Source organism: Modestobacter sp. L9-4 (assembly GCF_019112525.1).
Lineage (GTDB): Bacteria > Actinomycetota > Actinomycetes > Mycobacteriales > Geodermatophilaceae > Modestobacter.
This window is the reverse complement of record NZ_CP077800.1, coordinates 682,468-739,440: the sequence shown is the minus strand read 5'-3', so window position 1 is coordinate 739,440 and position 56,973 is coordinate 682,468. Positions and strand designations below refer to the sequence as shown.

At 75.4% G+C, this 56,973-nt stretch carries 53 protein-coding genes (1 of these 53 only partly in view); 22 read left to right on the top strand and 31 right to left on the bottom strand.

All coding sequences use genetic code 11. The features are described from left to right. The 4 genes in view from KUM42_RS03480 to KUM42_RS03465 are tightly spaced (at most 22 nt apart) and all read right to left on the bottom strand, a layout consistent with a single transcriptional unit that may run on beyond the window. Positions 1 to 243: the 5' portion of a DUF1801 domain-containing protein gene (locus KUM42_RS03480; RefSeq protein WP_237494960.1), read on the bottom strand. 132 nt of this gene lie to the left of the window's left edge; the window shows 243 of its 375 coding nt (coding positions 1-243); its start codon is at positions 241 to 243; the stop codon falls past the left edge of the window. 22 nt (positions 244 to 265) lie between these two features. After that, the gene (gene cydC / locus KUM42_RS03475) at positions 266 to 3,655 is read right to left on the bottom strand and encodes a thiol reductant ABC exporter subunit CydC (protein ID WP_237494959.1); all 3,390 of its coding nucleotides are present in this window, start codon (positions 3,653 to 3,655) and stop codon (positions 266 to 268) included. Next, on the bottom strand, positions 3,652 to 4,662 hold the full coding sequence (gene cydB / locus KUM42_RS03470) for a cytochrome d ubiquinol oxidase subunit II (protein WP_237494957.1): 1,011 nt from the start codon (positions 4,660 to 4,662) through the stop codon (positions 3,652 to 3,654). Before cydB ends, cydC begins: the two co-directional genes overlap by 4 nt. A gap of 10 nt (positions 4,663 to 4,672) precedes the next feature. Next, entirely contained in the window at positions 4,673 to 6,235 is a 1,563-nt protein-coding gene (locus tag KUM42_RS03465) for a cytochrome ubiquinol oxidase subunit I (RefSeq protein WP_237494955.1), read from the bottom strand. A gap of 123 nt (positions 6,236 to 6,358) precedes the next feature. On the opposite strand from KUM42_RS03465, the gene KUM42_RS03460 reads away from it, so the two are divergent. From KUM42_RS03460 to KUM42_RS03440, 5 genes are all read left to right on the top strand, one after another. Continuing rightward, positions 6,359 to 6,721 (top strand): BlaI/MecI/CopY family transcriptional regulator, encoded by a 363-nt coding sequence (locus KUM42_RS03460; RefSeq protein WP_237494953.1) that lies wholly within the window; start codon positions 6,359 to 6,361, stop codon positions 6,719 to 6,721. Between the two features lie 2 nt (positions 6,722 to 6,723). Then, the gene (locus tag KUM42_RS03455) at positions 6,724 to 7,653 is read left to right on the top strand and encodes a M56 family metallopeptidase (RefSeq protein ID WP_237494952.1); all 930 of its coding nucleotides are present in this window, start codon (positions 6,724 to 6,726) and stop codon (positions 7,651 to 7,653) included. 210 nt (positions 7,654 to 7,863) lie between these two features. Beyond that, positions 7,864 to 8,313 (top strand): MarR family winged helix-turn-helix transcriptional regulator, encoded by a 450-nt coding sequence (locus KUM42_RS03450; RefSeq protein WP_237494951.1) that lies wholly within the window; start codon positions 7,864 to 7,866, stop codon positions 8,311 to 8,313. After that, complete coding sequence (locus KUM42_RS03445) at positions 8,310 to 9,305, top strand: zinc-binding alcohol dehydrogenase family protein (RefSeq protein ID WP_237494949.1); 996 nt, start codon at positions 8,310 to 8,312, stop codon at positions 9,303 to 9,305. The genes KUM42_RS03450 and KUM42_RS03445 overlap by 4 nt, the downstream gene beginning before the upstream one ends. Beyond that, positions 9,302 to 9,952 (top strand): TMEM175 family protein, encoded by a 651-nt coding sequence (locus KUM42_RS03440; protein WP_237494948.1) that lies wholly within the window; start codon positions 9,302 to 9,304, stop codon positions 9,950 to 9,952. The genes KUM42_RS03445 and KUM42_RS03440 overlap by 4 nt, the downstream gene beginning before the upstream one ends. Before the next feature lie 10 nt (positions 9,953 to 9,962). Here KUM42_RS03440 and KUM42_RS03435 read toward each other — a convergent pair whose 3' ends face one another. From KUM42_RS03435 to KUM42_RS03410, 6 genes are all read right to left on the bottom strand, one after another. Further along, positions 9,963 to 10,325, bottom strand: a complete 363-nt coding sequence (locus tag KUM42_RS03435) for a helix-turn-helix domain-containing protein (RefSeq protein WP_237494947.1) — start codon at positions 10,323 to 10,325, stop codon at positions 9,963 to 9,965. 74 nt (positions 10,326 to 10,399) lie between these two features. After that, positions 10,400 to 10,885 carry an Hsp20/alpha crystallin family protein gene (locus KUM42_RS03430; RefSeq protein ID WP_237494946.1) on the bottom strand — a complete coding sequence of 162 codons (486 nt, stop codon included), beginning with the start codon at positions 10,883 to 10,885 and terminating at the stop codon, positions 10,400 to 10,402. A gap of 199 nt (positions 10,886 to 11,084) precedes the next feature. Beyond that, the gene (locus KUM42_RS03425; protein ID WP_237494944.1) at positions 11,085 to 12,158 is read right to left on the bottom strand and encodes a YihY/virulence factor BrkB family protein; all 1,074 of its coding nucleotides are present in this window, start codon (positions 12,156 to 12,158) and stop codon (positions 11,085 to 11,087) included. A 37-nt stretch (positions 12,159 to 12,195) separates the two neighbouring features. Then, complete coding sequence (locus tag KUM42_RS03420; protein ID WP_237494942.1) at positions 12,196 to 13,098, bottom strand: oxidoreductase; 903 nt, start codon at positions 13,096 to 13,098, stop codon at positions 12,196 to 12,198. Positions 13,099 to 13,108: 10 nt separating this feature from the next. After that, entirely contained in the window at positions 13,109 to 13,864 is a 756-nt protein-coding gene (locus KUM42_RS03415; RefSeq protein ID WP_237494940.1) for a class I SAM-dependent methyltransferase, read from the bottom strand. A gap of 232 nt (positions 13,865 to 14,096) precedes the next feature. Beyond that, on the bottom strand, positions 14,097 to 15,782 hold the full coding sequence (locus KUM42_RS03410) for a ribonuclease J (protein ID WP_237494938.1): 1,686 nt from the start codon (positions 15,780 to 15,782) through the stop codon (positions 14,097 to 14,099). A 286-nt stretch (positions 15,783 to 16,068) separates the two neighbouring features. Between KUM42_RS03410 and KUM42_RS03405 the strand changes: the two genes are divergently transcribed. Next, complete coding sequence (locus KUM42_RS03405; protein ID WP_237494937.1) at positions 16,069 to 16,374, top strand: hypothetical protein; 306 nt, start codon at positions 16,069 to 16,071, stop codon at positions 16,372 to 16,374. Positions 16,375 to 16,398: 24 nt separating this feature from the next. Here KUM42_RS03405 and KUM42_RS03400 read toward each other — a convergent pair whose 3' ends face one another. The 5 genes from KUM42_RS03400 to KUM42_RS03380 all read right to left on the bottom strand — a co-directional run bounded on the left by KUM42_RS03400 (position 16,399) and on the right by KUM42_RS03380 (position 20,369). Continuing rightward, positions 16,399 to 17,055 (bottom strand): maleylpyruvate isomerase family mycothiol-dependent enzyme, encoded by a 657-nt coding sequence (locus KUM42_RS03400; RefSeq protein ID WP_237494935.1) that lies wholly within the window; start codon positions 17,053 to 17,055, stop codon positions 16,399 to 16,401. A gap of 227 nt (positions 17,056 to 17,282) precedes the next feature. Continuing rightward, entirely contained in the window at positions 17,283 to 17,810 is a 528-nt protein-coding gene (locus tag KUM42_RS03395; RefSeq protein ID WP_237494934.1) for a hypothetical protein, read from the bottom strand. A 104-nt stretch (positions 17,811 to 17,914) separates the two neighbouring features. Then, positions 17,915 to 18,529: a class I SAM-dependent methyltransferase gene (locus KUM42_RS03390; protein ID WP_237494932.1), complete on the bottom strand. Its 615-nt coding sequence runs from the start codon at positions 18,527 to 18,529 to the stop codon at positions 17,915 to 17,917. Positions 18,530 to 18,622: 93 nt separating this feature from the next. Beyond that, entirely contained in the window at positions 18,623 to 19,849 is a 1,227-nt protein-coding gene (locus KUM42_RS03385; RefSeq protein ID WP_237494931.1) for a hypothetical protein, read from the bottom strand. Further along, positions 19,839 to 20,369 carry an RNA polymerase sigma factor gene (locus KUM42_RS03380; RefSeq protein ID WP_237494929.1) on the bottom strand — a complete coding sequence of 177 codons (531 nt, stop codon included), beginning with the start codon at positions 20,367 to 20,369 and terminating at the stop codon, positions 19,839 to 19,841. Before KUM42_RS03380 ends, KUM42_RS03385 begins: the two co-directional genes overlap by 11 nt. A gap of 167 nt (positions 20,370 to 20,536) precedes the next feature. On the opposite strand from KUM42_RS03380, the gene KUM42_RS03375 reads away from it, so the two are divergent. The 4 genes from KUM42_RS03375 (at position 20,537) to KUM42_RS03360 (ending at position 27,081) form a co-directional block, all read left to right on the top strand. Next, on the top strand, positions 20,537 to 21,772 hold the full coding sequence (locus tag KUM42_RS03375) for a M20 family metallopeptidase (RefSeq protein WP_237494928.1): 1,236 nt from the start codon (positions 20,537 to 20,539) through the stop codon (positions 21,770 to 21,772). A gap of 76 nt (positions 21,773 to 21,848) precedes the next feature. Beyond that, positions 21,849 to 23,213, top strand: coding sequence for a YibE/F family protein (locus KUM42_RS03370; protein WP_237494926.1), 1,365 nt, complete (start codon positions 21,849 to 21,851; stop codon positions 23,211 to 23,213). Then, complete coding sequence (locus KUM42_RS03365) at positions 23,210 to 23,833, top strand: class I SAM-dependent methyltransferase (protein ID WP_237494923.1); 624 nt, start codon at positions 23,210 to 23,212, stop codon at positions 23,831 to 23,833. The genes KUM42_RS03370 and KUM42_RS03365 overlap by 4 nt, the downstream gene beginning before the upstream one ends. A 17-nt stretch (positions 23,834 to 23,850) precedes the next feature. Then, the gene (locus tag KUM42_RS03360) at positions 23,851 to 27,081 is read left to right on the top strand and encodes a BTAD domain-containing putative transcriptional regulator (RefSeq protein WP_237494921.1); all 3,231 of its coding nucleotides are present in this window, start codon (positions 23,851 to 23,853) and stop codon (positions 27,079 to 27,081) included. 1 nt (position 27,082) lies between these two features. On the opposite strand, the gene KUM42_RS03355 is transcribed toward KUM42_RS03360, so the two are convergent. Together KUM42_RS03355 and KUM42_RS03350 are read right to left on the bottom strand one after the other, a co-directional pair. After that, a complete protein-coding gene (locus tag KUM42_RS03355) occupies positions 27,083 to 27,895 on the bottom strand; it encodes an ABC transporter permease (protein WP_237494920.1) in 813 nt (270 codons plus the stop codon). Then, on the bottom strand, positions 27,892 to 28,851 hold the full coding sequence (locus KUM42_RS03350) for an ATP-binding cassette domain-containing protein (protein WP_237494917.1): 960 nt from the start codon (positions 28,849 to 28,851) through the stop codon (positions 27,892 to 27,894). The genes KUM42_RS03355 and KUM42_RS03350 overlap by 4 nt, the downstream gene beginning before the upstream one ends. A gap of 217 nt (positions 28,852 to 29,068) precedes the next feature. Between KUM42_RS03350 and KUM42_RS03345 the strand changes: the two genes are divergently transcribed. Beyond that, positions 29,069 to 29,416, top strand: coding sequence for a TraR/DksA C4-type zinc finger protein (locus KUM42_RS03345; RefSeq protein WP_237494916.1), 348 nt, complete (start codon positions 29,069 to 29,071; stop codon positions 29,414 to 29,416). Continuing rightward, positions 29,413 to 30,372: a prolyl aminopeptidase gene (pip, locus tag KUM42_RS03340; protein WP_237494915.1), complete on the top strand. Its 960-nt coding sequence runs from the start codon at positions 29,413 to 29,415 to the stop codon at positions 30,370 to 30,372. Before KUM42_RS03345 ends, pip begins: the two co-directional genes overlap by 4 nt. A 4-nt stretch (positions 30,373 to 30,376) precedes the next feature. Here the strand turns inward: pip and KUM42_RS03335 are convergent, their stop codons facing one another. The 6 genes from KUM42_RS03335 to KUM42_RS03310 are packed head-to-tail and all read right to left on the bottom strand — an operon-like array spanning position 30,377 to position 35,527. Continuing rightward, a complete protein-coding gene (locus tag KUM42_RS03335) occupies positions 30,377 to 30,748 on the bottom strand; it encodes a hypothetical protein (RefSeq protein WP_237494913.1) in 372 nt (123 codons plus the stop codon). Between the two features lie 10 nt (positions 30,749 to 30,758). Beyond that, positions 30,759 to 31,667, bottom strand: coding sequence for a glycosyltransferase family 2 protein (locus KUM42_RS03330; protein ID WP_237494912.1), 909 nt, complete (start codon positions 31,665 to 31,667; stop codon positions 30,759 to 30,761). Further along, a complete protein-coding gene (locus KUM42_RS03325) occupies positions 31,664 to 32,515 on the bottom strand; it encodes a glycosyltransferase family 2 protein (protein WP_237494909.1) in 852 nt (283 codons plus the stop codon). The genes KUM42_RS03330 and KUM42_RS03325 overlap by 4 nt, the downstream gene beginning before the upstream one ends. Continuing rightward, on the bottom strand, positions 32,512 to 33,576 hold the full coding sequence (locus KUM42_RS03320) for a prenyltransferase (protein ID WP_237494908.1): 1,065 nt from the start codon (positions 33,574 to 33,576) through the stop codon (positions 32,512 to 32,514). The genes KUM42_RS03325 and KUM42_RS03320 overlap by 4 nt, the downstream gene beginning before the upstream one ends. Then, positions 33,573 to 34,283 carry a class I SAM-dependent methyltransferase gene (locus tag KUM42_RS03315; protein ID WP_237494906.1) on the bottom strand — a complete coding sequence of 237 codons (711 nt, stop codon included), beginning with the start codon at positions 34,281 to 34,283 and terminating at the stop codon, positions 33,573 to 33,575. The genes KUM42_RS03320 and KUM42_RS03315 overlap by 4 nt, the downstream gene beginning before the upstream one ends. Next, positions 34,283 to 35,527 carry a glycosyltransferase family 4 protein gene (locus KUM42_RS03310; RefSeq protein ID WP_237494904.1) on the bottom strand — a complete coding sequence of 415 codons (1,245 nt, stop codon included), beginning with the start codon at positions 35,525 to 35,527 and terminating at the stop codon, positions 34,283 to 34,285. Before KUM42_RS03310 ends, KUM42_RS03315 begins: the two co-directional genes overlap by 1 nt. A 216-nt stretch (positions 35,528 to 35,743) precedes the next feature. On the opposite strand from KUM42_RS03310, the gene KUM42_RS03305 reads away from it, so the two are divergent. From KUM42_RS03305 to KUM42_RS03295, 3 genes are read left to right on the top strand one after another with little or no spacing between them, the layout of a single operon-like run. Then, a complete protein-coding gene (locus KUM42_RS03305; protein WP_237494903.1) occupies positions 35,744 to 36,382 on the top strand; it encodes a hypothetical protein in 639 nt (212 codons plus the stop codon). Between the two features lie 46 nt (positions 36,383 to 36,428). Further along, a complete protein-coding gene (locus KUM42_RS03300) occupies positions 36,429 to 37,922 on the top strand; it encodes a LamG-like jellyroll fold domain-containing protein (protein ID WP_237494901.1) in 1,494 nt (497 codons plus the stop codon). A gap of 59 nt (positions 37,923 to 37,981) precedes the next feature. Next, positions 37,982 to 38,497 carry a TetR/AcrR family transcriptional regulator gene (locus tag KUM42_RS03295; protein WP_237494900.1) on the top strand — a complete coding sequence of 172 codons (516 nt, stop codon included), beginning with the start codon at positions 37,982 to 37,984 and terminating at the stop codon, positions 38,495 to 38,497. 126 nt (positions 38,498 to 38,623) lie between these two features. On the opposite strand, the gene KUM42_RS03290 is transcribed toward KUM42_RS03295, so the two are convergent. Then, positions 38,624 to 39,556: an NADP-dependent oxidoreductase gene (locus tag KUM42_RS03290; protein WP_237494898.1), complete on the bottom strand. Its 933-nt coding sequence runs from the start codon at positions 39,554 to 39,556 to the stop codon at positions 38,624 to 38,626. A 242-nt stretch (positions 39,557 to 39,798) separates the two neighbouring features. Here KUM42_RS03290 and KUM42_RS03285 point away from each other — a divergent pair, with 242 nt between their 5' ends. After that, on the top strand, positions 39,799 to 40,272 hold the full coding sequence (locus KUM42_RS03285; RefSeq protein ID WP_237494897.1) for a MarR family winged helix-turn-helix transcriptional regulator: 474 nt from the start codon (positions 39,799 to 39,801) through the stop codon (positions 40,270 to 40,272). 181 nt (positions 40,273 to 40,453) lie between these two features. After that, positions 40,454 to 41,488: a DUF4192 domain-containing protein gene (locus KUM42_RS03280; protein ID WP_237494896.1), complete on the top strand. Its 1,035-nt coding sequence runs from the start codon at positions 40,454 to 40,456 to the stop codon at positions 41,486 to 41,488. A gap of 40 nt (positions 41,489 to 41,528) precedes the next feature. Here KUM42_RS03280 and KUM42_RS03275 read toward each other — a convergent pair whose 3' ends face one another. Beyond that, positions 41,529 to 43,595: a S9 family peptidase gene (locus KUM42_RS03275; protein ID WP_237494894.1), complete on the bottom strand. Its 2,067-nt coding sequence runs from the start codon at positions 43,593 to 43,595 to the stop codon at positions 41,529 to 41,531. A 141-nt stretch (positions 43,596 to 43,736) separates the two neighbouring features. Beyond that, positions 43,737 to 44,456, bottom strand: coding sequence for a metal-dependent transcriptional regulator (locus KUM42_RS03270; RefSeq protein ID WP_237494893.1), 720 nt, complete (start codon positions 44,454 to 44,456; stop codon positions 43,737 to 43,739). 189 nt (positions 44,457 to 44,645) lie between these two features. On the opposite strand from KUM42_RS03270, the gene KUM42_RS03265 reads away from it, so the two are divergent. Then, positions 44,646 to 45,830: an acetoin utilization protein AcuC gene (locus tag KUM42_RS03265; protein ID WP_237494891.1), complete on the top strand. Its 1,185-nt coding sequence runs from the start codon at positions 44,646 to 44,648 to the stop codon at positions 45,828 to 45,830. A 66-nt stretch (positions 45,831 to 45,896) separates the two neighbouring features. After that, positions 45,897 to 48,581, top strand: coding sequence for a bifunctional GNAT family N-acetyltransferase/acetate--CoA ligase family protein (locus tag KUM42_RS03260; protein ID WP_237494890.1), 2,685 nt, complete (start codon positions 45,897 to 45,899; stop codon positions 48,579 to 48,581). Positions 48,582 to 48,784: 203 nt separating this feature from the next. On the opposite strand, the gene sigB is transcribed toward KUM42_RS03260, so the two are convergent. Beyond that, the gene (gene sigB / locus KUM42_RS03255) at positions 48,785 to 49,768 is read right to left on the bottom strand and encodes an RNA polymerase sigma factor SigB (RefSeq protein ID WP_304610740.1); all 984 of its coding nucleotides are present in this window, start codon (positions 49,766 to 49,768) and stop codon (positions 48,785 to 48,787) included. Between the two features lie 294 nt (positions 49,769 to 50,062). Further along, positions 50,063 to 50,494: a D-aminoacyl-tRNA deacylase gene (dtd, locus tag KUM42_RS03250; RefSeq protein WP_237494889.1), complete on the bottom strand. Its 432-nt coding sequence runs from the start codon at positions 50,492 to 50,494 to the stop codon at positions 50,063 to 50,065. A 42-nt stretch (positions 50,495 to 50,536) separates the two neighbouring features. On the opposite strand from dtd, the gene KUM42_RS03245 reads away from it, so the two are divergent. Then, a complete protein-coding gene (locus KUM42_RS03245; RefSeq protein WP_237494888.1) occupies positions 50,537 to 51,130 on the top strand; it encodes an HhH-GPD-type base excision DNA repair protein in 594 nt (197 codons plus the stop codon). Positions 51,131 to 51,142: 12 nt separating this feature from the next. Here the strand turns inward: KUM42_RS03245 and KUM42_RS03240 are convergent, their stop codons facing one another. Next, positions 51,143 to 52,531 carry an RNB domain-containing ribonuclease gene (locus tag KUM42_RS03240; RefSeq protein ID WP_237494887.1) on the bottom strand — a complete coding sequence of 463 codons (1,389 nt, stop codon included), beginning with the start codon at positions 52,529 to 52,531 and terminating at the stop codon, positions 51,143 to 51,145. A 200-nt stretch (positions 52,532 to 52,731) separates the two neighbouring features. Here KUM42_RS03240 and KUM42_RS03235 point away from each other — a divergent pair, with 200 nt between their 5' ends. Both KUM42_RS03235 and KUM42_RS03230 read left to right on the top strand, forming a co-directional pair. Then, positions 52,732 to 53,076, top strand: coding sequence for a DUF3099 domain-containing protein (locus KUM42_RS03235; RefSeq protein ID WP_237494886.1), 345 nt, complete (start codon positions 52,732 to 52,734; stop codon positions 53,074 to 53,076). Positions 53,077 to 53,196: 120 nt separating this feature from the next. Beyond that, positions 53,197 to 53,424 (top strand): DUF3039 domain-containing protein, encoded by a 228-nt coding sequence (locus KUM42_RS03230; protein ID WP_163609313.1) that lies wholly within the window; start codon positions 53,197 to 53,199, stop codon positions 53,422 to 53,424. A gap of 61 nt (positions 53,425 to 53,485) precedes the next feature. Here KUM42_RS03230 and KUM42_RS03225 read toward each other — a convergent pair whose 3' ends face one another. Together KUM42_RS03225 and KUM42_RS03220 are read right to left on the bottom strand one after the other, a co-directional pair. Further along, a complete protein-coding gene (locus KUM42_RS03225) occupies positions 53,486 to 54,523 on the bottom strand; it encodes a YihY/virulence factor BrkB family protein (protein ID WP_237494885.1) in 1,038 nt (345 codons plus the stop codon). Positions 54,524 to 54,597: 74 nt separating this feature from the next. Then, positions 54,598 to 56,871, bottom strand: coding sequence for a VanW family protein (locus KUM42_RS03220; RefSeq protein WP_237494884.1), 2,274 nt, complete (start codon positions 56,869 to 56,871; stop codon positions 54,598 to 54,600). Positions 56,872 to 56,973 lie beyond the last annotated feature (102 nt).

Genomic DNA, 56,973 nt, shown 5'->3' with positions numbered 1-56,973 from the left:
GGTGAACCCCGCGGTGTCCTGCGGCCTGGCTCCGCGGTGGAAGACCAGCTGCAGGTGGTCGACGGGGAAGAGCCGGAAGGTCACCCGGTCCACGCCGTCGGCGCAGAAGCTCGGCGCCCGCCACTTCACGTGCTCGGTGAGGTCGGCGGCCGAGGCCATGATCGCGGCACGCAGCCGGCGGACGTCGTCGGCCCGGGGGTGGTCGAGCTCGGCCAGGAACTCGTCCACCGTCTGCTGTGCCATGCCCCCAGCGTCCTCCCCGGGCTCAGCGGTGCGCGGCCGCCACGGTGGACGCGCCGGTGAGCACCAGCTCGGTGTCCCGCTCGCCGGCCACCGCCGGGTCGTGGGTGACGCAGACGACCAGCCGATCGGCCAGAGCGCGCCGCAGGTCGGCCACGAGCGCGGCGGCGGTGGGCGGGTCCAGGTGTGCGGTCGGCTCGTCGAGCAGGACGACGTCCCGGTCGGCCAGCAGCGCCCGGGCCACGGCGAGCCGGCGCCGCTCCCCGCCGGACAGCGCGGTGCCCCCGGCGCCGACCGGGGTGTCCAGGCCGGCGGGCAGCTCGGCCAGCAGCCCGCCGAGCCCGGCGTCGGTCAGTGCCCGGCGCATCGCCTGCTCGCCGTCGGCGCCGGTGAGCTCGCCGCGCGGCCGGGCCAGGGCGAGGTTGGCCCGCAGTGAGGCGTCGAAGACGTGCGCGTCCTGCGGGCACCAGGCGATCGCGCCCTGCACGTCGGCGCGGGTGAGCCGGTCGGCCGGCACCGGACGGCGGCCGTCGCCTAGCACGTAGTCGCCCGAGGCCGGCCGCAGCGAGGCCATCAGCACCGACAGCAGCGTCGACTTGCCCGAGCCCGACGGGCCGGTGACCACCAGCCAGCCCGAGCCCGCGGTGGCCACCAGGTCGAGGTCGGTGAGCACGGCAGGGCGGCCGGGCCAGCCGGCCGTGAGGTGCTCGGTGGCGAGCTCGCGCACCGGCCGCGGTACGGCGAGCCGGTCGGCGGGTGCGGGATCGGCGGCGACCGGCTCGGCGAGCACCGCCTCGACCCGGGCGCGGGCGTCGTGCCAGGCCAGCCGGTGGCGGGCGGCGGCGCCGATCGCGGTCAGCGGCTCCAGCATCGCCAGCGGCGCCAGCGCGAGGACGGCGGCGACCGGTGCCGACAGCTCCCCGGCACGCACCGCGGCCCCGGCCACGCCGATCGCCAGCACGGCGGCCGAGCCGGTGGCCAGCACGGCGACCGCGTCCGCGACGGCGGCCGCGGTGGCCCCGGCGCGGGCGGCCCGGCCCTGGCGGCGGCCGAGGGCGTCCAGGCGGTCGACCTCGCGGGCGGCCAGGCCGTGCACCCGCAGGTCGGCGGCGGCCTCCAACGTCGCGCTGGTCTCCCGCAGGGTCACCGTCTGCAGCTCCGCAGCGGTGCGCGCGACGCCGCGGTCGGCCCAGCGGTGCACCGCCAGGACGGCGAGCACCGCGGCGGCGACCACCGCACCGACCAGCAGACCGGCCCGCGCGTCGAGCACGGTGAGCGCAGCCGTCGTCCCGGTGAGCACCACGGCCGAGACCAGCGGCGGGGTGACCACCCGCACCGAGAGGTCCTGCAGCAGGCCGACGTCGCCGACCACCCGGGCCAGCGCGCGGCCGGGGGTCCGGTCGGCGGCCGGGCCCTGGGCGATCAGTGCGCTCCACAGCTGCAGCCGGGTGCGCCCGGCGAGCTGGAACGCCGCGTCGTGGGTGGCCAGCCGCTCCAGCCACCGCAGCAGCGCCCGGCCCAGCCCGGAGGCGCGGACGGCGACGATGGCGACCATCAGGGTGAGGATCTGCGGCTGCTCGGCGGCCCGCACGATCAGCCAGCCCGACACCGCGGTGAGTGCGATGCCGAACGCCGAGGACGCGGCTCCGGCGGCGACGGCGCGCGCGACCGCCCGGCGCGGCCAGCTCAGCCCCGCCGTCCCGGCCGCGGGGGTCGCCCCGGTGACCGGCCCGGTCTCGACCGGGGCAGGGGTGGTCACCCCTGCCCCCCGGGGCGCGGCGGCGGGGACGGTGGTCAGCTCCGGGACGCCGGTGCGGGCCGGGAGGTCGACGGTGCGGTCGGCGAGCGCGGCCAGCGACGGCTCATGGGTGACCAGCACGGTGCACAGCGAGCCGCGCAGCCCGTGCAGCAGCTCGGCGACCCGGGCGGTGGCAGCGGCGTCGAGGGCGGCGGTGGGCTCGTCGAGGAGCAGCACCCGGGCGCCGCGCTGCACCCGCACCAGCGCGCGGGCCAGCGCGACCCGCTGCAGCTCACCGGGGGACAGCGTGCGGCAGGCGCGGTCGCGCAGGTGCTCGGCACCGACCCAGGCCAGCGCGGTGTCGGCGAGCTCGGTCGCCCGGTCGTCGGTCCCGGCGTGCCGCTGCAGCTCCTCGAGCACGGTGTCGGCCACGGTGGCGGGGAACTGCGGGACGACGGCGACGTCGTCGGGCCGCAGCACGGTGCCGGAGACGGTCGCGGTGCCGCCGTCGGCCAGCTGCCCGGCGAGGACGGCGAGCAGCGTGGACTTGCCCGACCCGCTGGGGCCGCGGAGCGCGAGCAGCTCGCCGGGCGCGACGGTGAGGTCGACGGCGTCCAGGGCGGGGGTGCCGCGGCCGGGGAAGGTGACGGTGAGGCCGGTGACGGTGACCCCGCGCAGGCCGCCGTCGGGAAGTGCGCCGACGACCGGCCGGGGGCTCGGGGTGGCGAGCACGGCGCGGCCTGCGGCGGCGGCCTCGGCGGCGTCCTCGGAGGCGTGGTGGGCCGAGCCCAGGGCACGCAGCGGGGCGAACGCCTCCGGCGCCAGCAGCAGCGCGAGCAGCCCGACGGAGAGGTCGAGGGTGCCGTGGGTCAGCCGCAGGCCCACCGTGACGGCGACCAGCGCGACCGACAGGGTGGCCAGCACCTCGAGCACGAGCGCGGACAGGAAGGCCACGCGCAGGGTGGCCAGGGTGCGGCGGCGGTGGTCCTCGCCCAGGTCGGCGAGCGCGGTCAGCTGGTCGGCGGCCCGGCCGAGCCCGACCAGCACCGGCAGCCCGCGCACCAGCTCCGCGACGTGCCCGGCGATGCGGTCCAGCGCGCGGGCGGCCTGCGCGGTCTCGTCGCGGGTGTGCAGCCCGACCAGCGCCATGAACAGCGGCACCAGCGGCAGGGTGACCGCGACCAGCACCGCCGACAGCCAGTCGGTGACGCCGAGGACCACCAGCAGCACCGGCGGGACGACGACCGTCTGGGCGAGCGCGGGGAGGTAGGTGGCCAGCGCGGGCCCGAGGTCGTGCAGCCGGGTGGTGGCCAGCAACGCGGCCGGCCCGGTGCCGCCCGCGGTGGTCACCGCCTCGCCCTCACCGGCCAGCAGCCGGGTGAGCAGCTGCCGGCGCAGGGTGTCCTCGGCCCGGCGGGCGTCACGGGTGGCGAGCACGCTGCCCAGCCCGCCGGCCGCGGCCCGCACGGCGGCGCCGGCCAGGGCCACCAGCAGCGCCGTGCCCGGCGTCGTCCCGGCGGCGACGTCGGCGATCGCGCGGGCCAGCCCGGCGGCGAGCAGCACCACACCCACGGTCTGCACCAGCGCGAGGACGGCGGCCCGCACGAGCGCCCCGGTCAGCCCTGGCACCCCGGCCAGCGCCCCCAGCGGCCCCCGCCCCTCTCGGCCGCCGGTCATGCGGGGACCTCCTCCGCGTACGGGGCCTCCGCGGCGAGGCGCGCCCGGAAGACCCAGTAGGTCCAGGCCTGGTAGCCCAGCACGACCGGCAACCCGATGCCGGCGGCCCAGGTCATGATCGTGAGGGTGTAGTCGCTGACCGAGGCGCCGGTGACGGTGATGTCGAAGGCGCTGCTGATCGTGGACGGGACGACGACGGGGAACGCGGCACCGAAGATGGTCGCGGTCGAGGCCAGCAGCACCACCGCCCAGGCGGCGAACGCCTGGCCTTCGCGGTCGACCCGGATCCGGGCCCAGGCCACCAGCACGGCGAGTGCGGCGACCAGCCAGAGGACGGCGGTGAACGCGTTGCCGCCGCGCAGGTGCACCAGGCCGGCCCAGGCCAGCAGCGGCAGGGCCGCCACCAGCGCCCAGCGCTGGGCGAAGGCGCGGGCGGCCAGCCGCAGCGGGCCGTCGGTCTTCAGCGCCAGGAAGACCGCGCCGTGCACCAGGGAGAACGCGAGGACGGCGACCGCGCCGAGCACCGCCGGCCAGCCGATCCCGGCGAAGGCCCCGCCCACCCGGTTGCCGTCGGCGTCGATCGGCAGGCCCAGGGTGGTGGCACCCAGGGCCGCGCCGATGCCGAGCGCGGCGATCAGCGAGCCGGTGGTGATGACCCGGGTCCAGGTGGCGTCCCAGCGCTCGGTGTGGTGCGAGTGCCGCCACTCGAAGGCCACCGCCCGGACGATCAGCCCGACCAGCACCAGCACGAAGGGCAGGTAGAGGGCCGGCAGCCAGGTGGCGTACCAGCCGGGGAAGGCAGCGAACACCGCGCCGACGGCGGTGATCAGCCAGACCTCGTTGCCGTCCCACAGCGGGCCGATCGAGCGCAGCATCAGGTGCCGGTCGGTCTTGCTGCGGCCGAGCACCGGCAGCAGGGCGGCGACGCCGAAGTCGAAGCCCTCCAGCAGCAGGAAGCCGCTCCAGAGCACGGCGACGGCGATGAACCAGACGGTCTGCAGGTCCACGGTCAGCTCCTCAGTACGCGAAGGACAGGACGTCGTCGTCGGCGGTGCGGCGCTCGTCCCGGCCGCCGGGCAGGTCGTCGTCCGGCGTCCCCTCGGGGGTGTGCCCGGGGGTGGGGGCGCCGTCGGCGGTGGTGATGCCGCGGCGGACGAACCGCACGAGCAGCCAGGCCTCGACGATGGCCAGGGCGCCGTAGAGCAGGGTCAGCCCGATCATCGAGGTGAGCATCTCGCCGGCGCCGACGCCGCGGGAGACGGCCTGGGCGGTGAAGAAGTACACCTGCTCGGCCCGCGGGACGTCGGGGTTGGGGTAGACGACGAAGGGCTGGCGGCCCATCTCGGTGAAGACCCAGCCGGCCGCGTTGCCGACGAAGGGCGCACCCACCGCGACCAGGGCGGTGGTGACCCCGAGCCGGGAGGTCGGTACCCGGCCCTTGCGGGTGGTCCAGAGCGCGAGGAACGCGACCCCGGCCGAGGCGATGCCCATGCCGACCATCAGCCGGAAGTTCCAGTAGGTGGTGGCCAGCAGCGGGGTGTAGTCGATCGGCTGGCCGGCCTGGTCGCCGAACGACGGGTCGTCGGGGTAGGTGGCGCCGTAGGTGGCCGCGTACTCCTGCTGCAGCTGGTTGACCCCGGGCACGGCGGTGGAGAAGTCGTCGTGGGCCAGGAAGGACAGCAGGTAGGGGACGGTGAAGGAGTGCACGTCGTCGCACTCCTGGCTGCCGAACTTGCTCCAGGCGAAGATCGAGAACGGTGCGGGGGCGGCGGTCTCGCACAGCGCCTCGGCCGAGGACATCTTCAGCGGCTGCTGCTCGTACATCAGCTTGCCCTGCAGGTCACCGGTGATCCCGACGAGCACGAACGCCGCGAGGGAGACGAACCCGCCGAGCCGGACCGAGCGCCGCCACACCGAGTGGTCGACGTCGGTGGTGGGCCGGCCGGCGAGCGTGCGCTGGCGCAGGTGCCACAGGCCCACGCCGACCAGCGCGGCCCCGGCGACCATGAGCGCGCCGGCGATGGTGTGGCTGAAGGCGGCCAGCGCGGTGTTGTTGGTCAGCACGGCGAGGAAGTCGACCTGCTGGGGGCGGCCGGTGGCCGGGTCGGTGACGACGCCGACCGGGTGCTGCATCCAGGAGTTGGCCGCGATGATGAAGTAGGCGCTGGCGATCGAGCCGAGCACCGCCGCCCACAGCGTGGCCAGGTGCACCTTCTTCGGGATGCGGCCCCAGCCGAAGATCCACAGGCCCAGGAAGGTCGACTCGAGGAAGAAGGCGAGCAGGGCCTCCATGGCCAGCAGGGAGCCGAAGACGTCGCCGACGAAGCGGCTGTACTCGCTCCACGCCAGGCCGAACTGGAACTCCTGCACGAGGCCGGTGGCCACGCCGAGCACGAAGTTGATCAGGTAGACGCGGCCCCAGAAGCGGGTCATCCGCAGCCACTCGGGCTTGTCGGTGCGCACCCACATCGTGTGCATGACCGCGACCATGAGCCCCAGGCCGATGGTCAGCGGGACCATGAGGAAGTGGTAGACGGTGGTGATGCCGAACTGCCAGCGGGCGATGTCCAACACGTCCACGGCGACCTCCCCGGTTGCTGTCGTACGATCTACACGTTCTTTCTACGCCGAGTAGAAGAAGCTTTCTACGATTCGTAGAAGACACGCCGTGTGAGCTGGCAGACAGCTGCTGACAGGAGATCGATGAACACCCTGGGTGACCTGGAGCGCTCCGTGCTGGAGCACCTGTGGGCCGTCGGCGGCCCCCGCACGGCCACCCAGCTCAAGGACGACCTGGCCGACCGCGGCCTGGCGCTGACCACCGTCCACACCGTGCTGACCCGGCTGGAGTCCAAGGGCTTCGTCGCCCACGACGAGGCCCGCCCGCGGCAGTTCCGCGCCGTGGGCACCCGCGAGGAGCACGTCGCCGAGCTGATGCACGAGGTGCTCGGCCAGGCCGGCGACCGGCAGGCCGCCCTGGCCCGCTTCGTGGGCAGCGTCGACGCCAGCGAGGTGGCGATGCTGCGCGAGCTGCTGGCCGGCGCTGACCTGGACCGCCGCGGCTGACCGTGCTCCCCGCGACCGCGATCGCCCTGGGTGTGCTGGCGGCGCTGCTGGCCTGGCCGGTGCCCGCGGCGCTGGCCCGCGCGTCCTGGCCGCGCCGCGACCCGCTGGTGGCGCTGGTCTGCTGGCAGGCGATCGGGCTGGCCGGTGGGCTGTCGATCATCGGCGCGCTGCTGGTGCACGGGCTGTCGCCGTGGGGGCGGTCGCTGCCCGAGGCGTGGTGGCACTGGATCACCCGGCAGCCCGCGCAGGAGACGGTGCGCGGTGACCACTGGGTCGCCCAGACCCTGGCCGCGGTGCTGGCGCTGGAGCTGCTCGGCGTCCTGCTGCTGTCCTTCCTGCGCACCTCACGCACCCGTCAGCGGCACCGCGACCTGCTCGAGCTCGTCGTCCGGTCGGTGCCGGGGGAGGACACCCGGCTGCTGGACCACCCCGCGCCGATCGCCTTCTGCATCCCCGGCGCCCGGCCGCTGCTGGTGCTGTCCTCCGGCATCGTCGAGGAGCTGGACGGCGCGCAGCTGGACGCCGTGATCGCCCACGAGCGGGCGCACCTGCGCGAGCACCACCACCTGCTGCTGCTGCCGTTCGTGGCCTGGCGTGCCGCGCTGCCGGTGCTGCCGGCCGCCGACCGCGCGCACGACGCGGTGCGCGACCTGGTCGAGATGCGGGCCGACGACGTGGCGCTCGCCTCGCTGGGCTGCCGCGACCCGCGGCACACCCTGGCCGCGGCGATCGTCGCGGCGGCCGGGGGGACGGGCGGGCAGGTGCCCGAGGGTGCGCTCGCGGTCGCCGGGGGCGCGGTGTCGCTGCGGGTGCGCCGGCTGCTCGCCCCCGCGCAGCCGCTGCCGCTGGTGGGTCGGGTGGCGGCGCTGCTGTGCGCGCTGGCCCTGCTGCTGGTCCCTCCGCTGCTCCTGGTGCTGCCCGCCCTCGTCTGAGCGGAGCCGTGCCCCGCGAGTGATCTGCCGGCGGGCGCGGGGGCGCCGTGTGCCCGCCCGGCCGCGCTGTCGGGACCGTGTCGTCGGCGTGGTCGCACCGCCGTGCCGTGGCAGCGGGCGCCGGCTGTCCCCGGACCCGCTGTCGCCTGGTGTATTCCATGGAAGCGAGTTCTACGGTACCGTCGCCAACATGATTCCACGGAATGCACCGTGACGGACCTGCCCGGCCTCTTCCACGACCTGGTGCGCTTCCAGATCGAGCTGTGGAACTCCGTCGACGCCCGGCTCAAGGCCGACCACGAGCTCCCGCTGACCTGGTTCGAGCCGCTGACGGTCGTCGCCGGCAGGCCCGGCTGCCGGGTGCAGGACATCGCCGCCGAGCTGGTGATCACCGTCGGTGGGACCAGCAAGCTGGTCGACCGGATCGAGGCTGCCGGGCTCTGCCGCCGCACCCCGCACCCCGACGACGGCCGCTCCTCGGTCATCGAGCTCACCGATGCCGGCCGCGCCGCCCTGGACCGGGCCGGCGCCACCTTCGCCGACGAGCTCCGGCACCGGCTGGGCGACGTCCTCGCGGACGCCGACCTGCAGCACCTCGCCACCACCCTGCGGCGGCTGCGCGCCGCCGCCCCCACCCCCACTCCCAGGAGTACGCCGTGACCGCACCCCTGCCCACCACCATGCGCGCCGTCGTCCTGGACGCCCCCGGCCCGCCCGAGGCGCTGGTCGTCCGCGAGCGCCCGGTGCCCACGCCGCGACCGGGTTGGGTGCTGATCCGGGTGCGGGCCTTCGGCCTCAACCGCTCCGAGCTGCACACCCGGCTGGGGCTGGCCGGGCCGGACGTCACCTTCCCGCGGGTGCCCGGCATCGAGGCGACCGGTGAGGTGGCCGCCTGTCCGGGCGGGGAGTTCGCGGTCGGGCAGCAGGTGATGGCCATGATGGGCGGGATGGGCCGCTCCTACGACGGCGGGTACGCCGAGTACACCGTCGTCCCGGCGGCGCAGGTCCTGTCCTTCCGCAGCGACCTGGACTGGGCCACCCTCGGCGCGGTCCCGGAGATGCTGCAGACCGCCCACGGGTCGCTCACCGTCGGCCTCGACCTCCGTCCGGGGCAGTCGCTGCTGGTCCGCGGTGGGACGTCGTCGATCGGGATGGCCGCCGCCGTGCTGGCGAAGCGGCTGGGCGCGAGCGTGCTGTCCACCACGCGCAGCGCCGCGAAGGCCGACGCGCTGCGCGCCGTGGGGGTCGACCACGTGCTGGTCGACGACGGCGACGTCGCCCGCCAGGTGCGCGCCCTGCTGCCCGACGGGGTGGACGCGGCGCTGGAGCTGGTCGGCACACCGACCCTGCCGGACACCCTGCGGTCGGTCCGGGTGCACGGCACGGCCTGCTTCACCGGGATGCTGTCCAACCAGTGGACCGTGCCGGACTTCTACCCCAACGACTACCTGCCCCGCGGCGTCCGGCTGGCCGCCTACAGCGGCGACGTCGGCGACCTGCCGACCGACGTCCTGCAGGGCTTCCTGGACGACGTCGCGGCCGGGACGGCGGTGGTGCCGGTGGCCCACGTCTACGCCCTGGCCGAGATCGCCACCGCGCACGCGGACATGGAGGCCGGCCGCCGCAGCGGCAAGCTCGTCGTGACGACGTGACCGACCAGCGCGCGGACCGCTCCCGGGGGCGGGTCGCGGACACCGGGCGGGTCGAGGCGTTCAGCGACGGAGTGCTGGCGATCGTCATCACGCTGCTGGTGCTGGACCTGCGGGCCCCGGAGGAGGAGGGGGAGTTCCTGACCGGGTTGCTCGACCAGTGGCCGGTGTACGTGGCCTACCTGGCCTCGTTCGGCTACGTGGGCGTCATCTGGGTCAACCACCACCAGCTGTTCACCCGGATCGAGGCGGTCGACGGCGGCCTGCTGTGGCGCAACCTGGTGCTGCTGCTCGCCACCTCGGTGCTCCCGTTCCCGACTGCGGTGCTCGGCAGTGCCTTCCAGCACGGCGACCACCACGACCAGCAGGTGGCGCTGGTCGGCTACGCGTCGGTCGCCGCCTGCATGTGCCTGGCCTGGCTGGCCGTCTACCGGTACCTGGCCCGGCACGGCGAGCTGATCGCCCCCGACACCCCGGCGTCGTGGTTTCTCCGGGAGCGGTGGCGGGCCCTGCTCGGGCTGGCCGCCGACGTGGCCGCGGCGGGCGCGGGCATCTGGCAGCCGGTGGCCGGGCTGGTGATCGCCGCGCTGCTGCCGGTGTTCTACGGGCTGACCAGCGGGGGGCTGTCCGGTACCCCGGCCGAGGCGTGACGCGGGCGGCTCAGGGCCGGCCGCGCAGCTGCTGACGGGCGGTGTCCCGCTCGGCCCGGGCGGTCGTGACGTCCTCGCGGGCGGCCTGGACGTCGTCCTGCGCGGCGGCCAGGTCGTCCTGCAGCTGCACGATCACCTGGGCGGAGCCGAGCAGGTGGCCGTCGTCGAGCAGACCGCGCACCCGGGCGGCGAGCTCGAGCTGGTGGCGGGAGTAGCGGCGGTGGCCGCCGGCGGAGCGGTGCGGGTACAGCACGCCGGCGGAGTCCAGGCTGCGCAGGAAGGCGGCCTGGACGCCGAGCAGCTCGGCTGCCTGGCTCATGGTGAGCACCGGGTGGTCGGGGTCGTCCAGCGACCGCAGCGGGTCGGTGCTCATCGGGTCTCCAGACGTGCGGACGACGGGAGGGGCGGAGCCGGCCGGCTCCGCCCCTCCTCGGGGTGTCGGTGCGGTCAGCTCTCGACCGCGGGCTGCTCGCCCTCGATGGTGTGCGCCTGCACCGCGGCCGGGGTGTCGGCCCGGGTCACGGTGATCGTGCGGGCCTTGGCCTTCTCGGCCACCGGGATGCTCACGGTCAGCACGCCGTCGTGGTAGCTGGCCTCGAGCCGGTCGGTGTCCAGGCTGCGGCCCAGCACCAGCTGCCGGGTGTAGCTGCCGAAGGGGCGCTCGGCGACCTGCCACTGCGCACCCTCGAGCTGCGGGACCGAGCGCTCCGCGCTGATGGTCAGCGTGGTGCCCTCCAGGGACATCTCGATCGAGCCCGGGTCGACGCCGGGCAGGTCGAGGTGGGCGACGAAGTTGTCACCGATCCGGTAGGCGTCCATCGGCATCCCGGCGACCGGGTGGGCCGTGGTGGTGCCGGCCCGGCCGGCGAGGGAGTCCAGCGCCCGGAACAGCGACGAGGCGTTGGCGAACGGGTCGTGGGAAGTCAGCGCCATGGCTGAGCACCTCCGTGTCGTGCGGTCTCTCTGCGATCTCGGCCGCTGGCCACATCTCCAGCGGCGACTACAGATTACCTCGAACGCGGGAAGTAATAAACATCGATCAGAGCGGGATCCGGTGGGCACCGACGACGAGTCGAGCCCTGCCCCCAGCTGAGGGGCAGGCCTCGACCCGTCGCGGTCCTGCCCCGTCACGTCACCGGGGCGGCGCGGACCCCTCGCGGGCGGAGGACTCGCGGTCGGCGTCCGGGTGGGGGGTGGTCCGGTGGCCGTCGAGGTCGGGTGTGGCGTCGTCGTCCCGGCGGTGCTCCGGCGGGTCGAAGGTGACGTGCACCTGCTCGAACCCCTTGCTGCGCTGGGCCTTGGCCTGACCGGTGTAGCTGCGCTTGTCCCCGGCGGTCAGGTCGACGGCGTCGGTGAACGGGGTCAGCAGTGCGCGGGGGTGCAGCTTGTCGACCCGCACCACGTTGATCTCAACGCACAGCACGCCGACCACCGAGGCCAGGTAGAGGAAGGCCAGCAGTCCCAGCACCAGGGCGAAGACGCCGTTGGTCGCGCTGGCGGTGGACACCACGTGGCCGACGTAGCCGACGCCGAAGGTCTGCAGCAACTGCCACAGCACGGCGGCGGTGAGCGCGCCGGGCAGCACCTGCCGGACGCTGAGGTGCCGGGCGGTGGCCAGCCGGAACGCGAACACGAAGACGATCGCGTTGACCCCGATGGAGCCGACCAGGGAGACGATCCGCAGCGCTGTGCCCATCGACCCGGCGTTGCCCGAGCCGAGCGTCGACAGCGCCGTCGTCCCGATCACGGCCAGGCCCGCCGTCCCGAGCAGCAGCAGGCTGCGCCCGCGGGCGAGGAATGGGTTGGGCCGGCTGTTGCGCGGCACAGACCAGGCGGTGTTCATCATGTGCTGGACGGCCTGGGCGACACCGAGCCCGCCGTAGAGGGCCCCCAGGATGCCGACGACGACGCCCACGACGCCGCCGCTGAGCTCCTCGGGGCTGCCCAGCTGGTCACCGACCACCGGGAACTGGCTGAGCGCGGAGTCCAGCAGCCGTTGCTGCAGCTCCGGGTCACCGGCCAGCACGTGCGCCAGGATCGTGGAGAACAGCAGCAGCAGCGGGAAGAGCGAGACGAAGGCGTAGTAGGTGATCAGCGCGGCGAGGTAGGGCCCGGAGTCGTCGACGTACTTGTAGACGACGGCGATCGGGAAGCCCGCGGCCTTGTGCCGGCGCTGCAACCCGTCGAGCCGGTCGGTGAGTGACACGTGAGCACTGCACCACGACTCGGCAGCGCCCACCACGTCAGGGCTGCGGCACCCCGCCCGGCAGCGCCGGCAGGTCGACGCCGGTGAGCTCCGCCGAGGCGGCCCACAGCCGGCGTGCCAGCTCCCCGTCGGAGGCGGCGGGACTGCGGCCGTCCAGGGTGGGGGCGCCGCGCATGAGCCGACCGGACGGACCGGTGAAGCTGCCGCCGGGCAGGTCGGCGGTGGCGGCCATCAGCACCGGCAGGGCGCCCTGCGCGGCACTGGTGGCCACCAGCCGGTTGCCCAGCCCGACGGCGGCGTCCTTGAGCCGGTTGCCCGACCGCCCCTGCAGGTTGGTCGCCGACCAGCCCGGGTGCGCGGCGGTGGCCCGCACCGGTGACCCGGCGGCGGTGAGCCGGCGCTGCAGCTCCAGGGTGGACAGCAGGTTGGCCAGCTTCGACTGGGCGTAGGCCCCCTCCGGGGAGTAGCGGCGCCGCTCCCAATTGAGGTCGTCCAGGTCGATGCTGCCGCGGCGGTGCAGGAACGAGGAGACGGTGACCACCCGTTCGGTCACGTGCGGCAGCAGCAGGGCCGTCAGCGCGAAGTGGCCCAGGTGGTTGGTGCCGAACTGCAGCTCGAAGCCGTCCGCCGTCCGCCCCTGCGGCACGTGCATGATGCCGGCGTTGTTCACGAGGACGTCGAGGCGGCCGGTCCAGGCGGCGGCGAAGGCGCGCACGGAGGACAGGTCGGCGAGGTCCAGCTGCCGCACCTCGACGTCGCCGGTCAGCCCTGCTGCGGCGCGCTCGCCGCGGGCCGGGTCGCGCACCGCGAGGACGACGTGGGCACCGGCGGCGGCCAGCGCCCGCGCGGTCTCCAGGCCCAGGCCGCTGTTGGCGCCGGTGACGACCGCGGTGCGGCCGGTCTGCGGCGGGATGTCGGCGGTGGTCCACGGGGTGCCCATGGCGGGGACTCTAGGTGCGCCGGGCGACGACCGCGGTGGTCAGCACCTGCTCGACCAGCGGTCCGGCGTGCCCGGCCAGCGCCGTCTCCAGCGCCGTCCGCAGCTCGCCCGTGAGCACGTCGCCGGACAGCGCGCTGCCCAGGTGACCGGTCACCCACGCGGCGTCCACGACGTGGTCGGCCCGCCAGCTGCTCACCTGCACGGCCAGGCCCTGGCTCTCCAGCAGGCCGACCCGGGTGGCCAGCGCGGCGGCGTCGCTCCCGCAGGTGGCGGTGACCGGGCCGAGGTGCTCCTCCAGCACACCGCGCACCGCCAGCTGCCACGGTGCCGGGCCCAGCCACAGCGGTGGCCCCTGGGTGACGACGGCGAGCCCGCCACCGGGACGCAGCAGCGCGGCGGCTGCGGCCAGCGTCGCCGCCTCGTCCATCCAGTGCAGCGCGTTGCCGACGACGACGGCTCCGAGCGGGGCCAGCAGCCGGCCCAGCTGCGGCAGGTCGGTGTCGGCGCCGAGCACGGCCACGACGCCGGGCAGCCCGCGGTCCCGCAGGCCGGTGAGCATCCCCGGCTCCGGGTCGACGGCCACGACGCCGGCGCAGTGGGGGAGCAGCGGTGCGGTGAGCTGCCCGGTGCCACAGCCCAGGTCGAGGAGCTGGTCGGTCGGGGCGAGCCCCAGCTGGGCGGCCAGCTCCTCGGCGTGGTCGGCGGGCAGGTCGCGGCGGTACCGGGCGTACAGCCGGGCGGTCTCCCCGGCGAAGTCGGCGCTCATGACGGGCACGGTGCCGCGTCCGCGCTCAGCAGGACTGCCACGACGTCGCCGTTCCGCTGCCGGCGCAACAGGTCGCCCGTGGGCATGGCACGCCTCGTCGGGCTGCCCGGAGGTCGGTGGTCCCACCGGGCGTCACCGGCACCTCCGGCGCGACGCCGGAGGTGCCGGTGCGTTCCTGCGGGCACTGGGTGCTGCCCGGGCCTCACCTGCCAGGGGCACTCACCGGCCGAGGTCAGGCGTCGATGACCACCGGGATGATCACGGGCGCGCGGCGGTGTGCCCGGTTGGCCCAGCCGGCCACGGCGCGGCCGATCAGCTCCTCCAGCTTGGCGGCGTCCTTGACCCCGTCCGCCGCCGCCCGGGCCAGCTCCCGCTCGATGAGCGGGACCGCAGCGTCGAAGGACTCCGCCTCGTGCACGAAGCCGCGGGCCAGGAAGTCCGGGGCCTCGGCGAGCTGCCCGGTCTTCGCGTCGACGATGGCCACGACGGTGATCACGCCCTCCTCGGCGAGGGTCCGCCGGTCCTGGAGGGAGACCTCGGTCGCTCCGCCCACGGTGTTGCCGTCGACGTAGACGTTGGCGGCAGGCACCTTGCCGGTGATGGAGACGCGGCCGTCGAGCAGGTCGATGACGTCGCCGTCCTCGGCGATGACGACGCCCTTGGGGTCGACACCGGTGCGGATGGCCAGCTCGGCGTTGGCCTTCAGGTGCCGGGGCTCGCCGTGCACCGGCATGACGTTGCGCGGCTTGACGATGTTGTAGCAGTAGACGAGCTCGCCGGCGCTGGCGTGCCCGGAGACGTGCACCTTGGCGTTGCCCTTGTGGACGACGTTGGCGCCGATCCGGGTGAACTCGTTGATGATCCGGTAGATGGCGTTCTCGTTGCCCGGGATCAGCGAGCTGGCCAGCAGCACGGTGTCGCCCTCGGAGATGCGGATGACGTGGTCACCGTTGGCCATCCGGGACAGCGCCGCCATCGGCTCGCCCTGCGACCCGGTGCAGATCAGGCACACCTGGTCGGCCGGCAGCCTCTCCAGCACCTTCATGTCCACGACCAGGCCCTTGGGGATCTTCAGGTAGCCCAGGTCGCGGGCGATGCCCATGTTGCGGACCATCGACCGGCCGACGAAGGCGACCTTGCGGCCGTGCTGGTGCGCGGCGTCGAGCACCTGCTGGATGCGGTGCACGTGGCTGGCGAAGCTGGAGACGATGACCCGCTTGGGTGCGGTGCGGAAGACCGTGTCGATCGCCGGGGTGAGCTCACCCTCGGAGGTCGTGAAGCCGGGGACGTCGGCGTTGGTGGAGTCGGTGAGGAAGAGGTCGACGCCCTCCTCGCCGAGCCGGGCGAAACCGCGCAGGTCGGTGATCCGCCGGTCCAGGGGGAACTGGTCCATCTTGAAGTCGCCGGTGTGCAGCACCAGCCCGGCCGCGGTGCGGATGGCCACGGCCAGCGCGTCGGGGATGGAGTGGTTGACCGCCAGGAACTCCAGGTCGAAGGGGCCCAGCCGCAGCTCGTCGCCCTCGGCGACCTGCTCGGTCACCGGGGTGATCCGGTGCTCCTTGAGCTTGGCCTCGATGAACGCCAGCGTCAGCTTCGAGCCGACCACGGGGATGTCGCCCCGCTCCCGCAGCAGGTAGGGCACGCCGCCGATGTGGTCCTCGTGCCCGTGCGTGAGCACCACGGCCACCACGTCGTCCAGCCGGTCCCGGAGGAACGTGAAGTCGGGGAGGATCACGTCGATCCCCGGCTGGTGCTCCTCGGGGAACAGGACGCCGCAGTCGACGATCAGCAGCTTGCCGGCGTGCTCGAACACCGTCATGTTGCGGCCGATCTCACCCAGCCCGCCCAACGGGATGACGCGGAGGGCTGCACGGGGCAGCGCAGGGAGTCGCTTGGGCTCACGACGCGTGCGGCTCATGACGTTCACGCTACGTGAGACCCGTTCGGCGTCCTGGGACCGTCAGGGTCGAGACGTCCCGCACTCGTCGATGACGTCGCCCGTGCCACCCGATCACCGGGCGGTGCACCACGCCGGTCGTGCGACGCAGGCGTGCGGCCCGGCCGCTGCTGATCGCCGGCTCTCCGACCCGTCACCGCCGCGGTGCACGTGCTGCCGACCGTGCCGGTCCCGCTCCCCCCGGTGCACCAGCACAGGTCCGGGAGTCGTGGTCGCGCCCTCCGGTGCGGCGTCCGATGATGCACGCATGACCGAGCTCGCGCCCGATGTGACCGGCCTCCACCCCGACGACGCCGTCCGGCTGTGTCGGCAGCTCGGCGTGGACCTGCAGGTCGATGCTCTGGACGAGATGTGGGTGCACACGTACTTCGGGGAGGGGCAGCCCTGGCGCATCACGCAGCAGGTGCCTGCGGCCGGCCGGCCGTTGTCCTCCTCGCGCACGCTCGCCGTCCGGGTGAGCGTCCGTGCGCGAGAGGGGGGCGCGGGCGCACGGGAGCCCCGCCGTCCGACGCCACCTGACCGCCCGCTCCGCGCGGACGGTCCCGGGGACTGACGGGCTGCTGCCCCGCGCGCCCGGTCACCACGGGTCCAGGCGCAGGCCGGTGGGAGAAGCGCCGCGCCCGGTCAGCCAGGCCAGGACGGCTGCCCGGTCCTCCCGTGAGCGGAGCCGGTCGGGGACGGAGGCGAGCAGGCCGGGCAGCTCCCAGGCGACGAACTCCGCCGGCCAGTCCGCCGGTCCGTAGCCGATGTCCAGGTCGACGTGGTGGACCTCCACCTCGCGCAGCCGGTGGGCCGGGCAGCCGGTGGCCGGGTAGTGGGCGCCGCCCAGGAGCCGCCTCCCCGGCCAGCCCGCGGCCGCGCACGCGGTGAACAGCTGCTCCAGCCGCTGCTGGCTGACCGCCAGGTCCTGCACCAGCTCGGCGGCGGAACGCCCGGCCCCGTCCTCGATGTCGCGTGCACGCTGGGCTGCCCCGCCGGGGTACTTGGCCACGTCCTGACCGTCGAGGGCGCCGGCCAGCCGCCGGGCGTGTGCATCGGCGTTGCGGGCCAGGTGGGTGAGGACGTGCCCGATGCTCCAGCCCGGCAGCCTGCTCGCCCGGCGGACGTCCGCGTCGGCGAGCACCTCGACCGCGGCCAGCAGCCGGGCCTGCGCCCTGGTGCAGAGCTCAGCGGCGCGACCGGGATCGGCCTCCAGGTCGACGGTCCCGCCCACGGGACCCCTGGCAGTGGACATCTGCAGTCGGCCTCCTCCTGACGCGCACGTCCCAGCAGCAGCGCCACCGGCTCGTCTCCGTGCCGATGAGCCCGGCCACGTGGGGCGGTGGGAACACCGCACCCCGGTCGCTCACCGCGAGTCTGCCGTGCGCATCCGGCCGGAGGCGCCCCTCGCGTCCCGGTGGGTCGCCCGTCTCCGGCTCGGGGCTCGGGTGCCGACGACGGGGCGGGCCGTGCGCTGGTGCGCTACGCCGCTGGGTCTGGACCCGGCGAGGGGCTCGGCCTGAGCCGCAGGACCAGGAGCCCGGCGAGCAGCGACCCGGTCGTCCCGAGCACCATGTCGCCGAGCGTGTCGGTGTAGGCGGTGGCCAGCTCGGGGCTGTCCCGCAGGAAGGTGACGTACTCGCCGACCTCCCACAGCAGCGCGGTGGTCGAGCCCAGCCCGACGGTCAGCCCCAGCCGCGTCCACGGGTGCAGCCGGCGGGGGAGCGAGACGGCCAGCCCGCCCAGCAGCAGCGCCCAGTTGACCAGGTGGCAGGCGTCGTCGAACCAGACCACGGCGTCGTAGAGGTCTAGCGCGTTCCCCGCGGTGTCCACGAGGAACGGCACCGACACCAGCAGGTCCGCCAGCGCCGGGTACAGCCGACCGGACCGGCGCCGGAGCAGCCACCACAGGACCGGCAGGACGAGCAGCCCCAGCGGGTAGGCGACCGCGCGGGCGCCCATCGCCTTGCCGGCGAACTGCTGCCAGTCCGGGTGCAGCGCGGCGAACACCAGCAGTGCCGTCGTCGCCAGCTTGACCGCGACGTCGGCGGCGAGGAGGGCGCGGGACGTGCGCGGGGGAGCCTGCCCGGGCAGCCGTCCCGCCGGGTCGTGGGTCAGGACGCGCTCGCGGCGATCGCAGCGTACCGGCGGTCCGACCGGGTCGGTGACCGCCGCTGGACGCGCTCCAGCTCGGTGAACCCGGCGGCCGCCAGCCGTTGGGCGAGGACGTCGGCCGGCCAGCGGTGGGCGGTGACGACCGTGTGGTCGAAGGGCGTCACGCCGTCGTCGCTGTCGAAGAAGCCGATGACGAGCGGGCCGCCGTCCACGAGCAGCCGCCGGATCGCCGTGAGGACCCCGTCGAGCTCGTCCGGGGGCAGGTGGATCGTGGAGTACCAGGCGAGGACGCCGGCCGCGGAGTGCGCGGGCAGGTCCAGCCCGGTCATCGGGCCGAGCACGAACTCCGGGCCGGGATGGGCCGCCCGGGCGTGCGCGATGAACTCCGGGACCACGTCGACCCCGGTCACCTCGGCGCCGAGGGCGTGCAGGTGGGCGCTCCACTGGCCCGGTCCGCAGCCCAGGTCGAGGACCGGTCCGGGCAGCCCCACCAGGTGCCGCTCGACCAGGGCCAGGTCCTCGGCGTCCTCGCGCTCGACCCAGCCCCGGTCGAACAGGTCGATGTACCGCTCCGCGACGGAGGAGTACGCGCCGCGCACCGGGTCGAGGTCCACCCGGGCAGGCTAGGGCGAGCAGGACGTCGCCGGTGGCACGACCGGCCGCGACGGGTACCCAGCCGCTGGAGGACCCGTCCCGGCTCGCCGTCGTCAGGGCGTGTAGGACGTCTGGTCGGCGATCGCGACCACCTGCTCAGCCGTCAGCTCGATCGGGGCGAGGAGCTGCAGGAGCGGCCCGTCGGCGACGAACTCGCCGACCAGGACCCAGTGCTCCGGCTGCCCGTCGCTCGCGGCCACCCGGGCCAGCCGGGCGTCGAGGCCGTGGACGGTCACCGGCTCGGCCGCGGCTGCGGGTGCGATGTCCTCGATCGCGCTGTCGATCGTCGCGCCGCCCTGCCGCCCGATGAGGCCCAGGCGGATCAGCTGCCGCGGATCGCGGTCGCTGGTCACGTCGAGGTAGGCGCCCAGACTCGGGCCGCCGGTCTGGTACCCAGTGACCGACCAGCCGGCGGGTGCCAGGCCGAACTGCAGGTCCACCGGCTGCGGGCGGAAGACGATCGACCTGGCCACGGCGATGAGCGCGGCGGGGTCGTCGCCGTACGCACCGCTGCCGAGCACCTCGATCCACTGCCCGTCCGGTCGCTGCCAGGTCAGGGCCGTGGTCAGGTCCCCCCGGCCGGGCCCCGGCTCGCGGTCGGCGGCCTGGACGTACGCCGCGTCCTGGCCGTCGACGGTCACGACCCCGGAGTCGACGATGTCGTGCCGGTCGGGCTGGTCCGGCCAGCCGCGGCCACCGCCACGCGGATCGTCCGGCAGGAGCTGGATGCCCACCCCGCCCCCGGTCTCACCGTCCATCTGCTCGTAGTCGGCGGACCAGGTGAGGGGTCCGAACCCCTGCTCCTCGACACCGCCACTGCGGCTCAGGATGACCGGCGTCAGCCCCGGCGGGACCGGGTCCAGCGACAGCGGGAACGTCACCGCCTCGGCTGCGACCAGGGAGATCCCGCCGGTCGGCAGTGCGATGGTCGGGGTCGCAGCGGTCGGTGCCGTCGAGGTCGGTGCCGCGGTACCGCCGTCCGGGGAGGCGGTGGGGTCCGCCGGGAGGACGACCGCCGCCCACACCGCGGCCACGGCGACCGCTGCGGCGCCGGCGCGGAGCAGCACGGCACGCCGGGGCCACCGGCGGGGGCGCGCCGAGGTCCGGGAGGCCCGGGCGTCCTCGACCAGCTGCCGGGCGGCGACCACCGACGCGGGCTCGGCAGCCGGCGCGGGCTGCCCGATCAGGGTGGCCAGGTCGAGGGGCAGGGGCGGCAGGTCGCCGTCACGGACGCCGGCGGCGCCGGCCAGCCGGGCGTCCAGTTCCCGGTCAGTGAGCACGGTCGGTCTCCTCGATCTCGGAGGCGGTGTGGAGTGCGGCCCGCAGCCGGGTGCGCGCGCGGTGGAGCCGGACCCGGGCCGTGCCCGCGGTCAGTCCCAGGGCGCTGGCTGCCTGCGCGGGCGTGAGCCCCTCCCAGGCGATGAGGGTCACCAGCTCCTGGTCCTCGGGGGAGAGCTGCTGCAGCGCCTCCCGGACCACCCGGCTGTCGGCGCGGCCCTCGTGGACGACGGACGGCTCGGGGACGCCGACGTCGGCGAGGGACTCGGCCAGCCGGGCGCCGAGCCGGCCGGCCCGCTCGGCGCTGCGGGCGGTGTTCGCCAGGCACAACCGGGCGATGCCGAACAGCCAGGGCCGCGCGTCGTCGGGGTCCACCGGCATCTCCGCCCGGCGCCGCCACGCGATCGCGAACGTCTCGGCGACGACGTCGGAGGCGTCCTCACGGGAGGCGGTCCGCCGCATCGCGTAGCCGAGCACCGCCGTCCCGCACGCGCGGTAGGCGTCCTCGACGAGGGTGGTCACGGACTCGGACGCCGGCCCCGCGTCGGGCGGCGGCTGCTCTCTCATGGTGACCACACACCTACATGTCCGCCGGGACCCGATCGTTACGGCCACCGCCGCCACAGCCTCGCCGACGACGGTCCCGGCCCGACATCCGCCTGCAACGTGCCCCCGGTGAGGATGGGGCGGTGAGCGCCCCTGGAACGACCGTGCCCGCCGAGCTCGCCACCTGGTTCGACCGGCTCAGCGCCGCGCTGGCCGAGGAGCTGCCGGCCGCGGTGGAGCTGCGGCACGCCCTGCACGCCGACCCGCGGATCTCCGGCGACGAGGCCGACACCGCCGCCGCCGTGGTCGCCGCGCTCGGCCTGGGGGAGGGGCAGGTGGTCGCGCAGACCGGCCGGCTGGTGCGGGTCACCGGCGGGCCGGGGCGCAGCGTCGCGCTGCGCGCCGAGCTCGACGGGCTCGGCGTGCAGGAGCGCACCGGTGCCCCCTGGAGCGCGACCGGCGACGTGATGCACGCCTGCGGGCACGACACCCACCTCGCCGGGCTGGTGGCGCTGGCCCGCGCGGTCACCCGGGTCGGCGGGCCCGCGCCGCTGGTCCTGCTGCTGCAGCCGCGGGAGGAGCGCGCCCCCTCCGGTGCCGCCGACGTCGTCGCCGAGGGCGTGCTGGCCGCGGAGGGGGTGGACTCCGTGGTCGCCGCGCACGTGCAGCCGCAGCTGCCGGCCGGCGTCGTCAACGCGACCCCCGGCCCGGTCAACGCCTCCAGCGACGAGTTCACGATCACCGTCACCGGCCACGGCGGTCACGGCGGCTACCCGCACACCACCGCCGACCCGGTGCTGGCCCTGTCCGCGATCGTGCTCAACCTGCAGCAGCTGGTCAGCCGCCGCGTCGACCCCACGGTCGGCGCGGTCCTCGCGGTCACCCAGCTCGACGCCGGGACGTCGTTCAACGTCGTCCCCGACACCGCCCGGGCCCGCGGTGGCCTGCGGGCGATGCGCGAGGAGGACCGGCTGGCGCTGGTGCGCGCGCTCACCGAGGTGGCCGAGCACACCGCCGCCGCGTACGGCTGCACCGTGCAGGTCGACAGCGAGAACAACATGCCGCCGCTGCTCAACGACCCGGAGCTGGCCCGCGGGGCCGCCGGCTGGCTCGCGCGCAGCGGGACGACGGTGGACGACGCGTGGCGCTCCTTCGGCTCCGACGACTTCTCGCACTTCTGCGCCGGCGCCCGCGGGCTGATGCTCTTCCTCGGCGTCGACGGCGGGGCGCCCAACGGCGACGGACGGCGTCCCGGGCTGCACTCGCCGCGGTTCCTGCCCGGCGACGAGGTGGTCGGGCAGGTGGCCACGGCGCTGCTGGCCGGCTACCTGGCCGGAGCCGAGCTGCTCGGCGAGGTCGCGCCCCCGCCGGCCGGCTGAGCCCCGGGTCCCGGCTCCGGCCGGACAGGCGGCCTAGCCTGACCGCGTGCCGGCCCACACCCACAGCCACGGACCCGTGACCGGACCCGACGGCGAGGTGCTGCCGCCCGACCCGGCGGCGGTCGAGCGGCGCCGCCGGGCGGTCCGGCTGATGCTCTACGTGCTGGTCCCGATCGGGCTGGCCACGCTGGTCGGGCTGGTGGCGTTGTGGCCGGCGAGCGGGCAGACCGCGGCCGAGCAGGCGGCGGAGTCGTTCATGCCGCCGGGCACCACCTACCCCGAGGCCACGATCGCCTCGCTGGAGACCTACGAGTGCGCCGAGGCCACCGGCAACGCCCCCGCGCAGACCTGCGCCCGCGCGGTGATGGTGGTCGCCGAGGGCGACAGCGCCGGTGACTACGTGCAGGTCGAGCTGCCGCCCGAGGTGGTGGCCGAGGGCGTGCGGCTGGGCGACGAGCTGGTGCTCAACCGCGACCCCGGCGTCGACACCGGCACCCCCGGCTACACCTTCCAGGACTTCCCGCGCGGCACCCCGATCGTCGTCCTCGCGCTGCTGTTCACCCTGATCGTCGGCGCGGTCGCCCGGCTGCGCGGGCTGCTGGCGCTGCTCGGGCTGGGCTTCGCCTTCGTCGTGCTGATGCAGTTCATGCTCCCCGCCCTGCTGGACGGGTCCTCGCCGATCTGGGTGAGCCTGGTCGGCTCCTCGGCGATCATGTTCGTCGTCCTGTACCTCGCGCACGGCTTCTCCGCCCGGACGACGACGGCGCTGCTGGGCACCCTGTTCGGGCTGGCCCTGTCGGCGGCGATCGGCGCGGTCGCGGTCGCCGCCGCCCACCTCACCGGCTTCTCCAGCGAGGAGGCCACCCAGCTGCTGCAGTTCGACCCGACGCTGGACTTCTCCGGGCTGGTGCTCGCCGCCACCGTCGTGGCCGGGCTGGGCATCCTCAACGACGTCACGATCACCCAGGCCTCGGCGGTGTGGCAGCTGCACGAGGCGGCGCCGGAGAGCAGCTGGCACCAGCTGTTCCGCCGCGGCATGTCCATCGGCCGCGACCACATCGCCTCGACGATCTACACGATCGTGTTCGCCTACGCCGGGGCCGCGCTGCCGCTGCTGCTGCTCTTCGAGCTCTACCAGCGCCCGTTCTGGACGACGCTGACCGGCTCGGAGGTGGGCGAGGAGGTCATCCGCACCCTCGTCGGGGGCATCGCGCTCGTGCTCGCCGTGCCGGTGACCACGCTCGTCGGCGCCCTGGTGGCCACGGCCGCCTCCACCGCTGCCCCGGACGTGGCACCTGCGCCGGTCGCCGCGCCCGAGACGGCACCGGCCCAGGCGCTGCGCCGCCCGGGTGCCCACCCCGCCGGACGCCGGCCGGCCGAGCCGCCCCGGCACCGCGACGAGCCCGGCCCCGGGGCGCCGCGTCCGCGGGACCCGCGGTGAGCACCGACCTGCTGGCCGCTGCGGCCGCGGCACCGGGGTTCATGCCGGCCGACGAGGGGCGGGCGCTCTACGAGGCGGCGCGGGCGGTGACCGTGCCCGGCCCGCTGCTGGAGATCGGCAGCTGGCTGGGGAAGTCCGCGCTGTACCTGGCCGCGGCGGCCCGGGAGACCGGGCGCCAGGTGGTCACCGTCGACCACCACCGCGGCTCCGAGGAGCACCAGCCCGGCTGGGAGTACCACCAGCCCGAGCTCGTCGACCCGGCCGTGGGCCGGATCGACACCCTGCCCGGGTTCCGGCGCACCATCGCCGACGCCGGCGCGGAGGACGTCGTCCTCGCCGTCGTCGCCCGGTCGGAGGTGCTGGCCCCGCTGTGGTCGACGCCGCTGGCGCTGCTGTTCCTCGACGGCAGCCACACCGAGTCCAGCGCCCGCCGCGACCAGGACGCCTGGGTCGCCAAGGTCGCGGTCGGCGGCACGCTGGCCGTCCACGACGTCTTCCCCGACCCCGCCGACGGCGGCCAGGCCCCGTTCGGCGTCTACACCCGGGTGCTCGCCTCGGGGCAGTTCACCGAGCTGCCGGGCACCGGCTCCCTGCGGTTGCTGCGCCGCACGTCCGCCTGATCAGCCGCCGGGAGATCATGGACGCCGTGCCCCTCTCCGTCTGCCTGCTCGGCCCGGTCGTCGTCCGCGACGGTGCCGGCCACCCGGTGGACGTCGGTGGACCGCGCGCCCGTGCGCTGCTCGCCCGGCTGGCGCTGGAGCCCGGCCGGGTGGTCGGGCTGGACACGCTGGTCGAGGCGGTGTGGGACGCCGACCCGCCGGCCGCTCCGGGCAACGCGCTACAGGCGCTGGTCTCCCGGCTGCGCCGCGCGGCACCGGAGCTGTCGCTGCGCGCGCAGGCGCACGGCTACCTGCTCGACCTGCCCGCCGACGCGGTCGACGCCGGCCGGTTCGAGACGCTCACCGCCCGGGCGCGCGCAGAGGCCGACGCGGCGCGGGTGGTCGCCCTGCTGAGCGAGGCGGAGCAGCTGTGGCGCGGGCCGGCGCTGGCCGACCTGCGCGACCTGGCCTTCTCCGCAGCACCCGTCGCCCGCCTGGAGGAGCTGCGGCTGACCGCCGCGGAGCAGCGGCTGGCCGCCGGCATCGCGCTGGGCCAGCCGGCTGGGGCGCTCGCCGAGCTGGAGGAGCTGGTCACCGACCACCCGCTGCGCGAGCCGCTGTGCGTTCTGCAGGTGCGGGCGCTGCGGCTGCTCGGCCGCCCGGCCGACGCGCTGGCCGCCTACGACCGCTGCCGCGCGCAGCTCGCCGACGAGCTCGGCCTGGACCCCTCACCGGCGCTGCAGGCCGAGCAGCTGGCGGTGCTGCGCGGGCAGCCGCCCGAGCCCGAGGCCCCCGCACCCCGCGGCGGGAGCCCGCTGCGCAGCACGCTGACCAGCTTCCTCGGCCGCGAGGCCGAGCTCACCGGGGTGCAGCGGCTGCTGGACGCCGGCCGGCTGGTCACGTTGCTGGGGCCCGGCGGGGCGGGCAAGACCCGGCTGGCGCTGGAGTCCGCGCACCGCCGTCGGGCCGCCGTCCCCGACGGGGTGTGGTGGGTGGAGCTGGCGCCGGTCGCCGACGCGCGGCTGTTGCCGGCGGCCGTGCTGGCCGCCGTCGGCCAGCGCGAGGGCACCTCGCTGGAGCGGGTGCCCACCCTGGTCGAGGCCGGTGACCGGCTGCAGGAGACCTTCGCCGAGCGCCGCGCGCTGCTCGTGCTGGACAACTGCGAGCACCTGGTGGCCGCCGTCGCCGAGCTCACCGACACCCTGCTGGCGCACTGCCCGGCGTTGTCGGTGCTCACCACCAGCCGCGAGCCGCTGGGCGTCCCCGGCGAGGCAGTGCTGCCCGTCGGCCCGCTGGACGTGCCCGAGGCCGGCGCCGACGGCGCCGCGGGCACCCCGGTGGTGCGGCTGTTCGCCGACCGGGCCGCCGCCGTCCGGCCCGGGTTCAGCGTGACCGCGGAGAACCTGCCCGCCGTCCTGGAGGTGTGCGCCCGGCTCGACGGGATGCCGCTGGCCCTGGAGCTCGCCGCGGCCCGGCTGCGCAGCCTGTCGGTGCAGCAGATCGCCGACCGGCTCGACGACCGGTTCTCCCTGCTCACCGGGGGCAGTCGGGTCGCGCTGCCCCGCCACCAGACGCTGCGCGCGGTCGTGGAGTGGAGCTGGGAGGCCCTCGACGAGCGTGAGCGCGCGGTGGCCCGCCGGCTGTCGGTGTTCAGCGGCGGCGCGGCCCTGGACGCCGCCGAGGAGGTCTGCGCCGACCCCGGCTGGCCGGCCGGTGCGGTGCTCGACGCGGTGACCGGGCTGGTGGAGAAGTCGATGCTGCTGGCCGCCGAGGGCTCCGACGGCAGCGTCCGCTACCGGATGCTGGAGACCATCCGCGCCTACGGCGGTGAGCAGCTCGACGCCGCCGGCGAGCGCGCCGCGGTGGAGGCCGCGCAGACCGCGTGGTGCCTGCGGCTGGTCGACGAGCTGGAACCCCGGCTGCGGCGGGCCGACCAGCTCGGCGCCCTGCACCGGCTGCGTGCCGAGCACGACGCGCTGGTGGCGGTCCTCCAGCGGCTCATCGCCGCCCGGGACGGCGACGCCGCCGTGCACCTGGCCGGTCGGCTGACCTGGTACTGGTTCCTCTCCGGCATGCAGGTCGCCGGCGCCCGCTGGCTGACCCAGGTCGTCGAGCTGCCCGGCGGCCCCTCGCCGCTGCGCACCGCCTGCCTGGCCTTCAGTGCGATGCTGCAGCTCGAGGGCGGTGACTGGGGCGTCGCCCTGCGGGCGCTGCAGGCGGTCGCCGACCTGCCCGAGGCCGACACCTGGGCCTCCGACGACGCGACCGCCGCCGTGGCCTGGGGGATGGCCGTGATGTTCACCGGTCGCGGCCGGACCGTCGACGCGCTGGCCAGGCTGGCGTCCCACCCCGACCCGTGGGTGGTGGCGATGGCGCACGGCGTGCGGGCCCAGGTCGCGGAGAACGACGGGGACCCCGAGACGCTCGAGTCCGACCTGGAGCTCGCCCGCGCGGAATTCACCCGGCTCGGCGACCGGTGGGGCCGGTCGATCACCGCGGCGGCCCTCGCGCAGCTGCGCGCCACCGAGGGCGACCTCGCCGGTGCCGCCGCCGCCTTCGAGGAGACCATCGCGCTGTCCGAGGAGCTCGGCACGCACGAGGACACGCCGATGATGCAGGTCCGGCTGGCGCTGGTCCGGGCCGCGGCCGGCGAGACCGAGCGCGCCGGCCGGGAGGTCGCCGCGGTGCGCGCCGCGGTCGACGGAGACGGCGGAATGGTGCTGTCCTTCGCCGAGAGCGGCACCGCCGAGCTGGCGCTGCTCGACGGCCGGCTCGACGACGCCGAGCGCTGGTACCGCTCCGCGCTGGCCCGGCTGGCCACGGTCACCGTCGGGCCGCCGCAGATCGCGTCCTCGGCGCAGAGCGGGCTGGCCACCACCCTCGCGCTGCGGGTCGAGGCCGGCGCCGACCCGGCGCTGCTGGCCGAGGCAGCGGAGCAGCTGGCCGGCGCCACCGACCTCGCGGTGCGGATGGCCGCGGACATGCCGGTCGCGGCCATCGCCGTCCAGGCGCGGGCGGCGCTGGCGCTGGCCGAGGGCGACCCCGGCCGGGCGGGGACCCTGCTGGGCCGGGCCTCGGCGGTCCGCGGGCGCCGGGACCACGCCGGGCTCGTCGGGCTGGTCGTCGAGCGCCGGGTGCGCGCCGTCCTGGGGGACGAGGAGCTGGAACGCCGGCACGCCGCCGGTGCGGCCACCCCGCGGGCCGACGTCTTCGCCGACCTGGGGGTCACCTACACCGGCGGCTGGCCGGGGGCGATGTTCACCGGGTAGCTCAGACCCGGCGGCGGTAGGCCCGCATCGCCAGCGGCACGAAGACCGCGAGCAGCAGCGCGCCCCAGCCCGCCGTCCAGGCCAGCGGCTCGGCGACCGGGCCGCCCAGCAGCAGCCCGCGGACGGTGTCGATCAGGTGCGTCACCGGGTTGTTGTTGGTGAAGGCCTGCAGCCAGCCGGGCAGGGTGTCGGCGGGGACGAGCGCGCTGCTGCCGAAGGTCAGCGGGAAGGTGGCGAGGAAGCCCACGCCCTGCACCGCACCGGCGGAGCGGACCTTCAGGCCGATCCAGACGAACACCCAGGACAGGCACATCGCGAAGCCGATGCCCACGAGCACCGCCAGCACGGCGGCGGGGACGCCCTGCGTCGTCCGGAAGCCCAGGACCAGGGTGAAGGCGAAGAGGACCACCGTGGCGGTCACGTACCGGACGACGTCGGCGAACACCGCGCCGATCAGCGGGGCGGACCGGGCGATCGGCAGGCTGCGGAACCGGTCGAAGACGCCCTTGCTGATGTCGTTGTTCAGCGCGACGCCGATGCCACCGGTGGCGAACATCAGGGTCTGCACCAGGATGCCGGGCACCAGGTAGGTCAGGTACTGGTGCCAGTCACCGGCGATCGCGCCACCGAAGACGAACGTGAACAGCACCGTGAAGATGATCGGCTGCAGGCTCACGTCCATCAGCGCCTCGGGCTGGCGGCGGATCTTCACGACGTTGCGCCAGGCGAGGGTGAGCGCCTGGGAGAGGGCGTTGCCGCTGGTCGCGCGGGTCGGCGCCGGTGCGGTCGGGCGGGTGGGGGTCAGGGTGGTCATGCCAGGCTCGCTTCGGGAGTGGGGGCGGTGGAGGACCCGGTGAGGGCGAAGAAGACGTCGTCCAGGCTGGGCAGCCGGACGGCGAGCTCGGAGACGGCGACGCCGCGCACCGTGAGCTGGTCGAGGACCGCGCTGAGCAGCGCGGGGTCGGGCACCGGCACGGACGACGTGCCGCGGGCGTCGGTGCTCGGGACGCTGCCGGTCACCTGCTCCAGCACCTGCAGGACGACCGGCTGGTGCGCCCGGTCGACCGGGCGCACGGTGAGGGTCTGCGCGCCGGTGCGGTGCTTGAGCTCGTCGCTGGTGCCGCGGGCGACCACGCGGCCGGAGTCGAAGACGACGATGTCGTCGGCGAGCTCGTCGGCCTCCTCCAGGTACTGGGTGGTCAGCAGCACCGTGGTGCCGTCGTCGACCAGGCCGCGGACGGTGTCCCAGACCTCGTTGCGGCTGCGCGGGTCCAGGCCGGTGGTGGGCTCGTCGAGGAACAGCACCTTCGGCCGGTTGACCAGGCTGGCGGCCAGGTCCAGGCGGCGGCGCATGCCCCCGGAGTAGGTCTTCGCGGGGCGGCCGCCGGCGTCGGTGAGGCTGAACCGGCCCAGCAGGTCGGTGGCCCGGGCGTGCGCCTCGGGGCGGCTGAAGCCCAGCAGCCGGCCGATCATCACCAGGTTCTGCCGGCCGGTGAGGTCCTCGTCGACGGAGGCGTACTGACCGGTCAGGCCGATCTGCTCGCGCACCTGCTGGGGCTGGCGGGCGACGTCGTACCCGGCGACCCGGGCGGTGCCGGCGTCGGCGCGCAGCAGCGTGGCCAGCACCCGCACGGCGGTGGTCTTGCCGGCGCCGTTGGGGCCCAGCACGCCGAGCACGGTGCCGGCGGGGGCGGTGAGGTCCACGCCGTCCAGGGCGCGGGTGAAGCCGTAGTGCAGGACGAGGCCCTCGGCCTCGATGGTGTTCTCCATGGGTCCTCCTCGGTGGTGTCTGAGGAAGAAGGTGCGCGCCGCCGCTGACGCGCAGCCGACGTCCCGCTGACGCCCGCTGACGTGCGCTGATGGAGTCCCAGCGCTGCGTTTCCGGCGCCCTGGGACTCCATGCGGACGACGACGGCGCTGATGGAGTCGCAGGGGTGCGTTCTCCGCGCCCTGGGACTCCATGAGCGCGGCGGGGGACGATGGGGGAGTGACCCCCACCGATGCGCTGGCCCGCACGCGGGCGGAGACGCTCGCCCAGATCGCCGCGCTCGGCCGGGAGTTCGAGGAGGTCGTCGCTGCGTCGAGGTCCTCCAACGCCGACGACGAGCACGACCCGGAGGGCGCCACGATCGCCTTCGAGCGCCAGCAGGTCGCCGCGCTCATCGCCCAGGCGCAGCAGCGGCTGGCCGACGTCGATGCCGCGCTGGCCCGCGCCGAGGCCGGCGACTACGGCACGTGCGACTCCTGCGGCCGACCGATCGCGCCCGAGCGCCTGGCTGCCCGACCGCAGGCCCGGACCTGCTTCACCTGCGCGTCCCGCCCCGCCCGCCGGTGAGCGGCGCGCCGTACCCGCCGGTCGAGCCGTACGAGAGCGGGCACCTGGACGTCGGCGACGGCCACTCGCTGTACTGGGAGGTCTGCGGCAACCCCGACGGCAGGCCCGCGGTCGTCCTGCACGGCGGGCCGGGCTCGGGCTGCACGCCGGGGCTGCGCCGCTGGTTCGACCCGGCGCGCTACCGCGTCGTGCTGTTCGACCAGCGGAACGCCGGCCGGAGCAGGCCGTGGGCGGGGGAGCCGTCGGTCGACCTCTCGGCCAACACGACGCCACACCTCATCGCCGACGTCGAGCGGCTGCGCACACACCTGGGCATCGACCGCTGGCTGGTCCTCGGCGGCTCGTGGGGCGTGACGCTCGGTCTGGCCTACGCCCAGGCGCACCCCGAGCAGGTCACCGAGCTGGTGCTGGCCGCGGTCACCAGTCCCGACCGGTGGCTGCTGCGCTGGATCACCCGCGACATGGGCCGGGTCTTCCCCCGTGAGTGGGAGCGGTTCCGGGGCGGCGTCCCCGCGGCCGACCGCGACGGCGACCTGGCCGCCGCCTACAGCCGGCTGCTGCACGACCCCGACCCGGCGGTGCGCGCGACGGCCGCGCAGGACTGGTGCGACTGGGAGGACACCCACGTCTCCCTCGCCCCGGACGCCGAGCCGTCGCTGTCGATCGCCGACCCCGCGTTCCAGCTGGCCTTCGCCCGGGTGGTGACGCACTACTGGGGCAACGGCTGCTTCCTCGACGACGGGCAGCTGCTGCGTGACGCGCACCGGCTGGCCGGCGTCCCCGGGTTGCTGGTGCACGGCCGGTTCGACGTCAGCGCACCGCTGGACACCGCCTGGCAGCTGCACCGCGCCTGGCCGGACAGCGAGCTGGTGGTGCTCGGCGACACCGGCCACTCCGGCGGTGACCTGCGCGCGACGGTCATCGACCACCTGGACCGGGTCGCCGACCGCGGCTGATGCCTCAGCGCGGCCAGTACAGGATCAGACCGCCGAGGACGGCGACGCCCAGCGACACCCCGCCGAGGACCGTCCACCAGCGCCGGGCGGGCAGCGCGGCGCAGCACTGGCCGATGACCCCCACCGGCGCCGCGACGGCCGACCACACCAGTCCGAGCCCGACCGTGAACCCGATGAGCGTGCCGAGGCCGTCGTCGACGAGGGCGGGGTCGACGGTGCCCCAGCCCGCCTCGGCGGCGACCGCCTCGACCGCGAGCACCACCCACATGGCCGGCCACGCCCCGGCGAGCCCGAGGACGACGCCCAGGACGCTGCACAGCAGCCAGGCCGGCCGGTCGGCCAGCCGACGTCCCTCGGGCGTCCGCTGGGTCAGCACGCCGGCGGGTTCAGCTCACGTAGCGGCGGGCGGTCGACTTCTTCTGGGCGTCCTCGAGCGCGGCGAACCGTGCCTCGGCGTGCGGGGGCAGCACCTGCCGCTCGCGCAGCACCCACGGCAGGCCGCGCACCGCGCGCACCAGCCCGACCGCGGTCACCTTGTCCCGCGGCACGGTGCGCAGCAGGTGCACGGTGCGGCGCAGCGCGGGCCGCAGCGGACGGCGCAGCCACGTCGTCCAGAGGGTGTTGCGGATGCCGTCGGCCCGGCGCTTGTGCGGGTCCCGGGCGGTGCTGGCCTGGTGGTGGATGGTCAGGTGCTCCAGGTAGCAGAGCTCCCAGCCGCGGGCGGCGAGGTCGCCGGCCATCAGCTCCTCCTCACCGCCCAGCCACAGTCGGGCGCTGAAGCCGCCGACCTCGTTGAACGCCTCGCGGCGCAGCACGCTCGCCCCGGCCAGGAAGCTGCCCAGGGCCGGGCCCGGCAGCCAGTCCGCACCCACGACGGGGGAGTCGCGCAGCTCGACCACGATCGGGTCCTCGACGCCGCCGGGCTCGACCAGGATGCGGGCGGTGATCACCGCCAGCCGGGGGTGGGCGTCGAGGGCGTCGGCGGCCGCACGCAGCGAGCCCGGGTCCCACCACGTGTCGTCGTCGCAGAACGCGACGTAGGGGGTGGACAGCCGGGCGACGCCGAGGTTGCGGCCGACCGCGCCCAGGTTGTCGGGGCTGGCGATGAGCTCCACCCACGGGTGGTCTCGGAGCACGGCCTCGGCGGTGCCGTCGGCCGAGCCGTTGTCGACCACCACGACGTGCGGCTGCTCGGGCAGCTCGCGCAGCCGGGTGAGCGCCAGCAGCAGCTCGTCGCGGCGGTTGTGCGTGATCACCACGACGGCGATCCGCGGGTCGGGCGTGTGGTCGGTCATCCCTGCAGCTCCCGGACTCCGGTCATGACGGTGGTGGGCAGCACCCGGCGCTCCCGCAGCGCGGCCGGGACCCGCGGGACGGCGCTGGCCAGCCCGCGGACGCCCACGCGCCCGGCCCGCACGGCGCGCAGCAGCTGCCCGGCCAGCGCGGGCAGCGGGTACCGCAACACCGCGGTGAGCACCCGGCTGCGCCAGATGCCGGTCTGCCGGACGTCGTTGGCGTCCCGGCGCGGTGAGGGGTGGTGGTGCACGGTGACCTCGTCGACGTAGGCCAGCCCCCAGCCCGAGGCGGCCAGGTCGAGGGCGACCCGCTCCTCCTCGCCGGGGAAGCGGACGACGCGGTCGAAGCCGCCGACGGCGGTGAACGCCTCGACCCGCACCAGCGCCGCGCACGCGACGAAGCCCAGCAGCGAGGGGCCGGGCAGGTCGGGCTCGGTGCCCAGCGGGCTCCCGGCCATCTCGGTGCACACCGGGTCGAGCCGGTCCTCCGGGCCGACCAGGATGCGGGCGGCGAGCAGGCCGAGCCGGGGGTGGGCCTGCATGACCGCGACCGCCCGGGCCAGGTCGCCGGGCGCCCACCACGAGTCGTCGTCGGTGAAGGCCACGAACGGGGTGCCGGCGTACTCGACGCCGATCGTGCGGGCCACCGCACCGAGGTTCTCCGGCAGCGGGACGACCCGGACCTCCGGGTGCACCCGGCCGACGACGGCGACGGTGTCGTCGGTGGAGGCGTTGTCAACCAGGACGACGGGCGCCTCGTGCCGGGGCAGGCTCAGGAGCAGGTCGTCGCGGCGGTTGCGGCTGGCGATCACGCACGTCACCTGGGCGGGCTCCGGCGGGGTGATCACCGGGTGATCTTCCCAGGCCGGTCCGGCACCTCTCGGACAGGGCGGTCCAGCGCACCCGGGTCGGCGAACAGGCCGGCGGCCGGGCCGGTGCCGGCGATCGCGTCGGCGGCCAGCACGACCGCGGCCGCCGTCCAGGTGGTGCGCTCGACCGGCCAGCGCACACCGTCGGTGAGCACCAGCCCGGTCCAGTACGAGCCGTCGTCGGCGCGCAGGTGCTGCATGGCGGTCAGCTGCCCGGCCGCGTCGTCCCGGCGGCCGGCGGCGGTCAGGGCGAGCGCGAGCTCGCAGGTCTCCGCGCCGGTCACCCACGGCCGGTCGGCGACACAGCGCACGCCGCGGCCGGGGACGACGAAGCTGGACCACCCCGCGGCCAGGCGGTCGTGCGCAGGCGGTCCGGTCAGTGCGCCGGCGAGCACCGGGTAGTACCAGTCCATCGACCACCGCGACCGGTCGGCGAAGGCCGCGGGCCGCTCGCGCAGTGCGGTGCCGAGCTCGGTGGCGGCCAGGTCCCAGTCCGGCTGCGGCTCACCGACCAGGCCGGCCAGCGCGATCCCGCAGCGCAGCGCCTGGAACAGGCTGGCGTTGCCGGTCAGCAGCGCCAGGTCGTCGGGGGTGCCGTCGGGGCGCAGCGCCCAGCTGACCGCACCGGTGGCCAGCTGCATCGCCGTCACCAGGTCCAGTGCGCGGCGCACCGTGGGCCACAGCCGGTCGACCGCGGCGTCGTCCCCGGTGCACAGCCAGGTGTGCCAGACACCGACGGCCAGGTAGCCGGCGTGGTTGCTCTCGGCGGCCGGGGCGGTGACGGCGCCGTCGCGGTACTCGGCGGCCCAGGAGCCGTCAGGACGCTGGTGGCGGGCCAGCCAGTCGTAGGCGGCGAGTGCCCGGGCGTGCTCACCGCCGACGTCCAGGGCCATCGCGGCCTCGACGGCGTCCCAGGCGTCCAGCTGCCCGCCGCGGTGCCAGGGGAGCGCGCCGTCGGCGGCCTGCTCGGCGGCGATCGCGGCGACCGTCGTCCGCAGCTGGTCGGCGCTGAGGACGCCGGGCACCTCCGGGAGGGTCACGCCGGCTTGTCGGCGTAGACGACGAAGGACTTGCCGAGCACCGGGTCGAGCAGGCGCTCGGCGGTGCGGGTCGGCCACGGCCGCTTCATCAGGTCCCAGACCAGGACCCGGTGGTAGGCCTTCGTCAGCACGGTGTCCCGGTCGACGCCGACGGCGCACTTCAGCCACCAGTAGGGGGCGTGCAGCGCGTGCGCGTGATGGGTGTCGGTCGGCCGCAGCCCCGCGGCGGACAGCTTCTCCGACAGCTGGTCGCCCCGGTAGATGCGGACGTGCCCGCCCTCGTTGGCGTGGTAGCTGTCCGACAGCGCCCAGCAGACGCGCTCCGGGCCGTAGCGGGGGACGGTGACCGCGACCCGGCCACCGGGCTTGAGCACCCGCGCGATCTCGGCGATCGCCGTCGCGTCGTCGACGATGTGCTCGAGCACCTCCGAGGCGATCACCCGGTCGACGCTGGCGTCGGGCACCGGCAGCGCGCGCAGGTCGGCGCGGGCGACCGCGGCCCGGGCGCCGGGCGGTGCCTCGCCGGCGGCGGCGATCGCGCCCAGCCACTGCGCAGTGGTGGCGACCTCGTGCTGGCCCCAGTCGACCGCCAGCACGTCGGCGCCGCGGCGAAGGGCCTCGAAGGCGTGCCGGCCCTCACCGCACCCCAGGTCGAGCACCCGCATGCCGGGCCGGACGCCGAGCAGGTCGTAGTCGACGGTGAGCATCAGGGCCGCCGGTCCAGCACGTCGGCGTACCACTCCGCGGTGCGCTCGGCGGTGCGCCGCCAGGTGTAGTGGCTGAGCACCCGCGCCCGCCCGGCGCGGCCGAGCTGCTCGCGGAACGTGGGGTGGTCGAGCACCAGTTGCAGCGCCTCGGCCAGCCGGCCGACGTCCCCGGCCGGGACCCGGACGCCGGCCTGCGTGCCGACGACCTCGGGCAGCGCGCCGCCGTCGGTGGTCACCAGCGGGGTGCCGCAGGCCATCGCCTCGACCGCCGGCAGCGAGAAGCCCTCGTACAGCGACGGGACGGCGACGACGGTGGCGCGCTGCAGCAGTGCCACCAGCTCCGCGGTCGGGACCGGGCCGGTGAAGGTCACCGCCTCGGCCAGGTCGAGCCGGTCGATGGCGCCCGCGGCCGGCCCACCCGGGCGGGCGGTGCCGACGACGGTGAGCCGCACGTCGCGCTCGGTGCGCAGCTTCGCGAGCGCCTCCAGCAGGTGCACCAGCCCCTTGAGCGGGACGTCGGCGCTGGTGGTGACCACGACGTGGTCGGCGTCCCGGCCCGCGGGGGTGGGCGGGGGCGTGAAGACCTCGGGGTCGATGCCCACGGGGATCACGCGGACCCCGGCGGCCGGCACGCCCAGGTGCGTCTCGACGTCCCGGCGGGAGCTCTCCGAGACGGTGGTGATGCCGTCCAGCCTCGGGGCGACGCGGGCCTGCATGGCGGTGAAGCCGTACCAGCGGCGCAGCTGCAGCCGCTTGCGCCGGGTGGTCGCGGCCGCCAGTTCCAGGTCGCGGTCCACCTGGATCGGGTGGTGCACCGTGGCGACCGTGGGCAGGCCCTGCCGGCGCAGCTGGAGCAGGCCGTAGCCCAGGGACTGGTTGTCGTGCACCAGGTCGAAGTCGGCCGCGCGGGAGCCCAGCAGCCGGGCCGCGCGCAGGGTGAAGGTGAGCGGCTCGGGGAACCCGGCGGTGCACATGGCGGCCCACTCGGCGACGTCGATCGCGCCGGAGAACTCGCCCGGGCGGGGCGTGCGGAAGGGGTCGGGCTCGCGGTAGAGGTCCATGCTCGGCACCCGGGTGAGCGGCACGCCCTCGACCAGCTCGGGGTAGGGCTGGCCGCTGAACACCTCGACCCGGTGGCCGAGCTCCTGCAGCTCGTGGGACAGCGCCCGCACGTAGACGCCCTGCCCGCCGCCGTGCGGCTTGGAGCGGTAGGACAGCAGCGCGACCCGCAACGACCGTCCCATGCCCGGACCCTATCCAGACCGTCCCGACGCCCTCGGCGGTCGGCCGCGAGCCCGGACGCCGGCGGCACGGACGTGGGGCGTCCGCTCCGGCGTGCTCACTCGTCGGAGGGGGATGCTCGCTCAGAGTGTTCCCTGTGAGACGGGGCGTCTCATAAGTTCCGGAGCGCACCAGAGTTCCGGCAGGGGTCGGGACTCCCCACCGAGCAAGGACTCACCGTGCACGCACGTCACGCGCACCGACCGACCGGACGAGCCAGGAGCCGCGCCTCGCTGGCGGCCGTGCTGCTGGGCCTGGTCCTGTCCGCGCTGCTGATCTGGCAGACCTCCTACTCCGCCTACTCGGCGACCACGAGCAACGCCACGGACAGCTGGTCCACCGGCAACCTGGCGCTCACCGACGACGACGGGGGCGACGGCGTCGCCAGCGGCACCGCGATGTTCTCGGCGACCAACCTGCGCCCGGGGTCCTCCGGCACGCACTGCATCACCGTCAGCTCCACCGGCAGCCTGCCCGCCCTCGTCCGGCTGTACGGGACGGACCCGGTCACCGTCAACGGGCTGTCCAGCTACGTCGACCTCGTCATCTCCCAGGGGACCGGTGGCAGCTTCGGCTCCTGCACGGGCTACTCCGCGTTCGCCGGTGCCGCCGGTGTCGTCTACGACGGCACGGTCGCGGGCCTGCCCACGGGCTACGGCGCCGGGCTGTCCAACTGGTCCACCAACGGCACCACCGGGACCCCCGAGACCCGCTCCTACCAGTTCACCTACACGATCAACGCGAACGCGCCCACCAGCACGATGAACGGCGCGGCGTCGATCGGCCTCACCTGGGAGGCCCAGCCGCGGACCGCGTGACCCCCGCGCCCGATCCGCCGCCCACCGCCACCACCAGGAGCCCCGCGTGACCGCACTCTCCCTCGGCGCCGTCCGCCTCTGGCCGGCGCCGGGCACCGAGGCCGTGCCCGCACCCCTCCGCTCGGGGTGGACGGCGCTCGTCGTCAGCACGGTGGCCCGCACCCTGCTCGTCGTCGTCGTCGCGCTGGCCGTCTGGTCGCAGCTCCCGGCGCTGCTGGGCTGGCAGAGCACGGTGGTGATGAGCGGCTCGATGAGCCCGCACCTGAACACCGGGGACGTCGCCGTCGTGCGCCCGATCGACCCCACCGACGTCCGGGCGGGTCAGGTCCTGCTGGTCGACGACCCCGACCACCCCGGGCGTCTGCGGCTGCACCGGCTGGTCGCGCTGGAGGACGGCCGGCTGCGCCTGCAGGGCGACGCCAACGCCGCCCCGGACTCCTCGCTGGTAGACCTGCAGGCACTGCGCGGGATCGGGGTGCTGCGCGTCCCGGCCATCGGCCTCCCCGTCGCCTGGGCGGGCAGCGGTGAGTGGCTGCTGCTGGTGTCCACGGCCGCCGCAGTCACCGTCCTGGTGGCCGCCGCGGGCTGGTCGCGCGAGCCGGTGGTGCCCTCCGGCGTCCGGGCGGCGACCTCGCCGGGTCCGGCCGGCCTGCGGGCCTGGCGTGCGCGTCTCGTGCGACGCAGCGGCCGGCACCGGCGCCCCCGGGCGGTGTCCGCCCCCCGCGTGGTGGTCGGTCTCGTCGCCGTCGTGCTCACCGCCGGCTTCCTGCTGACGTCCGCACTCGCCGGCTACGCCGCCGCGACCGTCAACTCCCCGGACACCTGGGGCATGAGCGAGGCGGCCCGCTGGGGCTGCGTCGACCAGTCGGCGGTCCGCGCCGTGCAGTTCCTCGCGCTGACCGAGCAGGTGGGTCCGACGGCGTACAACACCGGGACGAGCGCCCTCGCCGGTGACGGCACCTACCGGGGCGGCGTCCTGCTCGACCAGACCGGCCCGGTCTGCAACGCCGGCCCCGTCCGCGCGGTCACCCTCGACGGGTCCAGCGGCTGGGTGGGCACCGGGGTCCCGGAGGCCACGGCCGACGACTTCACGACCCAGGTGTGGTTCCGGACCACGGTGCGCGGCGGGAAGCTGTTCCAGCTGAACAGCCAGCAGACCGCCAGTGCCCAGTACGACCGGCAGGTCTACCTCACCAAGGACGGCCAGCTGGTGTTCGGGGTCTACCGGGGCGGCTACGACACCGTGATCAGCCCGAGCGGCAAGAACTACGCCGACGGCCTCTGGCACCTGGCGACCGCCAGCCTGAGCAGCGCCGGCATGCACCTCTACGTGGACGGCGCGGAGGTCGCCGCGAACCCCGCCTACACGAGCGGTGAGCCGAAGAGCGGCGCCTACTGGTGGTTCGGCACGGGTGAGGCCGGCGGGTGGCCCGGCGCGACGGCGAACGGGTCCTTCACCGGTTCGCTGGCGTCCGCCGCCGTCTGGGACCACGCGCTCACGGCAGCCCAGGTCGCGGCGCAGTACCGGCCGCAGTCGTGACGGCCACGCACCGCCCCCTCGCTGCCCCGCCGGCCACGGCCCGGGCCGTGGACCCGCGGGTGGTCCGGACCCGCGCCCACGTGCTGGCGCACGCCGGACGTCTGCTGGCCGAGGGCGGGGCCGAGGCGCTCACCTTCAGCCGGCTGTCGGCCGAGGCGCGGGTGTCGAGGCAGACGCTCTACCGCTACTGGGCCTCGCCGGCGGCGCTCGCCGTCGACCTGGTCCGGGACCGGGTGGCCCCCACCCAGGACGTCACCGGCGGACCCGAGCAGGCGGTGGTCGCCTTCCTGACCGAGCTGCGCGGACGCCTCGCCGAGCCGGGTGTGTCCGCCGCCTACTCGATGCTCCTGTCGGCCACCGAGCGGCACCCCGAGGCCGTCGGGGTGCTCGACGGCGTGCTCGACGAGACGCACGCGATCGTCAGCCGGCTGGTGGCCGACGCGATCGGGGACCTCGACCGGGCGGACTTCGACCTGCTCGTCGGCCCGGTGCTGTACTCCCACTTCGTGGCCCGGCGCCCGATCAGCGACCTCGCCGTCGCCCGCGCGGTGGGGCACCTGTTCGCAGGTCGGTGACCCACCCGGCACCGCCGGGTCCCCGTGCCGTCCAGCTCGAACCGCTGGTCGAGAGGGCGGGCCCCGGCGACCAGACCGAGGTCGGAGCCCGCCGGTGAGGACCGCACCGGCGGGCTCTGCGGCGCCTCAGGCGACGGTGATGACCGTCTTGCCCGGCAGGCGGCCGTTGCCGGCGTCCTCGTGCACCGCCGGCAGCTCCTCCAGCGGACGCCGGTCGACGACGTGCAGGGCGAGCCGGCCGTCGTCGACCCGGGCGACGAGGTCGGCCAGGTGGGCGGCGTTCGGGCCGACCCACACCCCGGCCGTGCGCACCCCGCGTGCCTCGTCGGCCGGCACCGGCCCGGCGGAGCTGACGGCGATCCCGCCGTCGGCCACGTAGGAGGTCAGCCGGGCCATGTCCTCCGGTGCCAGGCGCACGTGGTTGACCACCACGTCGAACGGGCCGGACACCGCCGCGGGGCCGGCGTCGAGGTCCAGTGGGCCGACGACCCGTGCGCCGTAGCCGCGCAGGCGCTCGGCGTGCGCCGGTGCGTCGACCGCGGTCACCTCCGCGCCGGCGTCGACGGCGAGCTGGACCACGATGCTGCCCACCGCCCCGCCGGCGCCGTTGACCAGGACGGTCTGACCGGCCCGCACCTCGGCCAGCTCCACGGCGGCCTGCATGGCCGCCAGCCCGGCCAGCGGCAGCGACGCGGCGTCGGCCAGGTCGACCGTCCGCGGGGCCGGGGTCACCAGGTCGGCGGCGAGGACCGCGTACTCGGCCGCCCCGCCGTGGGTGTCCAGCGGGGACATGGCGACGACCTGGTCACCCACCTCGACGCCGGAGACGCCGGCCCCGAGCTCGACGACGGTGCCGGCGACGTCCAGCCCGGGGGTGACCGGCAGCGCGGTCGGGATCATCTCGGCCAGCAGGCCCAGCCGGATGTGGTCGTCGACGGGGTTGAACGAGGTGGCCGCCACGCGGACCAGCACCTGGCCGGGGGCGGGCACCGGACGCTCCACCTCCTCCTGGCGCAGGACCTCGGTCGTGCCGAACTGGTGGTAGCGGATCGCCTTCACGGCTGTCTCCTCGTCGTGGCTGGTGCTGTGGGGTGTCCGGCGGGGGAGGGCGGTCCTGTTGGGCGCGAGGGGGCGGCGACGACCCTCCGCGCGAGGGGGCAGACCCTCTCCGCACTTGCCTGAGCAAGTGAGACGGGACGGTGCCACGGTTGCTCTGGCAAGTCAACCGCGGTGACGGCGGCTCCGTGGCCGTGCGCGCATCAGCGGTCGCCGAGCTTGCTCAGGCAAGTACGCTGGGCGCCATGACCAGCTCGACGCGGTGGCTCGACGACGACCAGCAGGCCCTCTGGCAGGACCTGCTGACCGTGGTCATCGGGCTGCCCGCCCTGCTGGACCGGCAGATGCAGGCGGACGCCAGCATCTCCAACTTCGAGTACAGCGTGCTGGCCCGGCTCTCGATGACCGAGGCGTCCACGATGCGGCTCAGCGACCTGGCCGCGCAGTGCACCAGCACCCTGCCGCGGTTGTCGAAGGTGATGGTCAGGTTCGAGGAGCAGGGCTGGGTCACGCGGTGCCCCGATCCGGACAACGGCCGCTACACCCTGGCGACGCTGACCGACGCCGGCCGGCAGAAGGTCGTCGACAGCGCCCCCGGCCACGTCGAGCAGGTGCGGGCGCTCGTGTTCGACCCGCTCACCGCCGCGCAGCAGCGTCAGCTCGGCGTCGTCCTGAGCCGGCTCGCCGGCCCGGTGCGGGAGCAGCTCGGCGGGCGATGACCCCGGCCGCCGCCCGTCCACGGCGGTGCGCAGGTCGTCCTGCCCGGCGAGCTGCTGCAGCAGTCCGACCACCAGCACACCGCCCGGGACCGCCGCCCGCCGCCGTCCACATCCGGGGGCCGGCTCCACCGTCGCCCCGGGGCCGTTGGCCGGGGCCGGCCGCCGGGCCACGGTCGAGGGCATGACCGACCTGAACCCCCGCCCCACCGTCCGCCTCCCCGACCGGGGCGCGCTGGCCGCCGCCGTGCCCCAGCTGCTGGGGTTCCGGCCCGCGGAGTCACTGGTGGTGGTCAGCCTGCACGCCCACGCCGGTCGCGAGGTCCTCGGCCTCACCGCCCGGGCCGACCTGCCGCCGCCGGAGCACGCCGCGTCCCTGGCCGGCAGCCTGGCCGCGTCGGTGCTCAGCAGCGGACCCACCGCCGTCCTGCTGCTCGTGGTCTCCGAGGACGACGACGGTCGGGAGCTGCCGCACCGTGCCCTGCTGCACGAGGTGGTGCTCGCCTTCCACCACCGCCGGGTGCCGGTGCGGGACGTCCTGCTGGTCCGCGGCGGCCGCTGGTGGGACTACGACTGCCCCCAGGCCTGCTGCGCACCCGGTGCGGGCACCCCGCTGCCGGGCGGCACCAGCGAGCTGGCGGCGACGTCGGTGTTCTCCGGTCACGTCGTCGAGGACGACCGCGCCGCGCTCGCCCGGCGCCTGGCCCCCACCCGCTCGCCGGGCATGGCCGCCGCGTGCGAGGAGGTGGGCGACGAGCTGGCCCGCCGGACGGCGCTCGAGGGCTGGGACGCCGTCGTCGAGGAGGCCTGGGACGCCCTGCTCGCCGCGGTGGAGGACGCCGGGACCGCCCGCACCGCGCCCCTGTCGGACCGGCAGGTGGCCCGGCTGGCCTGGGGCCTGCGCGACACCGACGTGCGGGACCGGGCGCTGACCTTGGCGCTGGGCGACCGCGAACCGGCCGCGCAGGCGCTGTGGACCGAGCTCACCCGCCGGGCGCCGACCCCGCTGGACGCCGCACCGGCGACCCTGCTGGCGGTCAGCGCGTGGCTGCGCGGCGACGGCGCGCTGGCCAACCTCGCGCTGGACCGGGCGCTGGGCAGCGAGCCCAGCCACACCCTCGCCGGGCTGATGCGCACCGCGCTCGACGCGTGCCTGCCGCCGGACGTGGTGCGGGAGGTGATCCGGGAGGCCGCCGGCCCGCTCGATGCGGGCCGCTGACGCACCGGCCGGGTCGCGGCCCGGCCGGTGCGTCCGCCGCTCAGAGCAGCTCGGGCCGCTGCCACTCCTCGCCCAGCACGTGCTGGCCGAGGAAGGCCAGCACCGTCTCGTACCAGACCGCGGCGTTGCCCGGCGTGAGCACCCAGTGGTTCTCGTCCGGGAAGTACAGGAACTTCGAGGGCACCCCGCGCTTCTGCAGGTCGTACCAGAGCCGCAGGCCCTCGCCGATCGGGACGCGGTAGTCCTTGTCGCCGTGGATCACCAGCATCGGCGTCCGGATGGCGTCGGCGTAGCGGTGCGGGGAGTTCTGGTCGTAGCGCCGCGGCTCGGTCAGCGGGTCGCCGAACTCGCGCTCCCAGTAGTACGCGGAGTCGGTGGTGCCGCCGAAGCTGTCCAGGTGCCAGAGGCTGGCGTGGGTGACGATCGCGGCGAACCGGTCGGTCTGGGTGGCGATCCAGTTGGCCATGTAGCCACCGAACGAGCCGCCCATGGCCGCGGTGCGGGTCTCGTCGATCTCCGGCAGCGCCTCCGCGGCGTCGACCGCGGCCATCAGGTCGGTATAGGGGTGCTCGCCCCACTCGCCCCAGCCGCGGCGCACGAAGTCCTGCCCGAAACCCTGCGACAGCGCCGGGTTGGGCAGCAGCACCGCGTAGCCCCGGGCGGCCAGCACCCACGGCGTCCAGCGCCACGACCAGGAGTTCCAGCTCATCAGCGGGCCGCCGTGCACCCACAGCACCAGCGGGGCGGGGGCCGTCTCGCTGGCGCCCTCGGGCAGCACCAGCCAGGACTGCACCCGGGTGCCGTCGGCGGCGGTGGCGTCCAGCTCGCGCAGCGTGCCGGGGAAGGCGGTGATCGTGCCGGGGTTGGGCAGCGCGACGGGGTCCTGACCGGTCGCCCGCGGGTCCAGCCGCACCGGCGCCGCCGGGTGGTCGTAGCCCGACCGCAGCGCGTACAGCGCGCTGCCGTCCCGGGCCACCTGCAGGTCGCTGTAGGCGCCGGAGTCGGTCAGCCGCACCGGCGCCCCACCGGCCAGCTCGACCCGGTACAGCGCGTGCCGGCCGTCGTCGTCGGCCAGGAAGAACACCGCGGTGCCCTCCGCGGAGAACTGCGGCGAGCCCGGCCATCGGTCGAAGCCGACGGTCAGGTCGCGGGCCTGCGACGACTCGACGTCCACCAGCAGCAGCGTGTAGTCCGGCGGCTCGGCGAAGGTGGAGACCGACTCGCGCACGCAGACGACCTGCGTGGAGTCGGGGGAGAACGCGGGGGAGAAGACGTCGGCCTGCGGGTCGTCGACCAGCATCCGCGTCGTGCCCGTGGCCACCTGGGTGAGCACCAGCCGGGAACGCCGTCCGGCGGGGCCGTCGGGCACGTCCTCGCTGCGCACCACGAACCGGCCGTCGGGGGAGATGGCCAGGTCGTCGCCGGCGCCGGTCGGGGGACCGGCGTCCGGGGTCAGGTCGCGCCACTCCGGGGCCGGTGCGGACTCCTCCGGGACCCGCCCGGTCCAGAACACGTGCGGCAACGCCGGACCCAGGTCGTGGTCCCAGAAGCGCACCGGGTAGCTCTCGTGCAGCAGCGCGGTGACGCCGGCGTCGGTGCGGGCCTTGCGGCGCTGCTCGTCGGCCTCGGCGTCGGCGGCACCGGGCACCACGGAGGACACGACCACCACGTCACCGCTGTCGGCGGCCACGGCCACGCCGGAGACGCCGCTGGACCGGCTGAGCACCAGTCGCGCCTCGCCGCCCCCGGGGGACAGCGCCCACAGTGCCGGCTTCGGGTCGCCGGCGTCCTTGCCGGCGGCGGGGTCGGGGCGGGCAGACGTGAACAGCAGCTCGCCGGTCGGGGCGAACACCGGGCCCGACTCCCCGGCCGCGCCGCGGGTCAGCCGCCGGGCCGGACGCTGCCCGGCCGGGTCGACCTCCCACAGCGCCGACTGCCACTTCTTGCCCTCGGCGTCCAGCGTGGCCACCGAGGTGACCAGCCGGCTGCCGTCGGGGGAGAGGGCCAGGCCACCGAGCCGGGGGAGCGCGACGAAGTCGGCCAGCCGGTGGAACGGGGTCGGCGGGGTGTCCTCGGTCTGCTCACGAGGCGCGGGGGAGTCGCTCACCGGGACCTTCTCTCTCTGGTGGTCGGCGAGGGTGCGCTCCGCAGCCTAGTGGCCGGTCGTGAGCCGTGCGAACCATCTCCGACGACGAGAGCCGCGACCCCCGGGTCGGGGGGCGCGGCTCTCGGCAGGGCGGGTGCGCCGCTAGGAGACGGCGGCGACCGCCTCGGCGGCCTCGGCCGGGGTGAGCTCCTCGTCGACGGCGCTGACGAACACGTGCTGGGCCACGCCGGGCTGCAGGGCGACGCCGTCGACCAGCACCGCACCGTTGGCCAGCGAGGGGGTCACCGTCGAGCCCGGGCGCACGTTCTGCGCGGCCATCGAGCGCAGCAGGTCGGCGTCCTCCTGCAGCTGCTCGCTGATCCGGCGCACGACGACCTTGGTGCCCTCCGGCGTCGCGGTGGTCGAGAGCAGGGTCAGCGCGTCGAGCACCGCCGAGGTGTCACCGCCCAGGGCGTCGAGGCCCGGGATCGGGTTGCCGAAGGGCGACACGGTGGGGTTCTTGAGCAGGCTGAGCAGCTTGCGCTCCACGGCCTCGCTCATCACGTGCTCCCAGCGGCAGGCCTCCTCGTGCACGTCGGCGTAGTCCAGGCCGATCACGTCGACGAGCAGGCACTCGGCCAGCCGGTGCTTGCGCATGACCGCGGTGGCCAGCGCACGGCCCTCGTCGGACAGCTGCAGGTGCCGGTCGCCCTGCACGGTCAGCAGCCCGTCGCGCTCCATCCGGGCAACGGTCTGGCTCACGGTGGGGCCGCTCTGGTGCAGGCGCTCGGCGATCCGCGCCCGCAGCGGGACGATGCCCTCTTCCTCGAGCTCGAAGATGGTCCGGAGGTACATCTCCGTGGTGTCGATGAGGTCGTTCACGTCCACTCCTCCGTCAGGTCCCCCGAGTCTACGAGTCGGGGGCCACCCGGCGGGACCGTCGCCACGACCGGGCACCCCGCGGGGTGGTGCCCGCACCGGTAGCGTCGGCGCGGTGACGCAGCCCGCCTGCTCGACGAGGAGTACCGCGCCGGCCCCGCCCGGCGCCGCGGCGCCGGGACCGGGGGAGCGATGAGCGACTCGGTGACCGTCGTCTGGGACGACGCCCTGCTCGGCTACACCTGGGGCGGGGAGCACCCCATGCACCCGGTGCGGCTGGACCTCACCATGCGCCTGGCCGACACCCTCGGCGTGCTCGACGGGCCGCGGTTGTCGGTCGTCGCCCCCAGCCCGGCCGGCGAGGACCTGCTCACCCTGGTGCACGACCCCGCCTACCTCGATGCCGTCCGCCGGGCGCCCGAGCACCCCCGGGACGCCGGCCACGGCCTGGGCCCGCCGGACAACCCCGTCTTCCCCGGCATGTACGACGCGGCCGCGCTGATCACCGGCGGCAGCGTGCTGGCCGCCCAGCAGGTGTCCTCCGGCCGGGCGCAGCACGCGGTGAACATCGCCGGCGGCATGCACCACGCCATGCGGGGGGGCGCCTCGGGCTTCTGCGTCTTCAACGACGCCGCGGTCGCGATCGCCTGGCTGCTCGGGCAGGGCTGGGAGCGGATCGCCTACGTCGACCTCGACGTGCACCACGGCGACGGCGTCCAGACCGCGTTCTACGACGACCCGCGGGTGCTCACGGTGAGCGTCCACCAGACCCCGCTCACCCTCTTCCCCGGCACCGGGTTCCCCGAGGAGACCGGCGACCCGGACAGGGCACTGGGCAGCTCGGTCAACCTCGCCCTGCCCAACGGCACCGACGACTCCGGCTGGCTGCGCGCCTTCCACGCCGTCGTGCCCAGCGTCGTGCGGGCCTTCCGGCCGCAGATCCTGGTCACCCAGTGCGGCTGCGACGCCCACCACGAGGACCCCCTCGCCGACCTCGCGCTCACCGTCGACGGGCAGCGCGCCTCCTACCGGGCCGTGCACGACCTGGCCCACGAGCTGTGCGACGGCCGGTGGGTCGCCCTGGGCGGTGGGGGCTACGGCCTGGTGCGCTGCGTGCCGCGCGCCTGGACCCACCTGCTCGCCGAGGCCGGCGGTGACCGGCTGGACCCGGGCACGCCGATCCCGCAGGGCTGGCAGGACGACGTCCGCAGCCGCGGCCTGCGCATCGAGCCGCCGGACACCATGACCGAGGGCGGCTACACCGGCTTCGCCCGCTGGGACCCCCTGACGGAGAACCGCGTCGACCAGGCGGTCATGCGCACCCGCCGAGCATCGTTCCCCTACTTCGGACTGGACCCGGACGACCCCCGTGATTAAGGACCATCCAGCCCCCCACCGCTCGCGAGCTCGCGGCGGGCCCCTGCTGGATGGCCGGGAGGCTCCGTGAACGACGAGGTGACTGCTGCCCCTGAGGCGCCGCCGCGGTGGGAGGCCGACGTGGTGGCGGCGGACGGTGGGACGGTGCACCTGCGGCCGATCACGCCGGAGGACGCCGACGGCATCGTCGGGCTGATGGAGCGCAGCTCCGACCAGACCCGGTACTACCGGTTCTTCGGACCGGTCCGTCAGCTGTCGGCCAAGGACCTGTACCGGTTCACCCACGTCGACCACGTCGACCGGGTGGCCTTCGTGGTGCTGCTGGGCGACCACCTGATCGGCGTGGGCCGCTACGACCGCACGCCGGGCACCGACGAGGCCGAGGTCGCCTTCCTCATCGAGGACGCCCACCAGCGGCGCGGCCTGGGCTCGGTGCTGCTGGAGCACCTCGCCGCCGCGGCCCGCGAGCGGGGCATCACCCGCTTCATCGCGGAGGTGCTGAGCCAGAACACCGGGATGGTGCGGGTCTTCCGCGATGCCGGGTACGCGGCGTCGCGGTCCTACGAGGACGGCGTCGTGCACCTCACCTTCCCGATCGCGCCCACCGAGCAGTCGCTGGCCGTGGTGCACGAGCGGGAGCAGCGCAGTGAGTCCCGCTCGATCGGCCGGCTGCTCAACCCCGGCTCGGTGGCCGTGATCGGCGCCAGCAACGACCCGGCCAAGGTCGGGTACGCGGCGCTGAGCAACCTGCTCGGCTACGGCTTCGCCGGCCCGATCTACCCGGTCAACCCGGCGGTGCGGCACGTCCGCGGCGTCCCCGCCCACGCCTCCATCGAGGCCATCCCCGACGACGTCGACCTCGCCGTGCTGGCCGTCCCGGCGGACGAGGTGCCGGCGGTCGTGGAGGCCTGCCGGCGCAAGAACGTGCACGCGCTGGTGGTCATCTCCGGCGGGTTCGGCGAGACCGGCCCCGAGGGGCTGGCCGCCGAGCGGGCGCTGGTCGCCTCGGCCCGCGCCTCGGGCATGCGCGTGGTGGGGCCCAACTGCCTGGGCGTGGTCAACACCGACCCTGAGGTGCACCTCAACGCCAGCCTCGCCCCCGACGTCCCCGGACGTGGGCGGGTCGGCTTCTTCGCCCAGTCCGGCGCGCTGGGCGTGGCCCTGCTGGAGCGGGCCCGCGGCCGCAACATCGGCCTGTCCAGCTTCGTGTCCGCCGGCAACCGGGCCGACGTCAGCGGCAACGACCTGCTGCAGTACTGGGCGACCGACCCGGGCACCGAGGTGGTGCTACTGCACCTGGAGAGCTTCGGCAACCCCCGCAAGTTCGCCCGGCTGGCCCGCGCTGTCGGCCGCAGCAAGCCCGTGGTCGCGGTGAAGAGCGGCCGGCACGTGGGCATGACCGCCGGGCTCGCGGGCACCAGCGTCGCCGTGCCGGAGCAGTCGGTCGCCGCGCTGTTCGCCTCGGCGGGGGTGATCCGGGTGGAGACACTCGCCCAGCTCTTCGACGTCGGCACGCTGCTGGCCCACCAGCCGCTGCCGGCCGGTGACCGGGTCGCCGTCGTCGGCAACTCCACCGCCATGGGGGTGCTGGTCGCCGACGCGGTGCTCGAGCAGGGCCTGGAGCTGGCTCACGAGCGCCCGGTCGACATCGGCACGCAGGCCGGCCCGGAGGACTTCCGCGCCGCGCTGCAGACCGCCCTGGACGACGACGGTGTCGACGCGGTGGTCGCGGTGTTCCTGCCGCCGCTGCTGCGGGGTGAGCAGCCCTTCGGCCGGGTGCTGCGGGAGGTGTCGGCGGGATCGACCAAGCCGCTGGTGGCCAACTTCCTCTCCACCGAGGGCATCCCCGACGAGCTGGCGATCCGCGGCGAGGACGGCATGCCCGCCCGCGGCTCGGTGCCGTCGTTCTCCACGCCGGAGCGGGCGGTGATCGCGCTGGCCAAGGTCGCCGAGTACGCCCGCTGGCGGCGCCGTCCGGTCGGGGTGGTGCCCGAGCTGGCCGACGTCGAGGAGGCCGGCGGGCGCGCGGTGGTGGAGTCCGCCCTCGCCGGGACGCCGGCCGGCCGGGAGCTCACCGACACCGAGACGATGCGGCTGCTGGGCGCCTACGGCGTGCCGATGCTGGGCACCCGGCGGGTCACCGACGTCGAGTCGGCGGTGGCCGCGGCCGAGGCGATCGGCTACCCGGTGGTGCTCAAGTCGACCGCGCCGTGGCTGCGTGACCGCCGTGACCTGGGCGGCATGCGCTTCGACCTCGCCGACGCCGACGACGTGCGGGTCGCCTACGCCGCCATCCCCTCGGCCGACCCGGTGATCGTGCAGGAGCAGGCCGCGCCGGGGGTCGGCACGGTGGTGCAGGTCGTCGACGACCCGTCCTTCGGCGCCCTGGTGAGCTTCGGCGTCGGCGGGGTGGCCACCGACCTGCTCGGCGACCGCGCCTTCCGCACCCTGCCGCTCACCGACCTGGACGCCGCCGAACTGGTGCGCAGCCCGCGGGCGTTCCCGCTGCTGGACGGCTACCGCGGCAGCGCGCCGGTCGACACCGCGGCACTGGAGGACCTGCTGCTCCGCGTCGCCCGCCTGGCCGACGACCTGCCCGAGGTGCTGGCGCTCAACCTGGAGCCGGTCATCGTCGGCCCGGCCACCCCCAGCGGACGTTCCCTGGTCGTCGCCGGCGCCCAGGTCCGCGTCGGCCCCCCGACGGCCCGCGTCGACCCCGGCCCCCGCCGCATGTTCCGCCCCGGCACCTGAGGCGCCCGGCCCCACGAGAAGAGCCCGTCACCTCGACAGAGGTGGCGGGCTCTTCTCGTCGCCCAGCCGGGGACGAGTACGGATCCCCGGCCGCAGGCCGGTCCGGGATCATGTCGCGGGGCCGGAGGCTCCCGACGCGATCCCGGCCAGCGGCTCAGCGCCGGCCGGGACGGCTCCTGGCCGCGGTGAGGTCCGTCAGGACCTCATCCCAGGTAGTCCCGGAGGGCGTCGGCGCGCTGCGGGTCGCGCAGCTTGTTCATGGTCTCCCGCTCGATCTGGCGCACCCGCTCGCGGGAGAGACCGAACTGCTTGCCGATCTGCTCCAGCGTGCGCGGCTGGTTGCCGTCCAGGCCGAAGCGCATGATCACGACGTCGCGCTCGCGCTCCTCCAGGGTGCCCAGGACGGTGCGGACGTCGCCCTTCATCATCTGGAAGGCGACCGCGTCCTCGGCGACCGCGGCGTCGGCGTCCTCGATGAAGTCACCGAGCCGGGACTCCTCGTCGGCACCGACGGTCTGGTCGAGGGAGACCAGGTCGCGGGAGTACTCGAGCAGCTCGGTGATCCGCTCGGGCGTCATGTCCAGCTCGAGGCCGAGCTCCTCGGCGGTGGGCTCCCGCTCCAGCTCCTGGTGGATCCGGCGGCGGGTGCGCACGACCTTGTTGACCTGCTCGGCCAGGTGGACGGGCAGCCGGATCGTGCGGCCGGAGTCGGCCATGGCGCGGGTGATGGCCTGGCGGATCCACCACGTCGCGTAGGTCGAGAACTTGAAGCCCTTGGTGTAGTCGAACTTCTCGACCGCGCGGATCAGGCCGACGTTGCCCTCCTGGATGAGGTCCAGGAACGTCATGCCGTGGCCGGTGTAGCGCTTGGCGACCGAGACGACCAGCCGGAGGTTGGCCTCCAGCAGGTGGGCCTTGGCGGCCTTGCCGTCGGCGGCCAGGAGCCCGTAGTCGCGCTTGACCGCCGGGGTGAGCTGCTTCTCGCCGAGCAGACGCTCGGCGTACAGCCCGGCCTCGATGCGCTTGGCCAGCTCGACCTCCTGCTCGGCGGTCAGCAGTGCGGTCTTGCCGATGGTGTTGAGGTACACGCGCACCAGGTCCGTCGACACCAGGCCAGTGGTGTCCGGCGTCCGGCGCGGGGCGCGCAGCTCGAGGGTGTCGGTGGGGGAGGACTGCAGCACGGTCACGATGGTCTTCGTCCTTGCTTCGGGGTCCGGATGCACCGCGTCGTCGATGTGCGGTGCACCCCGGTGGAGGTCGGAGGCTCGACCCGGGATCGCCGGGTGGCTCTCCAGCCGTTCTGTCCGTGTGGTACGTCGTGTGCAACGGACCTGGGTGGGTCGGTGTTCCGGAGGGGTCCAACTCACAGCGAACGAGCAGGTGTGTCGCTGAGCACCTCGGTCTGACGACTGCCGGTGGTCGGATGACAACGCTGTGATACCCCGGACGGCGGGGGCCGGAACATGCCGTGCTGGTGCGGCTCAGACCTCGAGCTGGAGGGTCATCGGTCCCTCGTTCACCGACGCCACCGACATCCGGGCGCCGAACCGGCCGGTCTGCACCGCCGTGCCGCGGCGGACCAGCTCGGCGACGACCTCGGCCACCAGGGGTCCGGCCACCTCGCCGGGTGCGGCATCGACCCAGGAGGGACGACGGCCCTTGCGCGTGTCGGCGTAGAGGGTGAACTGGCTGACCACCAGCACCGGCAGGCCCAGGTCACCGACCGAGCGGGCGCCGTCGTCGGTGGGGAAGACCCGCAGCTCGTGCAGCTTGCGGCCCAGCACGCGGGCCCGGTCGGCGTCGTCCTCGCGCCCGACCCCGACCAGGGCGAGCAGCCCCTCGCCGATCTCCCCGACGACCTCGCCGTCCACCGTGACCGACGCCTGGCTCACCCGGGTCACCACCGCACGCACCGGCCCATCCTGGCCGGACCCGGCTCCGGCAGGATCTCCGGGGTGCCGACCCTCCGCATCGCCCAGGACGACGCCGCCGACGAGCTGCTCGGCCGCGACCCGCTGGCCCTGCTGATCGGGATGCTGCTGGACCAGCAGTTCCCGATGGAGCGGGCCTTCTCCGCGCCGCGCCTGCTGGCCGACCGGCTCGGCGTGGACACGCTGTCCGCGACCCGGCTGGCCGACACCGACCCCGACGAGCTGCAGCGGCACTTCCAGGGGCCGCCGGCGCTGCACCGCTACCCGGGCTCGATGGCCGGCCGCACCCGCGACCTCGCCCGCCTGCTGGTCGACCGCTACGACGGCCGCGCCGAGGCGCTGTGGACGGACGTCCCCGACGGCGCCACGCTGCTGCGCCGGCTGGGGGAGCTGCCCGGGTTCGGTGCCCAGAAGGCGCGGATCTTCCTGGCGCTGCTGGGCAAGCAGTACGACGTCACCCCGGACGGCTGGCGCGAGGCGGCGGGGCCCTACGGCGAGGACGGCGCGCGCCGGTCGGTCGCCGACATCACCGGACCGGACTCGCTGGCCGAGGTCCGGGCCACCAAGCAGGCGGCGAAGCAGGCCGCCAAGGCGGAGAAGGCGGAACAGGCCGGCTGACCTGCCCGCCGGTCAGCCGGCCGGGGCGAACCGCACCGTTCGGGTCGCCGGGTCGGCCGTGGTCAGCCGCACCTGCACCCGCTCGCCCGGGACCAGCCGGCCGTCGCACCGGGCCTGCACCGCCAGCTCGGTGAGCACGACGGTGGAGCGCTTGTCCTCCGCGTCGAGCACCACGGCGTCGAAGACCTCGCCGACCCGGCCGTCCAGCACGGTCGCCTCCACCAGGTCGACGACCGCGCGCTCGACCTCGTGGGTGCGCCGGTCGGAGGCCGCCATCAGGCCGGGCAGCTCCGGGAGCGCGGCGCGCAGCTGCGCCGACGGCTGCTGCCCGGCGGCCAGCGCCAGGCAGACCTCGGTGCCGAACCGGTCGACCAGCCGGCGCAGCGGCGCGGTGACGTGCGCGTAGGGCGCGCCGACGCCACCGTGCCCGGGCTGGGCCGGCGGCGTGCCCTCGAAGGCGGTGTAGGCCGCCCCCCGCAGCAGCGAGGCGGCGGCGTCCAGGAAGGCCGCGTGCCGCGGGCGGGAGGGGTCCAGCCCGGCGATGACGTCGCCCGGCCCGGCGCCGTCGGGCCACTCGACGTCCAGGCCGGGCGCCAGCCGGCGCAGCGCCGCGACCGAGGCCGGGTCGGCCGGCGGCAGCGTGCGCAGCACGCCGACCCCGCCGTCGAGCATCAGCCGGGCCGCGCAGCGGCCGGTGAGCAGCGAGATCTGCGCGTTCCACCCCTCGACGTCGGACTGGCCGCGCAGCACGACCGTCCAGCCGCCGTCCGGGCCCGGCTCGACCTCCTGGGACGGCGTGCCCAGCTCGATCGCGCCGCGATCGCGGGCGCGCGCCTGCAGCAGCCGGCCGATCTCGGGCAGCAGCTCCAGTTCGGGGGGCACCTGTCCGCCCACGGTCACGTAGTCCAGCTGCGCCCGGCTGCGGACCCGGGCCCGGCGCAGGTCCACGGCGGTGACCTCGCCCTCGGCGTCCAGGTCGATGGTCCACAGCGCGGCCGGCCGCAGCTGCCCGGGCAGCAGGCTGGCTGCGCCCTCCGACAGCTGGGGCGGGTGCAGCGGCGTCCGTCCGTCGGGGCAGTAGACGGTCTGACCGCGGCGGCGGGCCTCACCGTCGATCGCGCTGCCCAGCGGGACGAACGCGCCGACGTCGGCGATCGCGTAGGACACCCGGTAGCCACCGGCGGTGCGGGCCAGGTGCACGGCCTGGTCCAGGTCGCGGGCGCCCGGCGGGTCGATCGTGACCAGCGGCAGGTCGGTCGCGTCGTGCTCGGGCAACGGCGGTGCCGCGGCCACCCGGTCGGCCTCGGCCAGCACCTCGGCCGGGAACACCTCGGGCACCCCGGCGTCGGCCCGGACCGCGGCGAAGTCGAGCGGGACGGAGACCTTCAGCACGCGAGCCACCCGGTCACCCTGGCACAGCGCTGGGATCCCGCGCGTCCGGTGCGGGGGCCTGGTGATCGGCCCGGACGGACCTGGCCGGCAGCTGCATGGTGCACGATCGAGTGGCACGATGGGACATGGAGCCGGGGGCTCCGGGGCCGGTCGAACGACGCAGCCGACCACCGCCGCCCTTCCCCCGGCCCGGTCCAGGAAGGGCGTCCGTGGCCTCCAGCCAGTTCACCAGCCGATCCGACCGCAGCGAGCCGCTGCTCATCACCGAGGCCGAGCCGAGCCAGGCCGACCAGCACGCGGCCCGCAAGCGTCGCTACTCGATCACCATGGCCATCCGTGGCACCAGCCTGGTCGTCGCCGCGCTCACCGCGCAGTACTCGCTGTGGCTGATGGCCGTCTTCGCCGTCCTCGGCACGATCCTGCCGTGGATCGCCGTGGTCATGGCCAACGACCGGCCCCCGAAGAAGAAGCTCGACGTCAACCGGTACACCCCGCCCGCGCCCGACCGCATCCTCGAGTCCGGCAGCAGCAAGGCCCGCGTCATCGACATGTGAGCCCGACCGACCCCGGCGCGGGCGCCGGGGTCGGTCCGCGCCCTGTCATCATGGACGGCGGTGCAGCGAGGGCCGGTGCCCCGCCGGCGACCGTCGCGCACCCCGATCCAGGGAGAGCCTGTGAGCAGCAGCGACATCCTCGAGCGTCCCGACGTCCGTGAGTCGGACACCGGCAACGCCAACGAGGTCTTCCACTACGTCAAGAAGAACAAGATCGCCGAGAGCGCCGTCATGGGCAACATGGTCGAGGCGCTGTGCGGCGAGGTCTTCCCGGTGACCAAGAGCCCCAAGCCCGGCAGCCCCGTCTGCCCGGCCTGCACAGAGGTCTACAACCAGCTCAAGAAGTAAGGCCCCCGTGCAGGGTCCCGGCTCGCGCGGAGCGTGAGTCGGGGGGCACGGGGGTCCTTTCTCAGCGGAGGCCGAGCTGGCGGGCCTCGAGTTCGCTGGTGGCCGCCCGGCGGCGTTCGCGTCGGCGCGGCCCGGCGGGCCAGCGGGCCTGGATGGTGGCGTTGAGCTCGGCGCCCAGGATCAGCGACATGCCCAGCAGGAAGCAGAACAGCAGCGCCGCGATCGGGGCGGCCAGCGCACCGTAGGGCAGGGCCGTGGTCAGGATGTCGGCGACGTACCCGCGCAGCACCACCGCCGCCACGATGAAGAAGACCACGGCGAACACCGCCCCGGTCATGTGCCGGTGCCAGGGGATCCGCCGCGGCAGGATCACGTGGTAGAAGCTCGTGATCGCCAGGATCAGCCCGACGACGACCAGCGGCCAGTACACGGCGTTGACGAGCAGGGTCGCGGTGTCCTGCCAGTCCGGCGGGAGCAGCCCCACCAGCGTCGTGCGGCCCAGCACCAGCAGCGGCAGGGTGAGCACCGCGAGCACCAGGCCGACGATGAACAGCCACAGCGCCATCAGCCGGGTGCGGATGGGGCCGCGGACGTCACGCTGGTCGTAGGCGATGACGACCGTGTTGAGGAAGGTCGCGGTCGCAGACGACCCGGCCCACAGCGACAGCACGAAGCCCAGGCTCACCACGTCCAGCCGGCCCGAACCGAGGATGTCCTCCAGCGTCGGGCGCACCAGGGTGTCGACGACCCCGGGGGTGAGCGCCTCCGCGGACGCGGTGACCAGCTGGTCCTCGATCTGGGCCACGGTGTCCGCGCCGATCCAGGAGCCGAGGTAGCCCAGCGAGCCGAGCAGCCCGATCAGCAGCGGTGGCACCGACAGCACCTGCCAGAAGGCGGCCTCGGCCGACAGGCCCAGGATGCGGTCGTGCCAGGCCTTGGCCGCGCTGCTGCCCAGCACCTGCAGGGGCACGCGCACCGGCGCCGGCAGCCGGTCCAGCCGCCGTCGGCGCGGGGCAGGAGCGGTCTCCCCGGTCTGCGGGGGAGCCTGCGGCGACTGGGCGACGGGCTCCGTCGAGCTGCGGGGTACGGCGGAGGCCACGGTCCCAGTGTGCACGGCCGGGTCTCCGGCGGCGCCGTCCTCCCCGGCCGGTGCCTCCTCGGGGTGGGCCGTCCTCAGCGCCGGCGCCGGGCGGCGCGGGCGTCCGCGCCGGTGCGGTGCCCGGGACGGCGCCCGGCCGGCGCGGACGACGCCGGTGCCCCGCTGGTCGCCGGGGGCTGCTCGGGAGCGGGCTGACCGGGAGCCGGCTGACCGGGAGCGGGTGCGGCGGGCTCGGGGGCCGGTGCCGGGACGCAGCGGATGACGGCCTCGGCGGCGTAGTGGGTGTCGAAGTCCTCCCGGCGCAGCTCGGCGCCGCTGACGGGGTCCTTGAACACCCGGGTGACGGTGATGTCGAACCCGGTCGAGCCGGACTGGGGCGTGCAGTTGCCGTCGTCGACCTTGTCCTGCACCGCCGGCTGGCGCAGGTTGCGGCGCTCGCTGCTCACCGACTCGATCTCGTAGTGCTTCGTGCCCCAGAAGCTCACCGTCAGCGCGCCGGGCACCCACTCGGTCTGCACGTAGATGCCGGTGTCGGTGTCGTTGCGCCACTGCAGGTCGATCTGGCCCTCGTACACCGTCGCCTCGCGGCCGGCGGGGTAGCGGCTGATGTAGAAGCTGTGCGGCTTGTGGTGCACGTCCTCGAGGCCGGCGAAGAAGACGGCGTTGAACATCGTGGTGGCGAACTGGCTGATGCCACCACCCACCGCCTGCGACAGCTCGCCGCCGCTGATCACCGCGGCGGGCACGTAGCCCTGGGCGGTGCCCCGCGGGCCGGTGTACCCGTTCAGGCTGAAGGTCTCCCCGGGCCGCACGAGCGCCCCGTCGACCTCCTCGGCGACCACCCGGATGTTCGTCCCGCTCGCGCTGTTGGTGAAGCGGGTGGTGAAGTCGCTGACCTTCTCCTTGACGCCGAGCGCCTGCGCGTCCTCGGTGGTGAAGGCGGCCGGCACGGGCCCGAGCGCTGCGGTCACCGAGCGCGGGGCCGGGTCGTCGAGCACCGGCAGCAGCTGGGTGGCGAGGTCGGTGGGGTCGATGCCCTGCCCGTCGACGGAGGGGACGACGGACACCGTGTCACCGGAGACCTCGAACCGTGCGTCCTGGGCGGGGGTGCCGAAGACGGTGAGGTCGTCGCCCATCGCGGCCTGCAGCTCAGTGGGGTCCAGGGCGACGGTGAGCGTGCCGTCGTCGGCCGGGGTGAAGGTCAGTGCGGCCGCGATGGCGCTGGCCGGCAGCTCGGCGGGGTCGCCACCGCCGGAGCCGACCACCGACACCGGTGCCGCCAGTGCCGGCGTGACCACGGAGTCGAGCACGCGCTGGGCCTCCGCCGGGGCCACCCGCGGGGCGGTGACCGTGACCGGCAGGGCCACGGGCGTGGCCGGGTCGGCACCGGAGACGAGGGCGGCGGTGAGCGCCTGCGCGGCGCCGGCCCGGTCCAGGGCGCGCCCGTCGACCGGCTCGACCAGCCGCGGCGTCGTCCCGTCGATCTCGATCGAGGCGTCGACCGGGGGCCGGTCGACGGTGGTCGCCAGCTGGTCCAGCTGTGCGGTGAGCGCCGCGTCGTCGGAGGTGAGCACCGGGTCGGCGCGGCGCTCGCCGCCGAACAGCGAGCCTAGTCGCGTCCACGGCGCCAGCGGCTGGTCGTCGACGGCGTCCACGGTCGCCGGGACGTCGAGGGCCAGGCCGGCGCTGGCCGGGTGCAGGGAGCCGCGGACGTCGCCGGCCTGCACGGTGCGGTCGGCGGCCACCCGCGGGGCGAGGTCGCTCTCCAGCCGGGCGGCGGCGGACGCGGGGGACAGCCCGCCGAGCTCCACCCCGGCGACCACCGTGCCGCGCGGCACGGCGTCCCCGGCGACCAGCAGGTCCACGCCGTAGGCGGCGGCCAGGGCGAGCACGGCGGCGGCCGGCACGAGCACCGCCCGACGCCGCCACCAGGCGGCGCCACCGCCGGTGGGGGAGTCCGGCGGCCCGCCGGGACCGCTCGGGTCGTCGCCGTCCCGCGGGACCGGCGGCAGGGCCGTGGTGTCGTCGGCGACGGGGGGCACCGGGGCGATGTGCTGCGTGGAGTCGGACGGCAGCGGGTCGGACGAGGTCGCGTCGGGGCCGTGCGGTCCGTCGTCGCGGACGGGGGGCAGTGCGCTGGTCTCGTCGACGACGGGGGCGATGTGCCGGGTGGCGTCCTGGTCCTCGTCCCGCTCCGGGGCGGGCTGCGCGGCGACCGGGCCCCCGATGACCTGGGTCTCCTCCGGCGCGGACGGGGAGGCGTCGGGCACCGGCGGCTGGCCGCGGCGGGCCGAGCCGATCGTGCCGTCCGGCTCGAGGCGCACGGTGTCGGAGGGGTCCTGTGGCATCGGGCGCTCCCCGGGTCGCTGCGTCCCGGGACCGGGTCCCGGGAACGACGAAGCCGCCGACCTCCCGTCCCCGCGCTGCGGGTCCGGGCTGTCAGCGGCTTC

Coding starts and splice junctions, on each gene's coding strand:
- cydC (WP_237494959.1), bottom strand. CDS start 3,655: ATGACCGGCGGCCGAGAGGGGCGGGGGCCGCTGGGGGCGCTGGCCGGG.
- KUM42_RS03460 (WP_237494953.1), top strand. CDS start 6,359: ATGAACACCCTGGGTGACCTGGAGCGCTCCGTGCTGGAGCACCTGTGG.
- KUM42_RS03435 (WP_237494947.1), bottom strand. CDS start 10,325: ATGAGCACCGACCCGCTGCGGTCGCTGGACGACCCCGACCACCCGGTG.
- KUM42_RS03430 (WP_237494946.1), bottom strand. CDS start 10,885: ATGGCGCTGACTTCCCACGACCCGTTCGCCAACGCCTCGTCGCTGTTC.
- KUM42_RS03420 (WP_237494942.1), bottom strand. CDS start 13,098: ATGGGCACCCCGTGGACCACCGCCGACATCCCGCCGCAGACCGGCCGC.
- KUM42_RS03415 (WP_237494940.1), bottom strand. CDS start 13,864: ATGAGCGCCGACTTCGCCGGGGAGACCGCCCGGCTGTACGCCCGGTAC.
- KUM42_RS03410 (WP_237494938.1), bottom strand. CDS start 15,782: ATGAGCCGCACGCGTCGTGAGCCCAAGCGACTCCCTGCGCTGCCCCGT.
- KUM42_RS03405 (WP_237494937.1), top strand. CDS start 16,069: ATGACCGAGCTCGCGCCCGATGTGACCGGCCTCCACCCCGACGACGCC.
- KUM42_RS03400 (WP_237494935.1), bottom strand. CDS start 17,055: ATGTCCACTGCCAGGGGTCCCGTGGGCGGGACCGTCGACCTGGAGGCC.
- KUM42_RS03360 (WP_237494921.1), top strand. CDS start 23,851: ATGGACGCCGTGCCCCTCTCCGTCTGCCTGCTCGGCCCGGTCGTCGTC.
- KUM42_RS03355 (WP_237494920.1), bottom strand. CDS start 27,895: ATGACCACCCTGACCCCCACCCGCCCGACCGCACCGGCGCCGACCCGC.
- KUM42_RS03350 (WP_237494917.1), bottom strand. CDS start 28,851: ATGGAGAACACCATCGAGGCCGAGGGCCTCGTCCTGCACTACGGCTTC.
- KUM42_RS03330 (WP_237494912.1), bottom strand. CDS start 31,667: ATGACCGACCACACGCCCGACCCGCGGATCGCCGTCGTGGTGATCACG.
- KUM42_RS03315 (WP_237494906.1), bottom strand. CDS start 34,283: ATGCTCACCGTCGACTACGACCTGCTCGGCGTCCGGCCCGGCATGCGG.
- KUM42_RS03310 (WP_237494904.1), bottom strand. CDS start 35,527: ATGGGACGGTCGTTGCGGGTCGCGCTGCTGTCCTACCGCTCCAAGCCG.
- KUM42_RS03285 (WP_237494897.1), top strand. CDS start 39,799: ATGACCAGCTCGACGCGGTGGCTCGACGACGACCAGCAGGCCCTCTGG.
- KUM42_RS03280 (WP_237494896.1), top strand. CDS start 40,454: ATGACCGACCTGAACCCCCGCCCCACCGTCCGCCTCCCCGACCGGGGC.
- KUM42_RS03265 (WP_237494891.1), top strand. CDS start 44,646: ATGAGCGACTCGGTGACCGTCGTCTGGGACGACGCCCTGCTCGGCTAC.
- KUM42_RS03220 (WP_237494884.1), bottom strand. CDS start 56,871: ATGCCACAGGACCCCTCCGACACCGTGCGCCTCGAGCCGGACGGCACG.